The organism is Novosphingobium sp. NFX11 (assembly GCF_057376415.1).
Map to the genome: position 1 here is coordinate 850409 of NZ_CP080384.1, position 56411 is coordinate 906819.

Below are 56411 nucleotides of genomic sequence, written 5' to 3' on the forward strand. Positions count from 1 at the left end.
TCGACGAACTTATCCTCTTCGACGACCTGCCGAACAACGACAACAAGCGTGAGCGCGCGACCGATCTGCGCCGCCGACTGGTTGGCCCTGAACCCTGCAGCCACCGCGGCGTCTTCCTTCTTCGCGGCATGACCGGTGCGCGGCGCGTGCTCGACAACGAGCGGCAGGTCGCTGAGCATCTGGCGACACGGCACGGCTTCCGTGTGCTCGATCCTTCAGGGGCGAGCCTCGAAGAGATCCTTGACTCATGTGCCGGGGCGGAAGTGGTCGCCGGGGTCGAGGGCAGTCATCTCGTTCATGGTCTGGTGATGATGCCGGCCAAGGCCCGGGTGCTGGTGATTCAGCCTCCGGCGCGAGCGGTGGTGGCGCTCAAGCTGCTCACGGATCGGCAGGGGCAGGACTATTCGATGGTTGTGGCTACGGGAGGCGACGATGTTTTTCACGCGGATATCGACGAAATCGATCGAACACTCGATCTCGTCTGACGCTGCCGGACATGGCCAGCGGGTGCAGCGCCCTTCAGCCTGGCGGACGATGCGCGACGATTATCGGCGGCATGGCAGTTCGGTCACGAACGGGGCGTTCATCTCGCTGTGCGTCTATCGTTTCGGTCGATGGGCTCTGCAGCGGCGCAACAGACTGGCGCGCACGCTGGCCTCGAAGGCCTACGGCTTCGTGAACCTGTTCGTTGCGAACATCACCAAGATCTGGATCCCGCCCCAGGTCACGATCGGCGATGCGTTCCACATCATCAATAACGAAGGTTCGCTCTCGATCCACCCGGATGCCGTGATCGGCGACCGGCTGGGTGTGATGCACAACGTCACCATCGGCACCAACATGAACCGGGGCGTACCGACGATCGGCGACGACGTATTCATCGGCACCAATTCGACGGTCCTGGGCAAGATCCGCATCGGCGACAGGGTCCGCATCGGCGCCAACACCGCCGTGTCGACCGACGTACCTTCCGATTCGGTCTGCGTCGGTTCGCCGGCAAGGATCTACCCGCGCCTGGGGCCACTGCTGTGAGTGCGCCGGTGAGCATTGCGGTTCGCACCGTATCCGACCTGTTCGCGCATAACCTACCCGAGCGTGCCGCGAAACCGTTCCTCGTAGACCCCGGCCGGAGTTGGACTTACGCCGAGGTCGCCGCCGAAGTCGATCGAGTTGCGGCCTTCCTCGCGGCGGATGGCATCGAGCCCGGCGACCGCGTGGTCGTGCAGGTCCGCAAGGGGATGCGCGAAGTGGCGGCGATGCTGGCGGTCAGCCGGATCGGCGGCGTCTTCGTCAACGTCAACACCGTCTGGACCGGCGAACAGCTGCATTACGTCATCGATGACAGCGGCGCCCGCGCGGCGATCCTGGAAGGCGGCGCGGCGGCGGCACTTCCGCAGGGTCATGCGCTGGTCGTGCTTGTCGCGAGCGGGCCGTCCGTCACGGGGCTGCAGAGCTGGGACGGTCTGCCCGAGGTATCCCTCCAGTCGCTGGTGTCGTGCGATGACGGAGACTTGGCGGCGATCATCTACACCTCGGGTTCGACCGGCCGACCAAAGGGCGTGATGCTCACGCACGCGAACATCGTCAGCGGCGCGCGTTCGGTCACAGCCTATCTCGAACTGCGCGGTGACGACAGGCTGCTCAGCGTGCTGCCCTACAGCTTCGACTACGGGTTCAACCAGCTCACCACGATGATGCTCGTCGGCGGCACGGTGGTGCATCAGCCCGTGACGATGGCGACCGAGATCGTCCGGGCCATCCGTGAGCACGCGGTGACCGGCTTCGCGGCGGTGCCGCCGTTGTGGATCCAGTTCATTCGCCTTCTCGACGCCTCGGGCGAAGCGCTGCCCTCGCTGCGGCTGGTCACCAATTCAGGCGGCAAGATCCCGCTCAATATCCTGGAGCGGATGCCCGCCTTGCTCCCGGACACGCGCATCTACCTGATGTACGGGCTGACCGAGGCATTCCGCTCGACCTATCTGCCGCCGGAGAAGTTCTCCGCCAAGATGGGTGCGATCGGCCGCGCGGTGCCGGAAAACGAGGTCTACGTCATCCGCGAAGGCATCGGCATCGCCGGGCCGGGAGAGCAGGGCGAACTCGTCCACCGAGGCGCCTTCGTCAGCCAGGGCTACTGGAACCGCCCGGACGCCACGGCCGAGAAGATCAGGCCCTGTCCCGAACTCGCCGCGCTGATCGGCGAGGAGCCGGTGGTCTACAGCGGCGACATCGTGCGCGTGGACGAGGACGGTGACTTGTGGTTCGTCTCGCGCCGCGATGCCCTGATCAAGAGCAGCGGCTTCCGCATCAGCCCCGACGAGGTCGAGGACATCGTCCACCGCAGCGGCATGGCCGCCGACGTGGTCGTCTTCGGCGTCGCCGACGACCTGCTCGGCCAGAGCGTTCAGGTCGCCGCCACGCTCGCCCCCGGCGCCACGCGCGAGGGGCTGCTGGCCTACTGCCGCAAGGTCATGCCCGCCTACATGGTGCCGCGCGCCATCCATGTCTGGAACGCGCCGATGCCGCGCACGGCCAGCGGCAAGCTCGCCCGGCCCGAAGTGGTCCGCCTGAGCACCCCGACCGCCGACCGACCGCAACTTTCGATCTAGGAGTAATGCACATGGCCCTCACCACCGACAGGATCATCCAGAACCTTCAGGCGATCTCCGGCTACGACGGGGTCGTCGATCCCGACACCTGCCTGTTCTCGTCCGGCATGCTCGATTCGATCGCGATGATCTCCCTCATTGCCTTCGTCGAGCAGGAGGCCGGGATCGAGATCTGCGCCGACGAGGTAACGCTGGAGAACTTCGACACGCCCGCGCGCATCACCCGCTTCGCTGGCGAACGGGTATGAACGCGGCGGATCGCGACACCTGGCTGGCGGCGGCGGCCGAGCAGTTCGGCACTCCATCCTTCGTGTACTTCACCGAGGCCATCGCCGAGAGGATCGCCGCGCTCCGCCATGCCTTCGACGACCAGCTAGCGCTCAGCTTCGCGGTCAAGTGCAACCCCAACCCGGCACTGCTGAAATGGATGGTCGGGCGGGTCGACCTGCTGGATGTCTCGTCCATTGGCGAATTCCGGCTGGCGCTGCAGGCTGGGTGGGCCCCGGCACTCGTGAGCTTCACCGGCCCCGGCAAGCGCGAATTCGAGATTCGCGAGGCGGTCCTCGGCGGGGTCGGCCTGCTGGTGCTCGAGATCCTTGCGCGAAGCTGGAATTGCGGACGAGGTTGCCCGCGCCGCAGGCCGTGTCCAGCCGGTGCTGCTGCGGATCGCGCCCGATTCCGTCCCGCGCGGGTTCGGCGACCAGATGGCCGGGCGCCCGAGCCCGTTCGGCGTGGACTTGCCCGACGCGCGCGATGCGCTGGAGCAGATCGTCGCGATGCCGGGCCTGCGCCTTGCCGGGCTGCACATCTATTCGGGCACCCAGTGCCTGAAGCCTGACGCGATCGTCGAGAATTATCGCGGCTTCCTCTCGATCTTCACGGATTTGTGCGAAGCCGTGGACCTGACGCCGGAGAGCCTCGTGCTCGGCTCGGGGCTCGGCGTTCCATATCACGACGGCGACACGCCGCTCCCGCTCGACGCCGTGGCTTCGGCGATCCTGCCCGACATCGCCCGTTTCCGAGAAGACCCACGCTTCGCCGGGGCCAGGTTGAAGCTGGAACTTGGCCGCTACCTCGTGGCCGAGGCAGGCTATTTCCTTGTGCGCGTCATCTCGCTGAAGCAGTCGCGCGGCGTGTCGATCGCGATCTGCGACGGTGGCATGAACAATCACCTGCCCGCATCGGGGCACTTCGGCATGGTGATCCGCCGCAACTACAAGATGCACCGCGTTGGCGGCCAGAGCGCTATCGACAGCGATACCGGCATTTATGACGTGACCGGCCCGCTGTGCACCTCGATCGACCGGCTGGGCGGTGGCGTCACGCTGGCGAGCTTGAGCGAAGGCGACGTGATCGCCATCCACAACAGCGGCGCCTACGGCCTGACGGCGAGCCCCATCCACTTCATCGGCCATGCGCCGCCCGCCGAACTGATGGTGATCGACGGCGCGCTGCATGACGTGTCGCGCTTCTTCGAGGCGACGACGGCCTGGCCAGGCGAACCGTCTCCCGAGGGGCAGGGCGCTCTCGCCACGGCCTGAGCGACAACCCAGTCGTCATTGCGAGCGCAGCGAAGCAATCCAGAGTCGCATAAGCCGCCCTGGATTGCTTCGCTGCGCTCGCAATGACGACGGGTGGGGAGAAATGTCTTTCAAAAGACCCGGAAAAGAAAAACCCCGCCTGGTCGCAAGACCGGCGGGGTTTCTGGAATGGTGGGCGTAGCAAGGATTGAACTTGCGACCCCTACGATGTCAACATAGTGCTCTACCACTGAGCTATACGCCCATTCCATTCATGGTTTCCTGCGGCGAACCGTAAGTCTCCATTCGAGCGCTCCGGTGAGTGTCCCCGCCGGAGGACTGGCCCTCTAGCTGCGCTTCTTTTGGCTGGCAAGGGCCTTGTGAGAAAAAATTTCGCTCAGAGCGTGGCGTGCTCGGCAAGGCCGAAGACGCGCTGCACTTCCATCACGATATCGCGCAAGTGGAAGGGCTTCGAGAGCACCTTGGCCTGGGGCGCCTCGCGGCTGGCACGCAGGGTCACGGCGGCGAATCCGGTGATGAACATCACCTTGGTCGAGGGCGAAATCTCGGCGCACCTTTGCGCAAGCTCGATCCCGTCCATTTCGGGCATGACGATATCCGACAGCAGCAGGTCGAAATCGTCGTTCTTCAGATGGGGGATCGCCTCGGTCCCGCGATCGACCGCGACGACGCTGTAACCAGCGTTCTGCAGCGCGCGGGCCAGGTAGGTGCGCATTGCGTCGTCGTCTTCGGCGAGGAGGATGCGGATCATCGCAGGTGTCCAGTCTTGTGCGTTGTGTTCTGGCGTCGGCTTCGCCGTGCGTCTCTCCGTAGGCATACAGGGTAAGCGTTTATATTTCTTGTCCCTATTCGGAGGTGACCGGTATCGGGACGCTTTGACAGGACGGTGTGAAGCGCACAGTTTGAAGGGATGAGCGGGGCATTGGGTGAGAACGATTCGCAAGCCGGGTGGCAAGGTGTAGGCCAGGGTACGGGCGGCGGCCGAATTCCCGGCGCTCCCGGTGTTCCGGCGTTCTTTCTCGCCGAGGTCAACCCTTCCGCGATCCCGGTCCTGATCGCGGCGCCGCATGGCGGGCGTCATTATCCCCGGGCACTTCTCGCCGATTTTCGCCATGGTCCGACGGCGGCGCTCAAGCTCGAGGACCGTTATGTCGACCTCATGGCGCGCGGCATTGCCGAGGCCACGGGCGCGAGCTTGATCGTGGCCAACGCACCGCGCGCGATGATCGACCTCAACCGTGCGCCGGACGACATCGACTGGGAGATGTTTCAGCGCGAGGCTCGGCCATCGGAAGGCGTTCCCACGGCAAGTCGGCGTGTTCGGGGTGGGCTGGGCCTCATTCCCCGGCGCCTCCCCGTGCAGGGCGATCTGTGGCGGCGGCGGCTGGGAGGGGCCGATCTTGCCGAGCGGCTCGCCGGAGTGCACGAACCCTACCACGCAGCGATCGCCAAGGCGCTGTCGACGCTGCGCGAGCGGTGGGGTGCGGCCTTGCTGATCGATCTGCACTCGATGCCGCCGCTGCCGTCGCGGCCCGGCGTCGCCAGCGCGCAAGTCGTGATCGGCGACCGCTTCGGGGCGAGCAGCCATGGCAGCGTCGTCGCTTCCGCCTTCGCCCATTTTGCCCAGGTCGGGCGCGAGGCGGCGCACAATCGTCCTTACGCCGGTGGTTATGTGCTGGAACGGCATGGCGATCCGCGCGGAGGCATTCACGCGCTGCAGATCGAGGTGGATCGCAGCCGCTATCTCGATTCGGCGCTGGTGGAACCGTCCGAGCAGATGACGGGGATGATCGAGGATCTGGCGGGGCTGGTGCGCCGTCTGGGCAGCGTCGTTGCGGAACTCGGGCGTGACGCGGGCGCGCAGGACTGGTCGCTGGCGGCGGAGTAGAGCGTGGTCGCGTCTGACTGAAACACCCTTGGTCATCGCCACCTTCGCGGGAATGACGATGATACCGCTGAAGTCGATCACGCTTTAGTCAGCGAGTAATTCCCTGAGGGCATTAAAAAACCACCTCGTGCGATGCACGAGGTGGCCAAGGTTCAGGGAGGAGGTGCACAATGTGCACCAACCCGAACGGGCCATGAGGGTAGCGCCGGCCGGGCAAGACTTACATAGGCCGACCCGATCCGACATTCAAGCGATTCGTGAAGCAGGACGCATAAGAAATGTCCAGCGAACTATCCGTAACGCTAATCGAATGGAGCGGGACTGTGACAAAAGTGTCATAACGCCCGCTCCACGAAGGTGAATCAGGCGTTCACGTCATCCGCGACGCCGTTCGCGACCGGTGCGGCCGGCGGCGTGAAGTTCGGCACCTTGCCCTGCGATGCCTGGCGGCCGAAGATGTCGCGGACGAGTTCAAGCGAGAACAGGTGTGCGTAGATCAGGCCGAGCAGGCCGTTCTGATTCCACTGGCGCAGGACGTCGCCGCGCACTTCGCGCAGCTTATTCTCGTCGACCATCTGGAAGCCGCGGTAGTTGAAGGGCTGGGCCGCGCCGACGTCGATGTTCAGTTCGCCGTCCATGAGCAGCTTGTGCTTCTCGAGTTCGGCCATGAACTGCGCGGTCTTGTTGCCCGCGATCTCGAAGTTCTCGCAGAACTTGAGCATGTTGGTGGTGGTGTCGGTCGGCTGGCCTTCGTCGTCGAACAGGCGCTCGCCTTCCTCGATCTCGCCGACGAGGTCGCTCGACGGGTCGACGCAGAGCGAAAGCTCGTCCGAATCCGGGCGCAGCTTGGCCAGCATGAAGGGATAGCGGCGCACGTAGGCCGGGATGTAGACGGGGGTGTTCACCGTGCCGTCTTCATCGACGAACACGTTGGTGCCTTCGTTCATGCCCATCAGCACCAGCGGAATCGGGTTCTCGCCTGCGGTGAAGATGATCGGGAAGTTGCGCTGGGCCTGCGGGAATTCCTCGACCGTCAGCGGCACCGAGTTGATGCCGGCCAGCCAGGTGGCCTTGTCGGTCGAACGAGTCTTCCAGTTGGCGTGCTGCTGCGAGTTGAGCGGGATCAGGTCCTTGTAGAACAAGGGCAGTGCAGGATTCTGAGGCACGCTGGCCATGGGTACTCTCCGCGAGGGGTGGTCAGTCTTTGGAAGGGCGTGGCTTTAGAGGCTGCGGGGCGGCCGCGCAAGCGCGAGACCTCCCCATATCCGGCGATTCGGTGCAGGATGTTTCGTTGCCGCGTCAGACGAGCTTGCCGGGGTTGAGCAGCCCCCGGGGTCGAGCGCCTGCTTGACCGCGCGCAGCATCGACAGCGCCACCGGATCGCCCAGCCGGGCCAGTTCGTCGCGCTTGAGCTGGCCGATCCCGTGCTCGGCCGAGATCGAGCCGCCCCATTGCGTCACGAGATCGTGGACCCTGCGGCTGATCGCCTTGCCCTCGGTCGCATTCCAGGCGCGGGCGTCGGCGGCTCCCGGGGCGATGACGTGGTAGTGCACGTTGCCGTCGCCGAGGTGGCCGAAGGCGATCGCCTCGGTGCCGGGGAACTCGGCTTCCAGCATCGGCGCGGTCGTCTCCACGAAGGCGGGCATCGCCTCCACCGGCACCGAGATGTCGTGCTGGACCGCCGGACCGCGTGCGCGCTCGGCGGGGGACGGTCTCGCGGATGAGCCAGAAAGCCTCGGCCTGCGATTCGCTGGTGGATAGGGCGGCGTCTTCGACAAGATCCTTCTCGAAGGCTTCGGCCATCATCGCCTCGCAGCGGTCGCGCAGGGTGTCGGCCTGCGCCCGGTCGGCGACGATTTCGATCAGCACGTGCCACGCATGGCGCCCCTCCAGCGGGGGCGGGCGGTGGGGAGGTGTTCGACGACGGCGTCGATGCTGGCCTGCGGCATGACCTCGAAGCCTTCGAGCGCCTCGCCCTCCATCGCGTCGCAGTGAAGCAGCAGCATGCGGGCGGCGGGCAGGGAGGGCACGCCCGCCCAGATCACCACCCGCTCGGCAACGGCGGGCAGCAGGCGCAGGGTCGCGGCGGTGACGATGCCGAGCGTGCCTTCCGATCCGATCAGCAACTGCTTGAGGTCGAAGCCCCGGTTGTCTTTCTTGAGCGGGGTGAGCTGGGAGAAGACCTGTCCGTCGGCGAGCACCGCCTCCAGCCCCAGCACCAGGGCGCGCATCGATCCGTGGCGCAGGACCTGCGAGCCGCCCGCGTTGGTGGAGATCAGCCCGCCCACCGTCGCCGAGCCCTTGCCGCCCAGCGTTAGCGGAAAGCGCAGATCCTGCGCCTCGGCGCTTTCGTGGAGCGTCTGGAGAATCACGCCCGCCTCGCATGTCGCGCGGCCCGATTCGGTGTCGATCTCGCGAATCGCGTTCATGCGGCGCAGCGAGAGCAGCAGTGCGGTCCCACTCTCGTCGGGCGTGGCACCGCCGGACATGCCCGAGTTGCCGCCCTGGGGCACGATCGGCACGCCATGCTCGGCGCAGAGGCGTACCAGAGCGGACACTTCCTCCACATTGGCGGGAGAGGCGAGGGCGCAGGCCCGGCCGGTAAAGCGTCCGCGCCAGTCGGTAAGCCAGGGCGCCACGAGTTCAGGATCGGTCGTCAGGCCGCGCGGGCCGAGCAGGGCGGCGGCTTCCTTCAGAAAGCCGGCGGGTGCGGTGTCGTTCATCCTGGCGATATGGCACATGCTGCATGGGGTTTCATCACCGACGCGCGATAATTGCGAAGGCGGTTCGGGCGCTCGGTGGCGGACAAGTTAAGCGTCGGTTCAAGCTCTTGCCGTAAGGCGGACATGTCGGCATCGCTATGCGGCGTCGATTCCGGGGATACGAAAGACGACATGAGTTTTGCCTCCGCACTGCTGTATCCGTTCCTCCTGCTGCTCCCGGCGGCAGGGGGCGGCGACGGCGTGCCGCGCGCGGAGGATGCGGGCGTGGAGCCTGCCGAGGTGTCGCTCTGGCCCCCGATAGAAGTCGGCGTGCTGGCCGCCGATGCGCCGTTCGCGATCAGCCTGCTGCCCGAGGTCGCCCCGCAGGATGCCTGGCAGGTCCGCATCGAGCAGCGCATGACGATCCGAATCTCGCCGCCGCGCGCGTCGGTGCCGATGCCAGACATGTTCTTCGGCATGCCGACCGATGGCGGGGTGGAGTTCGCCGAGCGCAAGATGGGCAATTGCCTGCCCGCTTCCGGCATCGTCAGCGTGCGCCCCGATCGCGGCAACCGGCTGCTGCTGTTCATGCGCGACCGCCGGGTGGTCAGCGCCGAACTCGCCCGGTCCTGCCGTGCGCGCGATTTCTACTCCGGCTTCCTGATCGAGCGTAACGAGGATGGGCGGGTCTGCGTGGATCGCGACACGCTGCTGTCGCGCAGCGGAATGAGCTGCACCTTGACCCGCATAAGGCAGTTGGTGGAGCAGGATCGCTAACGGGCATTCGGTCCGTATCGGAAGAACTGGCGCTCCCTAGCGGATTTCCTTGACTTTCCCGCCTTTTTCCGCAAATGGCCCGCTGTCGCGCGGCATGTGTCGCGGGCGGCGCATTGGCCCGCCCCGGCTTCGTTCCGCAGCTTTACTTGAAATTTTTCCGGAAAAACCAAACGCCTATGAGCTTTGCCGATCTCGGCCTGTCTGACGAATTGCTGCAAGCGGTGGAGGCTGCGGGCTATACCGAGCCGACTCCGATCCAGGCACAGACGATCCCCCGGTCCTGATGATGAAGGATCTGATCGGCATCGCCCAGACCGGCACCGGCAAGACCGCTGCCTTCGTGCTGCCGATGATCGACATTCTCGGTCATGGTCGCCGCCGCGCGCTGATGCCGCGCTCGCTGATCCTCGAACCCACGCGCGAACTCGCCGCGCAGGTGGCAGAGAACTTCGAGAAGTACGGCAAGAACCACGACCTGAAGATGGCGCTGCTGATCGGCGGCGTGCAGATGGGCGACCAGCTCAAGGCGCTGTCCGCCGGTGTCGATGTGCTCATCGCCACGCCGGGCCGCCTGATGGACTTGTTCGAGCGTGGCAAGATCATGCTCACCGGCTGCGAACTGCTCGTCATCGACGAAGCCGACCGCATGCTCGACATGGGCTTCATCCCGGACATCGAGACCATCTGTTCGAAGCTGCCGGCCAACCGCCAGACGCTGCTGTTCTCGGCGACGATGCCGCCGGTCATCAAGAAGCTGGCCGACCGCTTCCTGACGAACCCCAAGTACGTCGAAGTGGCACGTCCGGCCTCGACCAACCTCAACATCGTCCAGCACAAGGTCATGGTGCCCGCGCGCAAGAAGCGCGAGGCCCTGCGCCAGATCCTGCGGTCGGACAACGTCACGTCCGCGATCGTCTTCGCCAACCGCAAGACCACCGTGCGCGAACTGGCCAAGAGCCTGAAGCAGCACGGCTTCTCCGCCGGCGAGATTCACGGCGATATGGACCAGCCCGCGCGCAACGCGGAGCTGGAGCGTTTCAAGGCGGGTGAGGTCAGCATCCTGTGCGCGTCAGACGTCGCCGCGCGCGGTCTCGACGTGAAGGGCGTGAGCCACGTCTTCAACTTCGACACGCCCTGGCACCCTGACGACTATGTCCACCGCATCGGCCGCACCGGCCGTGGCGGTGCAACAGGCCGGGCCTTCACCTTCGTCGCGCCCGAGGATGCCGAGGCGATCGGCAATGTCGAGAAGCTGACGGGCGGTCCGATCCCGCTCTTCCAGCTGGACGGTGAAGTCGAGAGCGAGGCCGTCGAGGCGAAGCCCGCCCGCGCCGCAAGGCCCGCCCGCGAGGCGAAGCCTGCGCGCGAAGCCAAGCCCGTGCGCGAGGAGAAGCCGAAGCGGGAAGCTCGCCCGGAGCCCCGTGCCGAGCGCGCTCCGCGCCGCGAGGCGAAGGCGGAAGAACCGCGCCGCAGCCGTCGCCGCGACCCCGTCGAGACGCACGACGACGGCAGCTGGAACGGTCCGGTGCCGAACTTCCTGGGTGTTTCCGCGCTGCACTGAGGCGCGGCTTTCGGGCAAAGAAAAAGGCAGGGAAACCCTGCCTTTTTCTTTGGATTTTGATCCTGCTTGTTTGATCGCCGTCATTCCCGCGAAGGCGGGAACCCATCTCCTGACGGTGCCTGTTAATTCGGCATCAGATGGGGCCCCGCCTTCGCGGGGATGACGACCATTGTTTGATCCAGACGAGATCAAATGTAGCGCCCCGTCGTGGCCTCAGGCGGCGCTGGCGCGGCGGCGGCGCCAGTACATGAGTCCGCCCACCGCTGCGGCGAGCATGCCCAGCATGCCCGGCTCGGGCACTTCGGTGCCGCCCGAGGACGAGGAAGACGACGATCCCTCGGTCGGCGTGCCGGGGTCGGTCGGGGTCGGCGTGTAGTTGCCGGTGTAAGTGCCCACGTGCATCTCGCCGTTCTGGACGAGGCTGCCGAACACAGCTGAGCCCTGGATGTAGTTTCCGGTCGTCGCGGCCGCCCCGGGTGCCAGCACCGAGCCGCCCCATGCCGTGGTCAGCGACAGGTCCTTGGCTTCGTAGAAGTTCCAGACCACGTGTTCGCCGAGGTTCTGGGTGCCGCCCAGGAAGTTGTCGTTGAGCGTGATCGACCCGCCCGAGACGTTGACGATGGCGGTGTCCGCGCCGTTGAGGTTGAACTGGATCTCGCCGATCTTGTCGAGGTCGGCGGCCGAGATGTTGAACACCGCGACGCCGTTCGCACCGGGCTGCGCATCGAAAGTCCCGCGATTGCCGCTGGTCGACAGCTGGCTGTTCGCCGTTTGCGTGCTCATGTCGTGGCTGAGGCCGGTCATCGAGGTCTCGATGAGGCTCGCCTGCTGCGTCAGGTTCTGGCTGAACGACGGATCACCCGAGGCGAGGCCCGAAGTCACGGTGTTGTTGTTGACGTTGGTGTTGCTGATCGAACCGCCCACCAGCACCGTCTGCGCCGCGCCGTTGAGGTTGAGGCCGCTGTTGACGTTGCCGCCGACGACCGCGCCCGAACCGTTGTTGAGGTTCTTCGCGCCGCCGTTGACGTCGCCCACGACCGTGAGGCCCGGAGTGCCTGTGCTCGACGCCGGAATGGCCTGGATCTGGTAGTTCGACGAATTGCCGTTGAGGTCGCCGCCGACGAACGTGCGCCCCTCGACTTCCGAGGACGAGGTGAGATCGCCCAGCACCACGAGGTTCCAGGTCTTCAGGACGTCTATCCCTGCGATCATGCCGGAATCGGCGAGGAGCGGGGTGGCTGAAAGGGCGGCAGCCATGGCGGCCAGCGAAAGCGAAACGGTACGGATGGAAGCCACGGCGTGTGTCCCGAAATGGCGTGAGTGACGACCGGGACCAGTATATTTACTTGGGGTTTTGGAAAGCGCGGGTTTTGCACTGTCCCTCGGTGGAACAGGGGAGGGCGATTACTCGCGAATTTACCAAATTTGAAGAATTGGCGTCTGGTTGTTTATTTGTGAGGTCCACCCCTAGCCAGAGGCCCACCCCCAACCCCTCCCGTAAGCGGGAGGGGAGCAGGCCGGCGCTTCATTCTCCCTCCCGCTCGCGGGAAGGGCCGGGGTGGGCCTGCCGTCAAGCCTTCACCTTGTTCTGGAAGCTCTTGCGCAGCTTCATCAGTTTGGGCGGGATCACTGCGAGGCAGTACGGATTGCGCTGGCCTTCGCCGTCCCAGTACTCCTGGTGGTAATCCTCGGCCGGATACCAGGGGGCAGGGCCTTCGATCGTGGTGACCGCCTTCTCGCCCGAATGCTCCGCGTCCCAGCGGGCGATCGCGGCAGGAGCCTCTGCGGCCTGCGCATCGTCCAGCGGAAAGATCGCCGAGCGGTACTGCGTGCCGATGTCGTTGCCCTGGCGGTTCAGCTGCGTCGGATCGTGCGTGCCGAGGAACACGTCGAGCATTTCGGCATAGGAGATCACCGCAGGATCGTACGTGACCCTGATCGCCTCCGCATGCCCGGTCGTGCCCGAGCAGACCGCCTTGTAGGTGGGGTTCTCAACCTCACCGCCGATATAGCCGCTTTCCACGGTGCTTACGCCCACAACGTCGCGGAATACCGCTTCGGTGCACCAGAAGCACCCGCCAGCTACGATTGCCGTTTCCATCTTCGTCACATGTCCTCAAGTCGAAAGGATTGGCAGGTAGATAGGTATGCGGTGTCCGCTTGTCATTGGCCTGTTGTCGGCTAGTCTCGGCGCCGCTTCAAATCCACGTGGAGAGAACCCGATGCGCCGCGCCCTGCTGACCCTGTCCTCGCTTCTCGGCCTCGTCGCCGCTCCGCTCTCCGTCCAGGCTGCCGAGAAGAAAGCCCCGGTCGAAGCCTGCAAGGGCTGCGAAGCGTTGCTCGAACTCGCCGCTGCCAGCCCGCTGCGCAAGGACGACCGCGCCCGCGACGCCGCGCGCCATCCGGTCGAGACGCTGTCGTTCTTCCGCGTCGGCCCGCAGATGAAGGTCGGCGAATATGCGCCGGGCGGCGAGTGGTACTCGCGCTTCCTCGGCCTTTACCTCGGCCAGCAGGGGCATCTGGTGGGGCTCTATTTCGATCCGACCAGCGGCGCGTTCAAGGCGGACCGGCAGGACGGCATCCGCAAGGCCGCCGCCCAGTATCCTGCCGACGTCGCGAAGTTCACCGGCATGTCGGCGGACAAGTTCGCTGCCTATACTCTCGACGCGGTGCCGGAAGCAGAGAAGGGCACCTTCGACGTCATCGTCATCCCGCGCATGATGCACAACCTGTTCAACTGGAACATCGCCGACAGCGAGATCAAGGCGATGCGCGGGTTGCTCAAGCCCGGCGGTCTCGTCGGCATCGAGCAGCACCGCGCCAAGGCCGACGCGCCTTATTCCTACACGGACGGTTCGAAGGGCTACCTGCGCGAGGCGGACGTGATCCGCTTCATGGAAGTGAATGGCTTCGACCTCGTCGGCAAGTCGGAGATCAGCGCCAACCCCAAGGACACCGCGAACTGGCCCGACGGCGTCTGGACGCTGCCGCCGACTTACGCGCTCAAGGAGCAGGACAAGGCGAAGTACCAGGCCATCGGCGAGAGCGACCGCATGACCCTGCTGTTTCGCAAGCGTGACTGATACGGCCAACTCTGGACTTCATGCGGCCCAGTCCATAACTGGGGCCGCATGACCCGCCAGATCCCCTCCCGTCAGCTGACTGTCGCCGCCCTGCAACTCGCCCTCGGTTCCGCCGACGAGGCCGAGAACATCGCCGCCGTCTCCGCATTGGTGGAGGAAGCGGCCGGGAAGGGCGCGCAGGTCGTGCTGCCGCCTGAACTGTTCTCCGGCCCCTATTTCTGCAAGACCGAGGACGAGGCGCTGTTCGCGCTTGCCCACCCGACGCTGGAGCATCCCTCGGTCATCGCCATGAAGGCGCTGGCGGCGAAGCTGAAGGTCGCGATCCCGACCAGCTTCTTCGAGCGTGACGGGCATCACTATTACAACACCCTCGCCATGATCGACGCCGATGGCGAGATCATGGGCACGTACCGCAAGAGCCACATTCCCGACGGTCCGGGCTACGAGGAAAAGTACTACTTCCGCCCTGGCAACGACGGTTTCAAGGTCTGGGACGTGTTCGGAACCCGCATCGGCGTGGGCGTGTGCTGGGACCAGTGGTATCCCGAATGCGCGCGCGTCATGGCGCTGATGGGGGCGGAACTGCTGTTCTATCCCACCGCGATCGGTTCGGAGCCCTACGACGCCACGCTCGACACCAGCCGCATGTGGCGTCGGGCGATGGTGGGGCATGCGGTCTCCAACTGCATGCCGGTGATCGCCGCCAACCGCATCGGCGCCGAAACCGAGTGCGGCAGCGCGCAGACGTTCTACGGCCATTCGTTCATCACCGACGAATGGGGCGACTTCATCGCCGAATTCGGGCGCGAGGAAACCGGCGTCCTCGTTTCAACGCTGGACCTCGACCGCGCGGCGACGCATCGTGCGGGGATGGGCTTCTTCCGCGATCGGCGGCCGCAGCTTTATACGCGCGTTGCCCAGGATATCTGAGCGCCGCACATCTGATCGAAGAGGGGGCGTCAATGGGCAAGCATCGCTATCTTGTGGCGCTGGGGTCCAACATGCGCCACCACCGCCACGGGTGCCCGCGCAAGGTGCTGGGCGCCGCGCTGAAGGCGCTCGACCACGGCAAGCTGGAACTGCTCGCGGCCTCTCCGGTGATCGAGAGTGCGCCGCTCGGCCCCTCGCGCCGCCGCTATGCCAATGCCGTGGCGCTGGTGCGCTCTAAGCGCGAGCCGGACGAACTTCTCCACAAGCTGCAGAAGATCGAGCACAAGTTCGGCCGCCGCCGCATGGGCAAGCCCTGGAGCGCGCGGGTGCTCGACCTCGACATCGTGCTGTGGAACGGCGGTGCGTACGGCGCCGACGACCTCGTGATTCCCCATCCGGCCTTTCGCGAGCGGCGCTTCGTGCTCGACCCGGCGGCGAAGATCGCAGGCCGCTGGCGCGATCCCTTGACAGGCTTAAGCATCGGACAGTTGCGTGCCCGCTTGACCAAGCCGCGCATGGCCCCTAGGTGACCCCGACCGTCACGGTACGCTTCAGTGGGGGCCCGTAGCTCAGTAGGTAGAGCAGCTGACTTTTAATCAGCGGGTCACAGGTTCAGAATCCTGTCGGGCTCACCATCTTTCGCGCATCGTGACATGAAAAAGGCCCCGCAGGTTCCGCCTGCGGGGCCTTTTTGTGTTCCCACCATTTCGTCATTGCGAGCGCAGCGAAGCAATCCAGGACAGTTTGACACCGCTCTGGATTGCTTCGCTGCGCTCGCAATGACGAGGAGAAGGGGCTGATCGCTTACTTTTCAGCTCTGGTATCAGAACCCCAGGTCCTCGATCTTCCCGTCGAAGTTGCCGCCCAGCTTGTTGTTCGCCGCCGCCAGCTTCTCGCCCGGCACGCCCGCGAGGTAGCCGTCGATGATGCGCTGGTAGTTGCTGATCAGCCCCTCGACTTTGCTGGAAAGGCGCATGAACTCGAAGCCGGAAGCGTGCAGGCCCTTCTGCTGGAGCGGGATGTTGGAGTAGTCCTGCCGGGGGATCGGCGGGAAGTCCTGGCTGTCGAATGGAAGCACGATGGGTTCCATGACCGGCTCGGGCTCCTGTCCTTCGGGGAAGAAGGTCAGCGACCACAGTTCGAAGAAACAGCTTTCCGGCCCCAGCGGACGAATGCGGTAGGCCGACATCGAACTGAAGTAAGGCAGCAGGAAATAGTTCGGGAACAGGAACTCGACGGCGTTGATCGGGTCCGACTGCGACACCGCGATGAGGTCGGGAATCGGTTCGCCGCGTTCCTTCAACTGGGCCGAGACCTGGTGCATGACCATGCCCAGCCACATCATCATGGCCTGGCTCTTGTCCTCGGGCAGCCCCTGCGTCGCGTGCTGGAGCGATCTGGCGATCTCCACTTCCTTCTCGTGGAGCATGCCGGCCATCCCTTCGCTGAGCAGTTCCATGTTCTTGATCTGCGCGGCGATGTTCTCTTCGATGGTCAGCGCGGGGTCGGCCAGCATCGGCGCGCGGCTGGGATTGTCGGCCATCGCGTACATCGAGATCGTACATGGTCGGCACCGCGTGTTGCAACTGCGGGTGCGTCTGCATGACGTGGTAGCCTTCCATGAAGGCCTCCATCGCGATCTTCCAGTTCGCCGGGAGCACGGTGCCGTAGCACCACTCCGCGCGCAGCTTGTGGAGGTTGTGCGCCTCCAGCCGCTCCGCCACCGGGCCGAGGCTCTCGCGCACGGAGGGCGCGTCGTCATCGTGGTTGATCCATACGCAGCCGCCGAAGACTTCGGCGCGGCAGGGGATGAGGTTGATGTCGTCCTCGTTCAGCTGGCGCTCGGAGAACAGGTGCTTGCCGTAGACCATGGTGTTCTCGCCATCCATGTTCCAGCGCCAGCCGTGGAAGGGACAGACGAAGCCCGATTTCGCGCAGTTGCCATGCGCCGTCGCGTGCGAGGAGCCCAGTGGTGATCCGCCCGCGAAGGGTACGCCGCGGTGGCGGCAGGCGTTGTTGAAGGCCTTCACGCCGCCGGCCGTACGCACGACGATGACCGATCTGCCGACGTTCTCGTACTCGATCCAGTCGCCGACCTCGGGGATCTGCTCCTCGCGGCAGGCCATCTGCCAGACGTTGGGCCACAGATGGTCCAGCTCGGCCTGGTAGAATTCGGGGTCGTAGTAGCGCTTGACCGGGATGCGTTCGGGATCGTCGATCGGGAACGGCACCGGCCGCAGGCCGCCGTCTGCTGATTTGAGCACTTCCCAATACCTCTCGCTGTTACTCTCGTTCGTATTGAACCAGTGTATAGCGTGAGGAGCGGGAGGCAATCACCACCCGCGCGACGGTAATCGCGGGCGCGGTAATTGGAGGCGATCGAGAGGGCGAGGGGGCTTCGACAAGCCCAGCCTGAGCGGTATCGAGATCAGGTCTTTAAATTCCGCTCAGGCTGAGCTTGTCGAAGCCCCCTCCGATAGCTCGCACCTAAAGACAGCCAGCGGTCCCGGATCAAGTCCGGGACGACAGATCCGTCACGCCGGCTTCACGAAGCTGTCGAGCACGCGCTTGTTGCCCGCCTGCTCGAACTCGATCTCCAGCTTGTTGCCTTCCTGCGCAACCACTGCGCCATAGCCGAACTTCTCGTGGAAGACGCGCGCGCCCACGGCGATGTCGGAGCGCGGCTTGGCGGCGAAGCTGGCGGCGGAGCGGGTGCTTTCGACCACGCGCTTGGGGCTGGCGTCGTACTCCTTCGCCGCTGCCCGCTGCCAGCCGGGGCCGCGCGTGACGATCCGCGAGGGTTGCATCCGCGCCACGTCGGCGAAGGGATCGGCGTGCTCCGACCACTGCGCCCGCCACAGCGAGGCACCGCCCGAAAGCGTCGTTTCGGAGTCGACATGCTCCTCGGGCAGTTCGGCGATGAAGCGCGAGGGGATCGAGCTGGTCCACTGGCCATAGATGCGCCGGTTGGCCGCATGCAGGATCGTGCACTTCTTCTTCGCCCGCGTGATCGCGACGTAGGCGAGGCGGCGCTCCTCCTCCAGACTGGCGAGGCCGCCTTCGTCGAGCGAGCGCTGCGAGGGGAACACGCCTTCCTCCCAGCCGGGCAGGAACACGTTGTCGAATTCCAGCCCCTTGGCGCCGTGCATGGTCATGATCGTGACCTTCTCTTCCTCGGCCGCGTTCTCGTTGTCCATGACGAGGCTGACGTGTTCGAGGAAGTCGCCGAGGCTGTCGTATTCCTCCATGGCGCGCGCGAGTTCGACGAGGTTTTCCAGCCGCCCGTTGGCCTCGGCGGTCTTCTCCGCCTGCAGCGCATCGGTGTAGCCGCATTCGTCGAGCACGGTGCGCAGCAGGTCGGCGGGGCCTTCGGTGGCTGAGAGATCGCGCCAGCGCGCGAAGTCGCGCATCAGCGCGAGGAAGGTGTTGCGCGCGCGCGCGGGCAGCTCGTCGGTGTCGGCGATCTCGATCGCGGCGTTCGACAGCGGAATGCCGCGATTTCGTGCCAGCCGGTGCAGCGCCTCCAGCGCCTTGGCGCCGAGGCCGCGCTTGGGGGCGTTGTAGATGCGCTCGAACGCGAGGTCGTCGGCGGGCTGCGCGATGACGCGCAAGTATGCCAGCGCATCGCGGATCTCGGCGCGTTCGTAGAAGCGGAAGCCGCCGACGATGCGATACTTCATGCCGATGGAGATGAAGCGGTCCTCGAATTCGCGCGTCTGGTACTGCGCGCGCACGAGGATGGCGATCTGGTCGAGCGGGGCGCCCTGACGCTCCAGCCGCTCGATCTCGTCACCGACGCGGCGGGCTTCCTCCGGCCCGTCCCAGACGCCGACGACCTGCACCTTGTCGCCCGCGTGGCGCTCGGTCCACAGGGTCTTGCCGAGGCGCTGGGTGTTCTCGTCGATCAGGCCGGAGGCGGCGGCAAGGATCTGCGGCGTGGAGCGGTAGTTCTGCTCCAGCTTGATGACCTTGGCGCCGGGGAAGTCCTTCTCGAAGCGCAGGATGTTGGCCACTTCGGCGCCGCGCCAGGAGTAGATCGACTGGTCGTCGTCGCCCACCACGCAGATGTTCTGGCGGCCCTGCGCGATCAGGCGCAGCCACAAGTACTGGACCTGGTTGGTGTCCTGATATTCGTCCACCATGACGTACTTGAAGCGGTTCTGGTACTGCTCCAGCACGTCGCGGTGGGTGCGCAGGATGTTGAGCATGTGCAGAAGCAGGTCGCCGAAATCGCAGGCGTTCACTGCCTTCAGCCGATCCTGATAGAGCTTGTAGAACTTCTGGCCCTTGCCGTTGGCGTAGCTTTCGTTCTCTCCGGCGTCGAGGTCCTGCGGGTTCAGGCCGCGGTTCTTCCAGCGATCGATGCAGCCCGCCAGCTGGCGCGCGGGCCAGCGCTTTTCGTCCAGCCCTTCGGCTTGGATCAGCTGCTTGAGCAGGCGCAGCTGGTCGTCGGTGTCGATGATCGTGAAGTTGCTCTGCAGGCCCACCAGCTCGGCGTGGCGGCGCAGCATCTTGGCGGCGACGGCGTGGAAGGTGCCGAGCCAGGGCATGCCCTCCACCGCCGGGCCGATCAGGTGGCCGACCCGCTCGCGCATCTCCCGCGCCGCCTTATTGGTGAAGGTGACGCACAGGATCTCGCTCGGCCATGCAAGGCGGCTGTGTACGAGATGGGCGAGGCGGCGGGTGAGCGCCGCCGTCTTGCCGGTGCCCGCGCCCGCGAGCATCAGCACGGGGCCTTCGGTGGTCAGCACGGCCTCGCGCTGGGGATCGTTGAGGCCGTCGATCAGCGGATCAGAGGAGGGAGCTTGCAGGTTGTTCACCGTGAACAACTAGGGAACGGCATGGCCCGGTGCAAGCCCGGTTCGTCGCAGCGGAGGAACAATTGCCGGTGCGCTTCGTCGTTCGATCACAACGAAGACATAAACGGAGAGTGAGAAATGCGTAAAGTTCTGCTCGCCGGCTCTGCTGCCCTCAGCCTGTTGGTGGTCCCCGCCGCCATCCATGCCCAGAGCGACCCTGCCGCCCCCGCCACTTCCGAAATGCCCGCCGCGCCGCCATCTGCTCCGGCTCCGGCCATGCAGCCTCCGGCCGCCTCCAGCGCCGCGCCGACGCTCACGCCCGAGCAGCAGGCCACGTACGACAGCTGGAACCCGGCGCAGAAGTCCGACTACGAAAGCTGGCCGAACGACTACAAGGTCTATTACTGGACGCTGAGCATGGATCAGCAGAAGGGCTATTGGGCGCTGACGGCCGACCAGCGCGGCCAGATCTACAAGATGACACCCGAACAGCGGCAGATGGCCTGGAATTCGGTGCTGCAGCAGCTCAAGGGCGAGACGCCTGCGACGCCTCCGGGGCAGGCCAACCCTCCGGGACCGGGCGTGCCGACCGAAGGCGTCCCCGATCCTCAAGCCGCGAACCAGGCCGCGCGCCCGGCGATGCCTGCGGATGAGACCTATCAGGGCGGCCCGTACAAGGGCGCACTGACCCCGCCGCCTGCGACCGCGATGGACAAGGACTATCCGGTCTGCAGCAAGACGGTGACCGATGCCTGCCGCAATCGCGGCGGGAAGTAGGACGTGTAAATTCCTTCCTGGGACAAGCTCGGGGAGGGACACACTCACATCTCGTCATTGCTTCGCTGCGCTCGCAATGACGAGATGTGAGGATAGTATCTTTACCACTACCTTTGCTTTGCCATCCCTCATGTCGTCATCCCCGCGAAGGCGGGGACCCAGCTGATGCCGGTGCAACACGAGCCGTTAGGAGATGGGTTCCCGCCTTCGCGGGAATGACGGGTTTTGCATGCACATACCAGGGTTGTGCTTTGATCTAACGGAGTATGCTGCGGACACGCGGAAACGCCCGCTGGCGAGTGCAGGCCATTACGCCGGGGAAATCAACGCGAAGACCGGTAACATCGGGTCGGCGTCGGGAGCGTCCTCACCGGGACGCGGGGTTTTGTTTTCCGTGAAGCTCTGGCGAGCGGCCGGGTAACTCACGGTGCAGCCCGGCTCGACCTGTATTCCATCGGAAAGTCCCATGTGGCCGTCGTTAGGGTTCGCATCGTTATCGGCCGAAGGCTATCCGGGATGGCCGTCCCATGTCCTGCCGTGTGTCGCAGGAACGTATGGACGGCGTTTCCGGTAGCGCAGAGACAGTCCGGGTCTTCGAACGGACTCGTGGTTTGCGTAGCTACGGCTGAAACCGCATCCCGGCCCACGACGCCGACCCGATACACCGAAAGTGGCTTGTACATCACCGCTGCGGATGCTGGGACATATAGCCTATTTGGTTATAAATGTCAAGATGTACGGCGCAGGAGGTGCAGCCTGGCCTTGCCGACATCACGCGTGACGTCGGCTTCGAAGCCCTTGATGGCCACGCTTTCACCCTTGCCGGTTTCGAGGCTCACCCAGGTGCCTTCGCCGATCCAGCCGAGGCGAGCCAGCTTGTCCACCGCCACCTGACCCGCGCCGGTATCGTAAGGCGGGTCGAGCAGCACGAGGTCGAGCGGCTCCTTTGCGGTCCCCAGCGACATCACCGAGGAGGCGCGCACGTCGCTGCGCGGCTGCGCCTGCAGGTTGGCGATGTTCTTGCGAATCGCCCGGATCGCGCCTGCATCCTGATCGACGAACAGGCAGTGCGCCGCCCCGCGCGACAGGGCTTCCAGCCCCAGCGCGCCCGAGCCCGCGAACAGGTCCGCCACCTTCAGCCCCTCGAAATCGCCGAGGCGGCTGACCAGCATCGAGAACAGCGTCTCGCGCGTGCGGTCGGCGGTGGGGCGGGTAGTGTCACCCTCGGGCGCAGCCAGCTTGCGGCCGCGCCATTCGCCCGCGATAATCCGCAGGTTTCCGCTCATGCCTGCGTTCTCGTGGGATTCTGGCTCGGCAGGCTCTTGCGGAAGTTCTCGAGGTCGCGCTGCGAGACTTCACCGGCCATGCCCTTGGGCATGTCGCCGAGGCGGAACGGGCCGTAGGCGGTGCGCAGCAGGCGGCTGACCTGCAGGCCGAGCGCTTCGAGCACGCGGCGCACTTCGCGGTTCTTGCCTTCGGTCAGGGTCATCTCGATCCACTGGTTGCGCCCGGTGCGGCGCTCCATGTTGGCGTCGATCTTGCCGTAGATCACGCCATCGACCTCGATGCCTTCCATCAGCTGTTCGAGCTGTTCCTGCGTGATGTCACCAAAAGTACGCGCGCGGTAGGTGCGCGGCACGCCGGTGGCGGGCAGTTCGAGCTGGCGCTTGAACTCGCCGTCGTTGGTCAGCAGCAGCAGGCCCTCGGTGTTGAGATCGAGGCGGCCGATCGGCATCACGCGGCCGGTGCCTTCGGGCAGGGCGTTGCGCAGCGCGGTGTAGATCGTCGGGCGGCCCGCCGGATCGCGCTCGGCGGTGATGAGGCCCGAGGGCTTGTGGAACAGGAACAGGCGGGTGCCTTCGGCTTCCGCGATCGGATTGCCGTCCACCGCGACGCCGCGCAGGGAGGTGAGCACCGTAGAGGGCGTCTCGATCACTACGTCGTCCAGCGTGACGCGGCCTTCGATGATCAGGCGCTCGACCTCGCGGCGGCTGGCGACGCCGGCGCGGGCGAGCAGTTTGGCCACGCGCTCGCCTTCGCGGGCGGGCAGCGAGGGGTCCTTGGGCGTCGGCGCGGCAGCGCGCGGGCGGCGCCGGGCTTGAGGTTGGGGCGGGGGCCGGTCGGGCGGGCAGGGCGTGGGCCGCGATCCGAGCCGAATGCGCGATCGTCGCGGCGCGGACGATAGCCGCGTTCGCCGTCGCGGGAATCGGAGCGGGCGCCATCACGTGCAGGTCCGCTGCGATAGGTCGCATCGCGCGATCCGCCGCCTTGCGCACGCTCTGAACGCGGCGCGCCGTCGCGCCCCGGACCACTGCGGTAGGAACCGCCACGCGGGGTATCCTCACGCGGACGATCGCTACGCGGGGCGCCGGTACGGGCGCCATCGCGGGCAGCGGCATCGCGCGGACCAGCATCGCGGGAGGCGCCGTCACGCCCACCGTCTCTGGAGCCACGGCGCGGGAATTCATTGCGGAAGTCCTCGCGGCTGCCGATACGGGGGCTTCGCGGCGTCCGCGTCCGCCGCGCGGAGCATCGCCACGGGGCGCGTCAGGACCGTCATCGCGGCCGGTGCGGCCACGTGCACTGCCACTTCCGGCGTTGTAGCGGGGGCCGCCATCACGCGATGCACCGCCCCGCGAAGAGCCGCCACGCGGAGCTCCACCGAACGAGGAACCGGAATCGCGACCACGGCCGGAGCCGCCTGATCTGCCGCCTGAAGACTTGCTGGGAGGTTTGGACATTCGTGGCCCATACCTGTTGATCGCCGCTTCATCCAGCCTTCCCTTACGGATCGCCGCCGCTAAGTTGGCGGCAACCGCAAATGAGGAGACCGGCGTGGACGCCGATACCATCGCAGAGCGTCGCAGCGTCGGGGATCTGATCAAGCCCTATTTCGAGCGGGAGTCGCTCGCCTCGTTCATGCTCGGCCTGTCCTCGGGCTTTCCTTATGCGATGATCGGCGCGACGCTGACCACGCGTCTGGCGCAGGACGGGATCGACAAGAAGACCGTCACCGCCTTCACGCTGGCGTTCCTGGTCTACAATCTCAAGGTGTTCTGGGCCTGGATCGTCGACGGCGTGCACCTGCCGGTGCTGCACCGCATGGGGCAGCGCGTATCGTGGATGCTGGTCTGCGGGCTTGCCGTGATTGCGGCGGTTCTGAATCTCGCGCTGGTCGATCCGGCGGCGGACATCGGCGCGACCGTGCTCGCCGCCGTGCTGGTGGGCGTGGCGGGCGCCAGCTTCGACATCGTCATCGACGCCTACCGCATCGAGACGCTCAAGCCCTACCAGCTCGGCACCGGGTCGGGCATGAGCCAGTACGGCTGGCGCATCGGCTCGGCGGGGGCGGGCGCGCTCGCGCTGGTGCTTTCGGCGCGCTACGGCTGGGGCGTGGGCTATGCGGCATGCGCCGTCTTCGCGCTGCCCGCGATGCTCACCGCGCTGGTGCTGGGCGAGCCGGAGCGCCGCAAGGTGGTGGTCGAGAAGAAGGGGCTGGCCGAAGTCTGGTCCTCCATCGCCGGGCCGTTCGGGGAGTTCTTCCGCCGCAACGGCGCGTTCCTAGTGCTGCTGTTCATCCTCGTCCACAAGATCGGCGACACGCTAGCGAACCTGACCTTCCGCCTGCTGTTCGACGACCTCGGCTTCAGCAACGACGAGATCGCGATCTACGACATCGGCCTGGGCTTCTGGGCCTACATGATCGGCGTGTTCATCGGCGGCGTCGCTTATGCGCGCATGGGCCTCAAGCGCTCGGTGATGCTCTCGCTGGTGCTGATGGGTGTGTCGAACCTCAGCTTCGCGGCGCTGGCTGCGGCCGGGCACAGCAACTGGGGCATGGCTGGCGCCATCGGCTTCGAGAACATCGCGTCGGGCTACGGCGGCGTGGTGGTGATCGCCTATTTCTCGGCGCTGTGCGACTTGCGCTACACGGCGGCGCAGTATGCGCTGATCTCGGCCGGAGCGAGCGTCGTCGGGCGGCTCGCCACCGGCACGACGGCGGGCGCGCTGATCGAGGCCATGGGCTACGTGAACTTCTACTTGCTCACCACGGTGGCGTCGCTGCCCGGCATCGCGCTGTTTTGGTGGCTGAGCCGGACAGGGCTCGTCGATCAGGCGCTGGGGTCTGCGGGTGAGGTGGAGTAGAGGGAAAGCAGCATAACGTCGTCCCGGACTTGATCCGGGACCGCTGGCCGTGAACGACCCACCTCGCTTCGGGCGCCTTGCCGACGACCTATTCCTAAAGACAGCCAGCGGTCCCGGATCAAGCCCGGGACGACGAACTGATCAACTCTTCAGTCCGGCACTTCGCCGTTGTCCCGCAGCACCGCGCCCGCAAGGTAGAGCGAACCCGCGATCAGCACGGCGCGTGGGGCCAGCTTTTCGAGATCGCGCAGCGCCGTCGCCACATCCGGCGCGGAGGACGTCGGCAGCGACCAGCCTGCGAACGCCTCGGGCGGGTGGCAGTCATGCCCCGGCACCGGCACCAGCGTCACGCTTTCGACGAGGCGGTGGAGCGGATCGAGCAGCGCGGCGGGGTCCTTGCCCGCGATCATGCCGAGGATCAGATGCGGCGCCTGCCCCGCTCGCGCAGGAATGCTTCCAGTGCCAGCCCGGCGTCGCGGTTGTGCCCGCCGTCGAGCCAGACCGGCGTGCCGGGGACGAGCGCCGTCAGCGGCCCGTCGCCCAGCAGTTGCATCCGCGCGGGCCAGCGCGCGGCGCGGATGCCCTCGGCGAAGGCGTGAGGATCGATCTTCAGCACGTCCTGCGCGCGCAGCATGGCGACGGCGAGGGCGGCGTTGTCCGCCTGGTGCGCGCCGGGCATCTCGGGCAGGGGAGCGTCAAGGCGCCGTGGCGGTCCTCGAACCAGATGGCGTCGCGGGTGACCTGCGCCTTCCACTCGGCGTCGCGCGACTGCAGCGGTACGTCCTCGGAAGCGGCGAGGGATTGCAGGAACGCGGCGACTTCGTGCGGGTAGTTCTGCGTCACCAGCGGCACGTGCGGACGGCGGATGCCCGCCTTCTCGAAGGCGATGCGGGTGAGCGGCTCGGCGGGCGTGCCGTCCTCGGGGGCGAGGAGGAAGCGTTCGTGGTCGATCCCCAGCGTCGCCATGCCGCAGACCAGCGGCGCGGGCAGTACGTTGGTGGCGTCGAACCGGCCGCCGAGACCGACCTCGATCACGCAGACATCCGCCGGATGGCGCGCGAAAGCGAGGAAGCTGGCGGCGATCGTCGTTTCGAAGAAGCTGACTTCGAGATCGTGCGCCGCGTCCAGGACTTCGGCCAGCAGGGCGGCGAGTTCGTCGTCGCCGACCAGTTCGCCCGCGATGCGGATGCGTTCGTTGTAGCGCACCAGATGCGGGCTGGTGATCGCGTGGACCTTGTACCCCTGCGCCTCCAGGATCGCGCGCAGGAAGGCGCAGGTCGATCCCTTGCCGTTGGTGCCCGCGACGTGGAACGCGGGCGCGATGCGCAAGTGCGGATCGCCGAGGTGCGCCAGCAGCGTGCGGATCGCCTCAAGCCCGATGCGGCCTTGCGGCAGCGACAGCGCGGCAAGGCGATCGAGCTGGGCCTGAACGGCGGGGAGTCCGACACGGCGAAGTCTTTCATGGTGTCCTCGACGGCGCCGTGCGCGTGGGGGCTTCGAGAGGCTGTGTCCGACCCTTCGGCAAGCTCAGGTTGAGCGGAAGTGGCGTAAGCCTCCAACACCGCTCAGTCTGAGCTTGTCGAAGCCCCATCGGCTTGGCTCTATCGAGCGGAATGCACCGCCTCGGCGAGCGATGCGGTATAATCCTGCAGCGGCCCGGGCGCGGCATCGCCATGCTGCTTGACGATGTCGATGAAGGCCGAGCCGACGACCACGCCGTCCGCCACCTTGGCGATGGCGGCGGCCTGTTCGGGCGTGCGCACGCCGAAGCCGACCGCGACGGGAATGTCGGTGGCGGCCTTGAGCTTCGCCACCGCGTCCTCGATCGATCCCTGCGCCGCCTGCTGCATGCCGGTGATGCCGGCGACCGAGACGTAGTAGAGGAAGCCCGAGGAGCCCTCCAGCACCTTGGGAAGACGCGCGGCGTCCGTGGTCGGGGTGGCGAGGCGGATGAGCGAAACGCCCTTTTCGCGCAGCGCCGGGCCGAGGGCGGCGTCTTCCTCGCTGGGGATGTCGACGCAGATCACGCCGTCGACGCCGGCCTTGGCGCATTCCTCTGCAAACCACTCGGGGCCGCGGATGGTCATCGGGTTGGCGTAGCCCATCAGCACCAGCGGCACATTGGGGTGACGCTGCCGGAACTCGGCGGCGATGCGGAAGATGTCCGCCGTGCGCGTGCCCTTGGCGAGGCTGCGCAAGTTGGCTTCCTGGATCGCCGGGCCGTCGGCCATGGGATCGGTGAAAGGCATGCCCAGTTCGATCACGTCGGCGCCGCCCGCGACGAGCGCGTCGAGGTTCGATGCGGTGTCGCCGTCGCCCCCGGTGATGAAGCAGACGAGCGCGGGGCCTTTGGCGAAAGCGGTTTCGAAGCGGGTCATCAGGAGAACAGCGTCTTTCCGGAATAGCGGAGAATGGCGGCGGTCAGGCCGACGAAAACGGCGAGGTAGGCGAGGCTGACGGCGATGTCGCTCCAGCTTCCCCGAAAGGCGAAGGCCCAGTAGTAGCCCGCGCCCGAAAGGTCGAAGGAGCGCACCCGGACGAGGTCGGCAAGAACCTTGATCGCCGGGAACACCGCCATCCAGAGCACGGCGGCGTCGATCAGCGACCGTTGCCACCCGCCCTTTTTCAAAGCTCGACCCCCAGCGCCTCGGCGACGGTGAAGATATCCTTGTCGCCGCGCCCGGAGACGTTGACGACGAGCAGCTTGTCCGCGTCCAGCTGAGCCGTCAGCTGCGGCAGCGCGGCGAGGGCGTGGGCGCTTTCGAGCGCCGGAATGATGCCCTCCAGCGCGCAGCACAGCTGGAACGCTTCAAGCGCCTCGGTGTCGGTGATCGGCACGTACTTCACGCGGCCCGCCTCGTGCAGCCACGAATGTTCGGGGCCAAGGCCGGGATAGTCCAGACCGGCGCTGATCGAATGGGCCTCGGTGATCTGGCCGTCCTCGTCCTGCAGCAGGTAGGTCTTGTTGCCGTGGAGGATGCCCGGACGCCCGCCCATCAGCGATGCGGCATGCTGGCCGCTCTCGATGCCGTGGCCGGCGGCCTCGATGCCGACCATCGCCACGTCCGCGTCGTCGAGGAAGGGGTGGAACATGCCGATCGCGTTCGATCCGCCGCCCACCGCCGCCACCAGCATGTCGGGCAGGCGGCCTTCGGCTTCGAGAATCTGCTCGCGCGTTTCGGTGCCGATCACGCTCTGGAAGTCGCGGACGAGTTCCGGGTACGGGTGCGGACCTGCGGCGGTGCCGATGATGTAGAAGGTGTCGTGGACGTTGGCGACCCAGTGGCGCAGCGCCTCGTTCATCGCGTCCTTGAGCGTTTCCGCGCCGCTGGTCACCGGCACCACTTCCGCGCCGAGCAGCTTCATGCGGAACACGTTGGGCGCCTGGCGCTCGACGTCCTTGGCGCCCATGAAGATCGTGCAGGACAGGCCGAAGCGCGCCGCGACGGTGGCGGTGGCGACGCCGTGCTGGCCCGCGCCGGTCTCGGCGATGATCTTGGTCTTGCCCATGCGCATGGCGAGCAGAACCTGCCCGATGCAGTTGTTGATCTTGTGCGCGCCGGTGTGGTTCAGATCCTCGCGCTTGAAGTAGATCTTCGGGCCTTTGCCCTCGGGCGCGAGCTTTCGGAAATGCTCGGTGATGCGCGGCGCCGGATAGAGCGGGCTGGGGCGGCCGACGAAAGTCTTGAGCAGATCGTCGAACTCGGCCTGGAACGCCGGGTCCAGCTTCGCGGCGCGGTATTCCTTTTCCAGGTCGAGGATCAGCGGCATCAGCGTCTCGGCGACGTAGCGTCCGCCGAACTGGCCGAAGTGACCCGACTCATCGGGATACGAACGAAGCGAATTGGGGCTCTGAACGGTCATGATCCGGCGCTTGGCAGACCCCCGCGCTTGTCCAGACGCCTTGAGGAGAGGGGCCATGTTTGCCCCGGGAACGCCGGAAAACCATGGGCGCCTACAGGGGCTTGGTGATCGCCTGGCGGACATTCAATTGCAAACAATGCAACTGAAAATCGGCAAAAGCACCTAACCGGCATAAACTGCAGTTTTGTGACGTTTTGAACGATTCCAAGAATTTACCGTTCATCTGACTGAAAGGTGACGGGGTCCAGCGGCGGGGCTCCCGACGATAACCCCGATGAGGGTCGGGATCGCAGGAATACTTGGAGTTATATAATATGCGTATTGCACTTGTTTCGCTCGCCGCGGTTGCTGCCGTGGCCGCTGCCACTCCCGCCCTGGCCAACGAGGCTCGCGTCGAAGCGCGCGGCGGTGTGATCTGGGACGGTAGCGACAGCGAAGCAACGGCTGGTGTGGCCGCTGGTTACGACTACGACCTCACCGACAAGCTCTTCGTGGGTGTGCAGGGTTCGGCGGACAAGATCCTGACCGACAACACCCGCGTTTCGTGGGGCGCCGGCGGCCGCATCGGCGTGCAGCCGATCCCGGGCACCAAGGTCTACGCGCTGGCCGACTGGCAGTCGAAGAACACCCGCTACGGCAACAGCGCCGTGGGCGTCGGTGGCGGCGTGCAGCAGGATGTCGGTTCGCGCTACTACGTGAAGGCCGAATACCAGCACCTGCTGGTCGGCGACAACACCCCCGACGCCGACCGCGGCCTCGTGGGCGTAGGCGTCAAGTTCTGATCCCACGGATCTGATCGCTGCGAAAGCAGTGTAAGCCAGGAAAGGGGCGGTCCGACGGGCCGCCCCTTTCTTCGTTCTCCTTGTCGTCATTGCTTCGCTGCGCTCGCAATGACGAGGGGTCAGACCGCCCGAACCGCCGCGCAGAAGGCGGCGATGCGCGCTTCGTCCTTCACGCCCGGCGCGCTCTCCACGCCCGAGGAGGTATCGACCAGCGGCGCACCGGTCAGACGGATGGCCTCGGCGACGTTCGCCGGTTCCAGCCCCCTGCAAGGCCCCATGCCAACGGCCCCTTCCAGTTCGCGACAAGGCCCCAGTCGAAGCTGAGGCCCATGCCGCCGGGCAGAGCGCCCTTGGGCGTCTTGGCGTCGAAGAGGACAACATCGGCGGCGCCCGCGTAGGCGTTCGCGCGGGTGACGTCGTCGGCGGTGGCGACGGACAAAGCCTTCCATACGGGGATGCCGAAGCGGGCACGCAGCTGCGCGGCGCGTTCGGGCGTCTCGGACCCGTGGAGTTGCAGCGCGTCGAGCTTCGCCGCGCCCACGGCCTCGCCGAGCAGCGCGTCGTCGGCGTCCACGAACAGACCGACGCGGCCGATCCGGTCCGCCGCGCGCTCCGAAAGCTGCGCCGCCTGCACCGGGCTCACCGCGCGCGGGCTCTTGGCGAAGAACACCAGGCCGATGTGCGCGGCGCGGGCGCGGATGGCCGCTTCCAGCGAAGCGGCGGTGCTGATACCGCAAATCTTGATTGCCGCTGTTGGCATATGCGCGCCTTGCCCTAAGCTGCGGTCCTGCATGAAATGAAGGACGTGAAGTGAATCGGTTGGGCCGCTATCTAATGGCAATCGCAGCCGCGGCAATGCTCGGCGGTTGCAGCGTGAAGGAGTCGATCCAGCAAGCCGACGCCGAAGTGGTCCGTTTCCATCAGGCGCTGGACGCAGGCCGCTCGCAGGCGATCTGGGATGCCACCGGGCCGGACATGCGCAAGGCCACCACGCAGAAGCAGTTCGTGGCTCTGCTCGACGCGGTCCATCGCAAGCTGGGCAACGTGAAGTCGAGCAAGCAGGTCGGCTGGAACCGCAACGCCAGCACCAACGGCAGCTTCACCACGACAACCAACGAAACCGTGTTCGAACGCGGTAGTGGAACCGAGCAATTCGTGTTCCGAAAAGTGAAGCCGACAAGCTCGCGCTCGTCGGCTATCACATTCAATCGAACGAGATGATGGTCAATTGATGGTCGATCACGGCGCCAGTTCGAACTGCACCGTCACATTGACGTTCATCTCCAACTCGCCCGCAGCGACCGGCGGCGGCGCGGCGGCGGCGACCATGTCACGGGCCTCCTTACGCACGAACATCACCGGCTGCGGCGAATAACCGCCGCTCTCGCTGATCGAGACGATGCGCGCGACCCGCAGGCCCGATGCCTTGGCATAGAGGTCGGCGCGGGCACGAGCGGACTTCATCGCCTCGACACGCGCCTCGTCCATCGCCGCTTCGGGCTGCGAGAGCATGAAGTTCGGCCCATTCACCTGGTTCGCACCCGCAGTCACGAGCGCGTCGATCACCTTGCCCATGTCCTGCAACTTGCGCTGGCGGACCGAGACCGAATTGCTCGCACGGTAACCGACGATGCGCTGCTGGCCGTCGTCCTCGTAAGAGCCATCGGGCAGGCGCTTGGGCTGGGCATAGACCGGATTGACGTTGAGGTTGCTGGTCTGGACATCCTTGTCGGCGATCCCGGCCCGCTTGAGCGCGGCGATCACCTTGGTCATCTGCGCCGAGTTGGCCGAAAGCGCCTCGCTGGCAGTCGTGCCCTGCGTGGTCACACCGGCGCTGTAGTTCGCCATGTCGGGCTCGCGCGTGGACGAACCTTCGGCGGTGACGGTGAGCATCGTGTGCCCGGCCTCGATGGCGGGAGCAGGGGCCTGCTGGGCGAAGGCGGTAGGGGCGGATGCTGCCATAGCCGTGGCGGCGAGCAGGCTCAGGGTCTTCATAATGGGGTCGCACTCCCGGGGGTTGTTCGGTGGACAACGATCTGGACGGAGCGAGGTTGCGAAGGGCTGAACGGTGAAGTGTGCGAATGTTAAGGTGAGAAGAGGATGAAGCAGGGGTTTACCACCCCTGCACCCCGTGAAGCGTCGAGGTCGGGCGTGCAGCATCGTCATGCAATGAGGCTGCGTCGGGAGACCAAATAGCCTGCGGCGCAATGTGGACGCGACGCTGCTGCGCGCACAACGATGACAGTAAAGGGGTCTGGGGCGATGGCCCCAGTAATCCTCTTTTTCCGTTCTTAAAGAGTAGCCTCGATAGCCTTCGCCGCTGCGAGGGATCCTCCGCGCGGCTGATCGGCCGTCCGATCACGAGCACGCTGGCGCCTGCATCGCGGGCTTCGCGCGGGGTGACGGTGCGCTTCTGGTCGCCGACTTTGCCGTCTGCCGGGCGCAGGCCGGGGACGACGAAGTAGCCGTCCTTCCACTGCTTGTGCACCGCGCCGACTTCGTGGCCCGAGCAGACGATGCCGTCGAGGCCAGCGGAATGCGCGAGGTCGGCGAGGCGCAGGGCTTGGTCGTAGGGGTTGGCGTTCACGCCGATGGCGGAGAGGTCGTCTCCGTCGAGGCTGGTGAGCACGGTGACGGCCACGACCTTGCAGTTTTCACCGGCGGCGGCCTTGGCGTCTTCCATCATGGCGCGGCCACCGGCGGCGTGAATGGTGACGATCGAGGGTTGCAGCACGTGGATCGCCTGCATCGCGCCAGCGACGGTGTTGGGAATGTCGTGCAGCTTCAGGTCGAGGAAGATGGGGAGGCCCACCTTGTGCAGTTCATGGACGCCGTGGTGGCCGTGGGCGCAGAAGAATTCGAGGCCCAGCTTGATCCCGCCGATATGGCCCGAGACCTTGCGCGCCAGCGCTTCTGCGGCGTCGAGGCGAGGGAGGTCGAGGGCGAGGTAGACGGGATTGCGGTTCATGACTTCTCGATTTCCGACGGGGTTTCGATTGGGGTGACGGGCGCGGTTTCGTGCGCTTCTGCGAGCGAGGGCATCGAGGTGGCGCGCAGCGAGTTCTCGAGGCTGGCGATGCGGCGGTTCAGGCGCCAGCGCACGGCGCGCAGGTAAGCCCACACCGGCAGCATGCCCAGCCCGAAGAAGAGCAGCGCGACGACGCCGACCGGCCATTCGAAGTGGAAGTAGTTGCCGTCTGCCAGAGGCCAGAAGTTTACCGGCACTTTGGTCCAGTTCATCGCGATGAATGCGACGAGCACGGCGGTGAGCACGACCCATGCGATGGTGCGGATGACCTGCATTGTTCCTCCTGCTTTCCCGGCGATGCTAGGCGTGAATTTTCCGCAAGGGAAGGGATTCCGCCGTCGTCCCGGACTTGATCCGGGACCGCTGGCCGAGAACAACCTTGCTCTCGGCCAGGCGCCTTATCGACAGCGCGCATCTAAAGACAGCCAGCGGTCCCGGATCAAGTCCGGGACGACGATCGGCTCAGCCGAAGACGCGGGCGAAGATCGTGTCGACGTGCTTGAAGTGGTAGTCGAGGTTGAACTTGTCCTCGATCACTTCGGCCGGAAGGGCGGCGGCGACTTCGGGGTCGGCCTTGAGCAGTTCGAGCAGCGAGAGCTGGCCGTCCGATTCCCACACCTTCATCGCGTTGCGCTGGACGAGGCGGTAGCTCTCGTCGCGGGTCAGGCCCGCCTGCGTCAGCGCCAGCAGCACGCGCTGCGAGTGGACCAGGCCGCCCATGCGGTCGAGGTTCTTCTGCATGCGCGCGGGGTAGATCAGCAGCTTGTCGATCACACCGGTCAGGCGCGCCAGCGCGAAGTCGAGGGTGATCGTCGCGTCGGGGCCGATGAAGCGCTCGACCGAGGAGTGCGAGATGTCGCGCTCGTGCCACAGCGCTACGTTCTCCATGGCGGGGACGACGGCCGAACGCACCACGCGCGCGAGGCCGGTGAGGTTCTCGGTGAGGACCGGGTTGCGCTTGTGTGGCATCGCCGACGAACCCTTCTGGCCGGGCGAGAAGTATTCCTCGGCCTCCAGGACTTCGGTGCGCTGCAGGTGGCGGACCTCGACGGCAAGGCGCTCGATCGAGCTGGCGATGACGCCCAGCACGGCGAAGAACATCGCGTGACGGTCGCGCGGGATGACCTGCGTGGAGACCGGCTCGATCCCGAGGCCCAGCTGGTCGGCGACGTACTGTTCCACTGCCGGGTCGGTATTGGCGAAAGTGCCGACCGCGCCCGAGATCGCGCAGGTCGCGATTTCCTCGCGCGCGAAGACGAGGCGCGTGCGGCAGCGGCTGAACTCGGCATAGGCTTCGGCGAGCTTGAGGCCGAAGGTGACGGGCTCGGCGTGGATGCCGTGGCTGCGGCCGATCGTGGGGGTGTACTTGTGCTCTTCGGCGCGGCGCTTGATCGCGGCGAGCAGGGCGTCGAGGTCATCCAGAAGGATGTCGGCGGCCTTGACCAGTTGCACGTTCAGCGTGGTGTCGAGCACGTCGGAGCTGGTCATGCCCTGGTGCATGAAGCGCGCCTCGGGGCCGACCTGCTGCGCGACCCAGTCGAGGAAGGCGATGACGTCGTGCTTGGTGACGGCTTCGATCGCGTCGATCGCGGCGACGTCGATCTTCGGGCTGGTCGCCCACCAGTCCCACAGCGCCTTGCCGGCGGAGGCGGGGACGGTGCCCATCTCGCCCATCTTGACGGCGGCATGGGCTTCGATCTCGAACCAGATGCGGTAGCGGGCTTCGGGTTCCCAGATCGCGGTCATCGCGGGGCGGGCGTAGCGGGGGACCATGTTCGACTCCTTGCAGCTGACGCGGGTAGCGGCCAATTCGTGCCGGTGCCGCTAGGCGGGGCGGGCGCGAAAGGCAAGGCGCTTGGGGAAGGAACGGCGCAAGGAAACTGCGCGTAGACCCATAATCCGAGGAGGAATCTTAACCACTCCGGACGCAAACGTTTGCACGAGAAGTTCGCACAGCGCCGTGCGTTCGAAGCGCCCAGAGACCCGCAAGAGATGCCCAAGGCGCGCCTCATCGTCGCACCCCTGTTGACAGGACTGGTGTGCTTCGCGCTTTCGGCGGCGGTCATCAAGTACCTCAGTTTTCAGGGCAACCTTGCCTCGGTGTGGCCGGCCAACGCCGTGGTCCTGGCGCAGCTGCTGGGGCGCCGCCCACGGGAGTGGCCCGTGTTCCTGGCGAGCGGTCTGATCGCCGTCGCCGCCGCCGGGTTCGCGATTCGCGGGGTGGTGTCCGGTCCGCTGGCTTTCGGTGTCTCCAATACGCTGGAGATCGCGCTGGCGGCCTGGCTGCTGCGCGCCACGGTCGATGCGGATGGCCGCCTGCTGCACCAGCATGCCTCGGTGGGCCGCTTCGTCGTCTGCGCGGGGATGATCGCCCCGGCCTTCGGCGCCCTGCTTGGTGCGGGCATCGCGAACATCGCGTTCGACCTGCCGATCGGGACCTCGCTCGCCACCAAGTTCTGCGCCGATGCGCTGGGCCTTCTGATCTTCACGCCGTTCTTCTTCGGCCTTTTCCACGGCGACACGATTCCCGCGCTGCGCGGCGCATCATGGGGCGAGCGGGGACAGCACCTGCTGCTCCACGCCACGGTCCTTGCCGTCAGCGTCGGGGTGTTCAGCCAGGACCGCTTTCCGCTGCTGTTCCTGCCGATGGTGCCGCTGATGCTGGTATCGTTCCGGCTCGGCTGGCAGGGGACGAGCGTGGCCGTGATGCTGGTGGCGGTGACCGGCGGCGTCGCCACGTTCTACGGCCATGGCCCCGTCAACCTGTCGGGCCGGGACATGGGCGTGCAGATGACCTTCCTGCAGTTCTACCTCGCCACCGTGCTGGTGCTGATGATGCCCGTCGCCGCCGCGCTGGCCGCACGCCGCGACCTGATCGACAGGCTCAGCGAGAGCGAGCGCGCGCTCAAGGTCCTTGCCGACCGCTCTTCCATCGTGCTGCTGCGCTTCAGTGCGGACGGAGCCTGCACCCGCGCGGTGGGCGATGCCGTTCCGCTGGTCGGCGAGGGTGCGGAGCGGCTGCTGTGCTCGCACATCGGCGAACTCGATCCGCCGCTGGGCGAGGCGCTCTTCGCAGCCCATCTCAGGGCGCTCGACGCGGATACGACCGTGACCATGGAGGTCGAGCGCCCCGGCGGCCTGTGGATCGAAGCCAAGTTCCGCGCCGAGCGCGACGATCAGGGGCAGGTCTCGGGCACGGTCGCGACGCTGGTGGACGTGACCGCCCGCAAGACCCGCGAAGGCGAACTGGCGCGCAGGGCGGAGACGGACGAGCTGACCGGCCTCGCCAACCGTGCAGGCTTCCTGCGCCGCTTCGAGACGGCGCTTGCGGGCAACGAGGCGCTGAGCATCGCCCTCGTGGACGTCGATCGCTTCAAGTCGCTCAATGACGAGCATGGCCATGTCGCGGGTGACGCGGTGCTTGCCGAGATCGCCCGCCGCCTGCTGCAATCGGTGCGTGCCGGCGACCTCGTCGCGCGGCTGGGCGGGGATGAGTTCGTGGTGCTGCTCGGCGCTGCGGATCCCGGCATGACGCAGGACATCTGCCGCCGCATCGTGGACACGGTGTCGGCGGCCCCGGTCGAACTGCCGATGGGCGGGCATACCGAGGCGAGGATCAGCTGCGGCCTCGTTCATCGTGCGCCGGGGCAGGGCGGCATCGACCTGCTCAACCGCGCGGACATGGCGCTCTACGAAGCGAAGCGTGGTGGCCGCAACCAGATGATCGCGGCTTAGTCATTTTTCCGTTCGTCATTGCGAGCGCAGCGAAGCAATCCAGAGCAGTCCTATGCCGCCCTGGATTGCTTCGCTGCGCTCGCAATGACGACGTGATTTACATAGCCCAGACGAAATCGATCCGGACGTCGCCGGTCCGGGCACCGTCGGCATCGAAGCTGCGTTCGACGATCGAGCCTCGGCCCTCGCGGTCGACCGTGATCACCGTGCTGCACCGCGTACCGTAGATCGCATCGCGGATGAACACGGGCGCGAAGCGCGGCTCAGGGCCAAGTTCGGGGCCAAGTTCGGGGCGATGGGGCGAGGGTGCCGGCGTCTCGTCCCGCAGGGCGCCGAGCAGCGGTTCCACCTCGGCCGCGCCTCTATCCAGCCATTCCGTGATGGCTTCCCCACCTGCAGAGTCTTGGGCCAGGGCACGTCGAAACCGCCGTTCGACAATCCGTGGATGCCCGGAGACAGCGGCCGCAGCTCGACCTGCGGGTGATTGGTGAGGAACGAGGCGTCGCCCGTATCGGCCAGGATCAGGTTGAACGGATTCATCTGCGCCATCGCGTCGGTCAGCGTGTCCGGGAGCGCGCCCTCCAGCAGATCCGTCACCAGCTTCCCGCGCGAGGGACGGCCGGGCTGCGAGCCTTCCGGCACGCGGTAGTTCGTGACGAGGGCGAAGCGGCCTCCTTCGGTAACGCCAAGCCAGGTGCCGCCGCCGGTGAGGTCGGTCCCGGCGATGATGCCGTCCGGCCTGTGCGCGAGCGGCGCGGCGGGACGGGCATGGAACTCGTCGCGGTTGCCCGCCACGACGAGGAGCCAGTCGGGATGGGCGTCCCAGGCGACGGCGGCGACGCACATGGTCTCAGATCAGTCCCTTGGCACGCAGCGAGACGTGGCCCTCGCGTCCGATCACCACGTGGTCGTGGACGGAGACGCCGAGCAGCCGTCCGGCCTCGGCGATGCGATTGGTGATGTCGATGTCGGCGCGGCTCGGCTGCGGCGAGCCCGAAGGGTGATTGTGGACGAGAATCAGCGCCGTGGCGCCGAGGTCGAGCGCGCGGCGGATCACCTCGCGCGGGTGGATCGCCGCCTCGTCGATCGAGCCTTCGCCGACGAGGTCGTCGAGGATCAGCATGTTGCGGGCATTGAGGTAGAGGACGCGGACGCGCTCCACCGTCAGGTGCGCCATGTCGATCGTCAGGTAGTCGATGAGCGCGTGCCACGAGGACAGCACTGGTGCCTCGCGCACCTTCTGGCGGGCCATGCGGGTGGCGGCGACGGTGACCACGCGCAGCGCAGCAGCGGTGGCCTCGCCCATGCCGGGGTGGGCGGCGAGGGCGCGCGGTTCGGCCTGCAGCACGCCCGCGAGCGAACCGAAGCGATGGATCAGGCTGCGCGCGAGCGGCTTCATGTCGCGGCGCGGAACGGCCTGCATCAGCAGGAGTTCAATGACCTCATGATCCGCCAGAGCCTCCGCCCCGCCATCGAGCAACCGCTTGCGCAACCGTGCGCGGTGGCCGCTCGAGATCATTGGCAAAATCGCCGCGCGCTTCCCTGAGGGGAGGGGGCGTTCATCGAAGAGGGAGGTTGTCCGTCCATGCTGCGTACAAACAATTGCCTTTCCCGTCCGCCCGGCGCAAGTGAACGATCGGATGTCGCAAGAGATCGACCAGACCCCGGACACCGACGAGGCCGCTACCGGGGGCCTTTCTTCGCGTGGGCGCTTTCGGAGCGGCCGTCGCTGGGGCGCTCCCGTGCTTGTGGTGGGCGGCCTGCTGGCGGCGGCGCTGGGTGCTGCCTGGCTATCGCGCGAGGAGATCGCGGCGAACCTCATCGAGCGCGAACTCGATCTCGCTGGGCCTCGATGCCCGCTACGAGATCGTGCGGATCGGACCCTCGGAGCAGGTGATTCGGAACCTCGTCATCGGCGATCCGGCGCGGCCGGACCTGACGGTGCAGGAACTGCGGGTGGCGACGCGCCTTTCCTGGGGACTTCCCGGTATCGGCCGGATCACCGTGGTGAAGCCGCGCCTCTACGGTTCGTGGCGCGGCGGCAAGGCCAGCTTCGGCAGTCTCGACAAGGCGCTGTTCAGCGGCAAGGGCGGGCCGTTCGAGATGCCCGACCTCGACCTTGCGGTTGTCGACGGGCGCGCCCTGATCGACAGCGACCACGGCCGCATCGGCGTCAAGCTGGCGGGTGAAGGCGAGCTGCGCGGCGGGTTCTCCGGCGAACTGGCGGCCTTGTCGCCCGCGCTCACCGGCGGCGGCTGCTCGACCGGGCGCGCGACGATTTACGGAAAGCTGACGACGTCTGCCGCCAAGCCGCGCTTTGAAGGGCCGGTGCGGCTGGACAGCCTGTCGTGCCAGTCGCAGGATCTGCGACTGGCCAAGGCCGGTGTGCAACTGGACGTGACGCTCGACGAGGCGCTGGACGGGGCTTCGGGCAAGCTCGGCCTTTCCGCCGGAGCCGCGCGCTTCGGGGTTCAAAAGCTGGCTGGAGCGAGCGGCTCGGGGCGGTTCACCTATCGCGGCAACGCCTTGAGCGCGACGTACCGGGTTACCGGGCGCGGACTCGACACGCCGCAGGCGCGGATGCGCGAAGTCACCCTCGAAGGGCGCGCGCGCTCCACCGGCGGCATCGCGCGATTCTGATGTGGACGCCGACCTCACCGGCAGGGAACTGGCGCTGGGCAGCACCGTCGATCGCGCGCTGCTGTCGGCGCAGCAGGCGGCCGCCGGAACCCTCGGCGCGCCGATCACGGCGCAAGTGCGCCAGGCGCTCGGCCGCGAGATGCGTGGCAGTACGATCAACGCGGGGCTCCTCGTGCGCAATTCGCGCGAGGGCCTCAGCGTCGTCGTCACGCGCGGGTCGCTGAAGGGCGGCAGCGGCGAGTCGGTGCTGTCGCTTTCGCGCGTGCAGGCGATGTTCGGCCGCAAGGGCGGCGTGCCGCGGGTGAACGGCAACTTCACGACCGGCGGGCGCGGACTTCCGCAGGCGTGGGGGCGGATGGAGACCGGTGACGACGGCCACCTCGCCATGCGCGCGACGATGACCGACTACCGCGCCGGATCGGCGATGGTCGGCGTGCCGAGGCTGGCGCTCGAGCAGGCGCCCGACGGCGCGCTCTCGTTCAACGGGCAGGTCACTCTCAGCGGCGATCTTCCGGGCGGCAACACGCGCAACCTGCAGCTTCCGGTCGATGGCCGATGGGGCGCGGACGGCAGGCTCGCCGTGTGGCGCCGCTGCACCGACGTCGCCTTCGATGCCCTGAGCTTCTCCAACCTGACCATCGACAAGCGCAAGCTCACCCTGTGCCCGGCGCGCGGCGGCGCGATCGTGGAAGGGCGCCCCGAAAATCTGCTGCTCGCGGCAGGCATGACCGCGCTCGACCTCTCCGGGCACCTTGGCGAGACGCCGATCCGCATCGCCAGCGGGCCGCTCGGCTTCGCGATGGGCGGGGGCAGGCCCGGTGTCATCAAGGCCAGCGCCATCAACGTGGCGCTTGGCCCGGCGGACACCGCATCGCACTTCCTCGTCAGCCATATCGACGGGCAGATCGGCAAGGACATCGCGGGCACCTTCGATCAGGCCGACATCAGCCTTGCCGCCGTGCCGCTGGACATGCGGCAGGCTGCGGGTCGCTGGCGCTATGCCGGCGGTGTGGCCTCGATCGAGGGCGCGCAGTTCACGCTGGTGGACCGCCAACAGGTGGCACGCTTCCAGCCGATGGTGGCGCGCGACGCGACGCTGCAACTGGCCGACAACCGCATCACCGCGCAGGCCCTGCTCCGCGAGCCGGGCAGCGACCGGGCGGTCGTCCGCGCCGACATCGTCCACGATCTGTCGAGGGCGGACGGTCACGCGAATCTTGCTGTCGCGGGGATTGTCTTCGACGACAAGTTGCAGCCCGACGCGCTCTCGCGGCTGGTGCTGGGCGTGGTGTCCGACCTCAAGGGCGTCGTGCGCGGCACCGGGCGGATCGACTGGAACCCGAAGAGCGTGACCAGCCGCGGCCGCTTCTCCACCGACGGCGTCGACTTCGCAGCCGCTTTCGGTCCCCTACGCGGGCTGTCGGGCGAGGTGGTGTTTACCGATCTCCTCGGCATGGTTACCGCGCCCAACCAGAACGTGCGCATTGCCTCCATGAACCCGGGCATCGAGGTGACCGACGGCACGCTCTCCTACGAGATACGCCCCGGCTACAACCTCATCGTGCACGGCGGAAAGTGGCCCTTCATGGAGGGCACGTTGACCCTCGACCCGGCGAAGATGCAGATCGGCGCGGCGGAGACGCGCTACTACACGCTGCGCGTCACGGGCCTCGATGCGGCGGACTTCGTGCAGCATCTTGAACTCACGAACATCAACGCCAGCGGCATATTCGACGGCGAGCTGCCGCTGATCTTTGACGAGCATGGCGGCCGGATCGAGAACGGCTTCCTGCGCTCGCGCGATCCCGGCGGCAATGTCTCGTATGTCGGCGCGCTGACGTACAAGGACTTGTCGGCGATGGGCAATTACGCCTTCGACGCGCTGAAGTCGGTGAATTACAGGAAGATGGAGATCGGGCTGGGCGGTTCGCTCTCGGGCGATATCGTCACGAAGATCAGCTTCGACGGGCTCAGCCAGGGGCAGGGGCAAGCAAGAACTTCATCACCAAGCAGATCGCGAAGCTCCCGCTCCGCTTCATCGTCAACATCAAGGCGCCGTTCTTCAGCCTGTTCGGCTCGATGCGTTCGCTCTACGATCCGACGTACGTGACGGACCCGAGGGTGCTCGGCCTGCTCAATACGGACGGGACGCGCTCGACCACCGCGCCCGATGCGACGCTCAATCTGGCGCCCCCAAACCGACTTCGGCTCCATCCGGCGCTATTCAGCCTCCAGTCAGCGAGAAAAAGCCATGATGCCCTCGGAATTGACCGGAAGCCCTCCGGCTGCGACAAGCCCGGCGATGATCGACGGGTATTCGACAGAGCAGCAGGTGGGCACACGGTCCGGCAGGCGCGCCGTTCGCGCCGCAATGATGGCCGCGACGGTGATGGCGGTCGCTTTCGGTCTCGGAGGCTGCATTCAGGTTGCAGCGCCCGACAAGCCGATCGTGATCGAACTCAACATCAACATCCGGCAGGAAGTCGTCTATCGCCTGGCCGCCGACGCGGCCAAGACGGTGGACGAGAACAAGGGCATTTTCTGATGACGAGCATTCGTTTCATTGCCGCCGCAGCCACCACGGTTCTCGCCGTCGCCGGTGCGTCCACGGCTTATGCGCAGCGCTCGCCGGAATACGTCGCGGCTCGCGCGGCCGGGCAGGTCGGCGAGCAGCGCGACGGCTACCTCGGCGTGATCAGCGGCGGCGGGGACATCTCCGCCATGGTCCGCGACATCAACAACAAGCGCCGCTCGGTCTACACCACCGCCGCCCAGGGCAAGAGCACGATCGAGGAATACGCCTTCACCACCGGCTGCAAGCTGATCCGCGACACCAAGCCCGGCGAGAAGTACCAAGGCCTCGACGGTTCGTGGAAGACGCGCAGCGCCGGTGCGCCGGAACTCGATCCGCGCTGTCCGTGACATTGATCTCCATAAGGCGGTGAAAACGGCGCGCGGCCAAAAGTACTAGGTCGCTCCGTTAAACACTTTCGCCGCGTCACTGACGAATCAAGAAAAGGCCGGAAGCGGGCACGCTTTTCCGGCCTTTTTCGTGTCCATTCCGGCTGCATCGCCATTGCGGTATTCGGATGATCGCCGCAGTTCTACTTCACCTGCGCCGCATCCTGGCCCCGTGTCCTGTCAACAACAGGCACCGTGGAGCCGCCGCCCCGGTTGACTCGGGATAAGCCCCACCCTAAGGGGCCGGTGCTCTTGGCGGGCAGCCGTCGTTTGTGTCTAACGTTCCTGTCATCGTGAGGAGGACGTGACATGACCGACGAGCAACCTGCACGAGACCCTGTTGGCGAGGATGCGCGCATCGATCTGCTCGACGAAAGGCTGAAGGCCCTTCGCGAGCGGGAAGAGGAACGCAACCGACCGAAAGCCGGCGCGGAAACCGATGCGAGCTATCGCATGGGCAACCGGGTGCTTTCGGAATTGCTGGGAGGTGTCGCGGGCGGTCTGTTCCTGGGATGGCTCATCGGCCATTTCAGCGGATATATGGCCTTGAGTCTGATGGTGATGCTGTTCGTGGGAATTGGTATTGCCTTCAGGAACATATTACGGATTACGAACCAGCGTCCTGACTGACCCGAAAATGGGTAAGGGGGCGCTGTGGTTCAATAGGCGACAGGGGTAATCGCGCGTGGCAGCCGAAGCGAAGCTCGATCCGATGCACCAGTTCCAGCTTGAAAAGCTGGCGGGCGCGGACTGGAACATTGCCGGTTACAATATCGCCTTCACCAACAGTGCGCTGTGGATGGCCATCGCCACCCTCGCGCTGATCGTGTTCGTTGCGGGCGGCATGAAGCGCCAGCTGGTGCCCGGTCGCTGGCAGATGGCGGTGGAGACCTTCACCGGTTTCATCGACGGCATGCTGGCCGCCAACGTCGGCAAAAACGGCAAGAAGTACGTTCCGTACATCTTTTCGCTGTTCATGTTCATCCTCTTCGCGAACTTCCTCGGCCTGATGCCGCTGGGCGTGCTGGGCGTTCACGCCTTCACCTTCACCAGCCACTTCTCGGCCACGGGGGTTCTCGCGGTGCTGTCGTTCTCGATCGTGCTGATCGTCGGCTTCGCCAAGCACAAGCTACACTTCTTCTCGCTCTTCGTGCCGCACGGTACGCCGGCGCTGATGATCCCGATCATCTTCGTGGTCGAGCTGATCTCGTTCCTGGTGCGCCCGTTCAGCCTCGGCCTGCGACTCTTCGTCGCGATGATGGCCGGCCACGTGCTGCTCGAAGTGCTTTCCAGCTTCGTGATCTCGGGCGGCAACAATGGTCCGATCATGTTCGCGATCGCCGGCATTCCCAGCTTCGTGCTGATGGTCGGCATCTGCGCGCTGGAACTGCTGGTCGCCGGCATCCAGGCTTACGTCTTCGCTCTTCTCACCTGCGTCTATCTCAACGACGCCGAGAACCTTCACTGATCATCTTTTTTCGCCTCACTTGCGGGCACACCAAAGGGAGTTTTTGATATGGACGCAGAAGCTGCAAAGCTGCTCGGAGCCGGTTTCGCTGCAATCGGTGCCGGCCTCGCCTCGATCGGCGTGGGCAACGTTTTCGCCAAGTTCCTCGAAGGCGCGCTGCGCAACCCGGGCGCCGCTGACGCCCAGCAGGGTCGCCTGTTCATCGGCTTCGCCGGTGCAGAGCTTCTCGGCCTGCTTTCGTTCGTCATTGCCGCGCTGCTGATCTTCGCCTGATCGCTCGCGTTTGACCGGATTTCCGGCCGCCCTGACCCTTTGGTGAGGCGGCCGGGATTTCCGGCAAGATTTTTTCCGGCTTCCTTCGAGACAGGGCTGAACCCATGCCTCAGATCGCTCAGCTAGGCGAGTTCTACTCCAGCCAGATCTTCTGGCTGTTGATCTTCTTCGGTATCACCTTCTTCGTCGTTGGACGGGGCATGGTGCCGAAGGTGATGGACACCGTCGCCAGCCGTGACAACCAGATCGCCGCCGACCTCAAGGCAGCCGAAGCCGCTCGTGCCCAGGCCGATGCCGAAGAGGCCTCCTGGCGCACCCGCGAGAACGCCAACCGCGCTTCGGCGCAGGGCACCATCGCCGACGCCCGTGCCAAGGCCGCAGCCGCTGCCGAGCAGCGCCTCGCCGTCGCCCAGGCATCGATCGACGCCACTCTGGCCGGTGCGGAAACCCGCATCGCCGAGGCGCGCCGTGCCGCTGCCGACGACATCGAGACCGTGGCCGCTGAGGCGACCCGCGACATCGTCAGCCGCATCGCCGGCCTGTCGCTGGGCGACGACGCCGTGCGCGGCGCCGTGAAGGAGAACCTGGTCCATGGCTGACGCCAACGCCGCCGTCGAGCACGGCCTCGACCATGAAGCTGCCGAAGTGAGCGGCGCGGAAACGCACGCTTCGACGGAGCATCACGCCGAACCGCTGTTCCTCGGCTTCGCGCCGCCGGTCGCGGTTGTCAGCAGCTCGATGATCGTGCTGCTCGCGATCCTGGCCTGGAAGGGCGTGCCGAAGATGATCGGCAAGGGTCTCGACGGCAAGATCGCCGAGATCAAGGCCCAGCTCGCCGAAGCCAAGTCGCTGCGCGCCGAGGCGGAAGCCCTTCGCAAGGAGTACGCGGACAAGATCGCGAACGCCGAGAAGGACGCCGCCGCGATGCTCGACCATGCCCGTCACGAAGCCGAGGCGATCGTCGCCAAGGCCGAGGCGGACACCACCGAGACCATCGCCCGCCGCGAGAAGATGGCGCAGGACAAGATCACCGCAGCCGAGTTCGCTGCCGTGACCCAGCTGCGCAACCAGGCTGCCGCTGCCGCCGCTGCTGCCGCTAAGGGCCTGATCGCCGCGAACCACTCCGCCGCCGCCGACAGGGTGCTGGTGGACCAGGCGATCGCCGGGATCTGATTTCCTGACCCCTTGCGGGTGGGATCAAGAAGCCTCCGTCCTTGGACGGGGGCTTTTTGTGTGTGGCCTCAAGGGATCTAGCGAGATCACCTTGCGGTGTAACGTTGTGGCGGGCGATGAGCTTCGGAGAGCGCCGTATGGAAGGTGAGGAGACCTTCGGTAAGCGCCCCTTTGTCGCCATCCGGGCGTCTGGACGTGATGACTGATAGCCGTCATCATGCGGCTGATGATTAAGGTCGAAGCCCCGTTGGAGATCACGCCTAATCCGCAGGGCGGTTGGACACTCGTTTTTTGGGTGCTCGATAATTTCAACTATAAGGCGCCGTTCCGCGCCATGCTTGTTGAGATCGCAGAGGCGCTAGGACAAAACCCGGCCCGTTCTCTCTCGCTTCCCGACTATATCGAAGACGAGGACTTCGTCGAGGGGACCTTGCTATTTGAAGGAGCATCGCTGCGGGTTTATTACGAGCATGGTCTTAGCTATATGACCTTGGCGAATACCGATTACGATTTGCTGATGATGGTGGCTCAGCGTGTGCAGCCACGGATCGCCATCGCATAACCAGCGGCAGCTTTTGACTTCTTGTAGCCGTAAACTGAACGTCGGCTAACCACCCGTTTTCGCCATTCCGGGCGGCGAGCGCTGCGCTCTATAGCCGTCCGTCCGGTGCTCGCCGCTCGGGAAGAAATGCAGCCTGACCGGACACGCCACTTTGCGGACATTGCTGCGGGGCACTAAGAAGTGGCTATGCCTTCTCCGCTAAATCACCAATGCCACCACAGATACCATGTGAACTTGCCCGAGAGCAGGCTTCCTTCATTCGCGAGGCCGCACGAAGCATTTTCGGAGAAGGCGCTGTCGTGCGAAATTACGGCACCGATCCTGATGCTCTTGCAATTCACGTCGAAACCAGTGGAGTCCAGGGAGATGTTTCCGACTTCATCGGCATTCTCATTACGCGCCTCGACCATATACCGGCTGTGTCGATCACGAAACGCGGGACCAAGGTGCAAGGCAACGCAAAGGTTGCCTACCGACAGGGCAAAGTCCTGTAGGACTATGTCGGCTTCCCACCCGTTTTCGCCATTCCGGGCGGCGAGCGCTGCGCTCTATAGCCGTCCGTCCGGTACTCGCCGCTCGGGAAGAAATGCAGCCTGACCGGACACGCCCCAAGTCGGTCGTTCAGTCTAGCGCCGCTCTGGTGGTGGGATCGCTGGCTACAAGCTGGATGAAGTAGCCGCAGGCCTCGGTTTCAGTTGCAAAAACGCGGAGCCCCGTTTGCAAACCGCGCTCGCTGTAGAATACGGCCCAATCACTTGATTGCTCGCGAAAGACGTAGCTCTCAGAACGCCCTGCGCCGCTCAGGTCATAAGCTGACGGTGCGATGCCTTCTAGGGCGAGGCGTTCTGCGAGATCGTCTTTCGTCATGCCTTCAACCTGCCTTATACAACGACCGCTCCCCAGCCAAAGCTGACCTTCCCATCCCGCTCAGGCTGAGTTTGTCGAAGCCCCCGAGGCCGGGCGCCGTGGCTCTCCATTCTTCGACAAGCCCAGCATGAGCAGGGTGCGAGCGATGGCGCCTGTCCACTTACATCGGATGCTTTCCCGCATCTCGTCATTGCTTCGCTGCGCTCGCAATGACGAATTTAGCGGTTCACAATTCTACCCAAACCAGACTTCCTGTCCCGCCCACGGTTTCAGAAATTGAACCCCAGCGAAACCGAGGCGACGTTGTCGTTGCTGTCGTCGGCGTCGGGGCGGAAACCGTGCTGGTGAAGATAGCCGACCTCGAGGTTCACGGTCTTCGCCAGCGGAGTGGTCACGGCGATCATGTTGCGCATGCGCTCCTCGCCCTGCACGCGCTGGAAGTTGGTCTCGTTGAGGTCGATGAAGCTTTCGTGGCTGAGTACCAGCGCGGTCTTGCCGCCTTTCTGGAAGGGCAAGACATACTTGACGTAAGGGCGCAGGCGGTACGCCGTGCCGCCGACGCCTTCACGCCAGCGTTCCTCGACGCGCAGGCGGGCGCTCAGCTGTCCGGGGCCGATCTTCACGATGTTGTCGAAGGTGACCTGTTGCCGCCCGCGATGTTCCATCACCGCGAAATGACCGGCGTTGTAGTTCGGATCGTGGGTATAGCCGACCCACACGGTCACCTTGTCGGCGACCTTGTAGCCGATCATGGAGTTGGACTCGACTTCGTAGAGCCCGTCGCGATCGTTGCTGAAGCGGCCGATCACTTCCTGTGAAAAGCGCCACTTGTCGCTCAGCTTGACGGTGGCGGAGCTGCCGACCCAGAGCTGCTCATCCTCCGATGCGCAGGCGGGCGTGGCGATGAAGACCACGCCGAGCGTGCATAGGCCATGGATGATCGAGCGCATTCGGCATTTCCCTCCCAAGGTGAAGTGCGCCCATTATGTCTAAATTGTGACAGTTTAATGTCTGTGGCGCTTCTGCGGTATGACTCTTTGCTTACACTCGGCGAAGCGAGCGCAGAGGATGCTGCGCGCACAACGTCGCCAGTTCCGGGAGCGCGAGGGCAATGGCCCTCGCATTCCCTTATTGTCTTCAAGGTCGGGAAAGCCGCACCATCTGGTAATATCCGAAAGGCCCGCGCCGCACCTCCAGTGTCAGCCCCTGCTCGCGAGCGACGCGGCCCGCCACATCGGCAAGGTCCAGCCGGGGCGAAACGTGGAACCGCGCCAGCCAGCCGAGAAGCAGCTTGCGCAAGGGGCTGGGCAGGCCGGAGAAGTCCCCGAAGTCCACCACGTGAAGGCGCCCGCGCGGGGCCAGCGTCGCGGCGGCCTGAGAAAGCGCAGCCTGCCAGTCGGGGATCATCGAGACAGCGTAGGAGAGCATCACGCGCTCGAAGCCTTCGCGGCCCAGCAGCGCGGGGGCGTCGAAGCGGGAGGCGTCGCCCAGGGCCAGCGTGCCGCTGGTGCCCAGAGTCTTTCGCGCGGCGCGCAGCATCTCGCTGGAGATGTCGAGGCCGAACAGCTGCACCCCGCGCCACGTCCTGCCGACATGCGCGAGATTGCGACCGGTGCCGCAGCCGATTTCCAGCACCGCCATGCCGGGCTTGGCGTCGAGTTCGTCGATCAGGCGGTCGCGGCCGAACAGGTAGTACTTGCGCGTCAGGTCGTAGATCGGGTGCTGCAAGCGGTAGATGCGGTCCATCAACGCGGCGTGGTCTGGGGCGAGAGTTGCCATGCGGGCTCAGCCCTTGAACACGTAGAGGTGGACGCCGCCGTAGATCGACGAGCGGTCGGCCAGCGTCGCCGCCTGAGACTGCTCGACGCGGTAATTCCAGCGGTCGAGGATGGCATCGGGCACGCGGCCGGGCAGCAGCGAGGGTTCGGCGGCGGTGCGGAACAGCACGCGGGCGCCGGGCTTCGCGGTGCGGGTGATCTCGGTCCACAGTTCGGTAAGCTGCGCGTCGGTCATCCAGTCCTGCGCGTCGAGCAGGACGTAGCGGTCGTAGCTGGCGTCGTCTGCCGCGGCGAGGACATGGGTGAAGTTGGCGTGGCGCAAGTCCAGCCGGTCGAGGCGGTCGCGGACCAGCGGCAGGTTGGCTTCCTGCAGGTACGGGGGCAGGGGGCTTCGGTGCCCTTGCCGTAGCCGCGCGAGAACGCCTGCCATGCGAAGTAGTTGTCGTTGACCGGGAAGTGGCAGGCCAGCTTCTCCAGCCGGCCGCGCAGCACGTCGGCCATCGACTGGCCGCCCGCCAGCGCGTCGTACTGCGCAGGGGGATGCCGAGGCCGAACAGCGAGGCGGGGTGCTTGGTCAGCCAGCGCACGAAGCGGCGCTCGAAGACGGGGGCGATGCGCTCGTCGAAGATGCGGCGCTGTTCTTCCATGGAGCCGGCGTCGAGAATCTCGGCGGGGTTCACCTTGTGCAGCTTGGCGATGACATGCGCTGCGCCGATGAAGCCGCCGAGCAGCCCGTGGCGATAGACGCCGCGCGTGAAGGCGCCGATGCGGCGGCGGCCGACGAGGTCGCGGCCTTCCCAGTAGCGGCGGGTGGCTTCGTCGAGATGCGGGGCGAGCTTCTCGCGGTAGAGCGCGACGTTCTCGGCGCGGTCGGCCTCGGCGATGAAGCGGCGCACTTCGGCATGGCTGAGGTGGCGCACGGCCGCGTGCTTCAGGTTGTTGAGCGCGATGTGCGCGGTGTTGAGGTCCACCACGGTGATGCCCGCCGGGTTCGCGGTCAAGTAGGACAGCGCGTTGCAGCCGCCGCTGGCGATGGTGATGATGCGGCTGTCGGGCGTGATCTCCATCGCCGCCATGTCGGCGACCGGGTCCTCCCAGATCTGTGCGTAGACGAGGCCCTTGAAGGCCATGGCGAACGCCTTGTCGAGCAGCTTGCTCTTGCGCGATGCTTCGTCGCGGACGACCGCGTTCTCGATGAGATTGGAACGGAGGTTGGTCATGGCGTCGGCTCCTTCGTAGGGATGCGGCGCGGATGACACCGTGCGGTGACCGGGTGATGACGGGTCGAAGGCGGTTTATGACACCTGTGGGCGTGCTATAGGCCACTTGGGTGCCGTTGAGCGCCGTTATGCGCACCTTGTGTGCCGGACAGTTGAGTTGTCACAGAACGGCCCTATATGGCGCGCTTTCGATTGGCCTTCAGGGCCTTGATGCCGCAATGGAGACAGGTTGATGAGCAAGGTTCTGGTGATCGGCGCGGGCGGCGTCGGATCGGTCGCGGTCCACAAGATGGCGATGAATCCCGATATCTTCTCGGACATTCATCTCGCCAGCCGCACGGTGTCGAAGTGCGAAGCGATCGCGGAATCGGTCAAGGCGCGCACCGGCGTGACGATCGGCACTTACGCCATCGACGCCGACGACGTGGCGGCGACCTCGGCCCTGATCCGCGAGATCGGTCCGAAGCTGGTGGTTAATCTTGCCCTGCCTTATCAAGACCTTGCGATCATGGATGCCTGCCTTGCGACCGGCACGCACTACATGGACACTGCGAACTACGAGCCCAAGGACGTGGCCAAGTTCGAGTACCACTGGCAGTGGGCCTACCAGGAGCGCTTCAAGGAAGCGGGCCTGATGGCGCTGCTCGGTTCGGGCTTCGATCCGGGCGTCACCAGCGTCTTCGCGATGTGGCTCAAGAAGCACAAGCTGAAGACCATCCGCACGCTCGACATTCTCGACTGCAACGGCGGCGACCACGGCCAGGCCTTCGCGACGAACTTCAATCCGGAAATCAACATCCGCGAAGTGACCGCGCCCGCCCGCCACTGGGAGAACGGCGACTTCGTCGAGACCCCGGCGATGGCCAAGAAGGTGAGCTTCGACTTCGAGGGGGTCGGCCCCAAGAACATGTACATGATGTACCACGAAGAGCTTGAAAGTCTTGCGAAATTCCTGCCGGAAATGGAGCGCGGCCGGTTCTGGATGACCTTCGGCGATGCGTACATCCAGCACCTCACCGTGCTGCAGAACGTGGGTATGACCCGCATCGACCCGGTGATCTACAATGGTGTGGAAATCGTGCCGCTGCAGTTCCTGAAGGCGGTCCTTCCCGAGCCTGCATCGCTTGGACCCACGACCAAGGGCAAGACCAACATCGGCGACATCGCGACCGGCGAAGCGCTCGACGGGTCGGGTGAAAAGACGTTCTACATCAAGAACATCTGCGATCACGAAGACGCCTATGCCGAGACCGGCAACCAAGCCGTCAGCTACACCACCGGCGTGCCCGCGATGATCGGCGCGGCCATGGTCGTGACGGGTGCTTGGGTTGGTGAGGGCGTGTTCAACATGGAGCAGTTCGACCCCGATCCCTTCATGGACATGCTCAACAAGCACGGCCTGCCGTGGACCGTCGAGGAACTGTCCGAGCCGCTTCCGTTCTGATGGGCGGCCGCTCGCGCCTCCTGTTCCTGACCGCGCTGGGTGCGCTGGCGCTGGGTGGCTGCACTCCCGCCGAAGCGCCCAAACCCGGCCCTGTTGCGCCCGGGCCGGTCACGCCCACGGCGCCGACCGGTCCCGCCGAGCCTGCAGGCAACCAGTCCTATGCGCGCGAGATGAGCGCGGCGGACAAGGCGGCCTGCACCTCCGGGGGCGGCACGGTGCAGCGGCGCGGGATGCTCGGCATGGAGATGTGCGTGCACGCCTATGCCGATGCGGGCAGGCAGTGCACCGATTCCGCGCAGTGCGAGGGCAAGTGCGTGGGCAGTGCGGGTTCGGTAGCGCCGGACAAGGCGGCGACCGGGCAATGCCAGGCCGATGATCGCCTGTTCGGCTGCTATGCGGAGATCAAGGGCGGCAAGTCCGCCTATGCGATCTGCGTCGACTGAGCGGCATGAACTGGTCCTTCGTCGCGCCCGTGGCTTTGCTGGCGGGCTCCAACCTGTTCATGAACACGGCGTGGTATCTCCACCTCAAGGTGCCCGGAAAGGCGCTGTGGGTGGCGATCGCGATGAGCTGGGGCATCGCCTTCTTCGAATACTGTCTGGCTGTTCCGGCCAACCGGATCGGCAGTTCCGCCTATTCGCTCGGCCAGCTCAAGGTCATGCAGGAGGCGTTCTCGCTGCTGGGCTTCGTGCTCGTGGCCTGGGCGCTGTTCGGGCAGAAGCCGGGCTGGAACGAGATCGTCGGCTTCTGCCTTGTCGGGGCAGGGGCGTGGTTCATCTTCAAAGGCCCGCTGGGCTGACTTGGGACTAAGCATCATGGAAACCAGAGCCGGCGATCCGGGCGCTTTCGCGAACTTCGACCTGTCGCGCGTCGATAGCCCCGCCTTTGTGGTCGATGCCGCCAAGCTGCGATCGAACCTGCGCATCCTGAGCGACATCGGCGAACAGTCTGGCGCGAAGGTGCTGTCGGCGCTGAAGGCCTTCTCGATGTGGTCCACCGCGCCGATCGTGGGCGAGTATCTCGACGGCGTCTGCACCTCGGGCCTGTGGGAAGCGCGCCTCGCCTCGGAATTCTACGACGGTGAGATCGCCACGTACTGCGCGGCCTACAAGGCGGAGGACATGGACGAGATCCTGCGCCTCTCCGACCACGTGATCTTCAACTCGCCCGCCCAGATCGAGCGCTTCTGGCCCTTCATCGAAGGCGCCCGCGCGCGCGGAGAGAGCTTCGACATCGGTCTGCGCGTCAACCCGCTGCACCCCGAGGGCGAAGTCCCCAAGTACGACCCGAGCGCCCCGCACTCGCGCCTTGGCTTCCCGATCGACCAGCTTACCGAGGAGCACGTCGGCCTGATCGACGGTATCCACTTCCACAACTTGTGCGAGCAGGACTTCGAGCCGCTCAAGCGGACGTGGGACAAGGTTTTCGACTTCCTCGAGCCGTTCTTCGGCCAGCTCAAGTGGATCAACATCGGCGGCGGCCACCACGTCACCCGCGCGGATTACCAGCGCGAGGAATTGATCGAATTCCTCGCCGACATGGCCGAGGATGCCGGTGCCGAAATCTACATCGAACCGGGCGAGGCGGTGGCCCTGGACGCCGGAATTCTCGTGGGCACCGTGCTCGACGTGGGCTGGAACGGCATGCCGGTGGCGATCGTCGACATTTCCGCCACGTGCCACATGCCCGACGTGATCGAGGCGCCGTATCGCCCCGCCATGCTGGGCGAGCGCGGTGAGGATGCAGCCGAGGCCATACGTCTCGGCGGCCCGTCGTGTCTCGCGGGCGACGTGATCGGCGACTATGTGCTGCCGGCCGATCCCGAAGCCGGACAGCGCTTCGCGTTCCTCGACCAAGCGCATTACTCTATGGTCAAGACGACGACGTTCAATGGCGTGCCGCTGCCGTCGATCTGGCTGTGGGATTCGGAAACCGACGCGCTCGAATGCGTGCGCCGGTTCGATTACGACGATTTCCGCGGCCGTCTGAGCTGAACCCCGGAGGTATTCGGATACGATCATTAAGCATGAAAAGGGGCGGGTGTGTGCGAAGCTGCATCCGCCCGCCGCGCTCATGATGCAGCCAATCCCGTTAAGGCGAATCGTCCGGAACCGATCCTGCGCCTTGCCGCGTTGCAAACGATGACACGGACGGCCTGACTGTCACTGGGGTGTCATCACGCTGCAATGGAGTGGATCAATGCAAGCCGCTGCAGAAAAACGGAATTTCATGAGATCGTACGCCCGGTTCGGCGCCCGCTTCCGGCTAGATGACGTTTTTGTGAAAGTCCCCGTTTTTCACTTGCGATTCATGTCCTGAGCCTTATATCCCGCCCCTCGCTGCCCCATGGGGACTTCCAAACCGCAAGGCAGCTCTTGTCTGTTAACACACCGTTTGGGGGTCCCTTGAGTTGCACGCATTCCTCGACGCACCGGCCGTAGCGCGCACCCTCGCGCCTGACGAACCAGTCATTCTGAACCGCCCGCATGCTGCGGCGCGCGCTGCCCGATTCTTCGCCACGAAGTTTCCGGGCAAGTCGCTCTATGCGGTGAAGGCGAACCCGTCGCCCGACCTCGTCCAGATCCTCTGGGACAACGGCATCACGCACTACGACGTCGCCTCGATCACCGAGGTGCGCATGGTGCGCGGCGTCCTGCCGGACGCGACCCTGTGCTTCATGCACCCGGTCAAGACCGCCAGCGCGATCCGCGAAGCCTACTTCCAGCACGGCGTGCGTACCTTCAGCCTCGACACCCTCGAGGAAGTCGAGAAGATCGTCGAAGCCACCACCGATGCCGAGGGCAACACCGCCACCGACCTGCGCCTCTGCGTGCGTCTGCGGGTGTCGTCCGAGTATTCGGAGCTGAGCCTCGCGTCGAAGTTCGGCATCGACGTCGCCGATGCGGGCGAACTGCTGCAGGCCACTCGTCAGGTCGCCGACTGGCTGGGCGTGTGCTTCCACGTCGGTTCGCAGGCGATGACGCCGTTCGCCTACGTGCAGGCGCTTGAGCGTGCCCGTGCGGCCATTGCGGCCGCCGGCGTGGTCATCGACATGGTCGATGTCGGCGGGGGCTTCCCTTCGTCTTACCCGGGTATGGAGCCGCCGCCGCTCGAAGACTACTTCGCGATCATCCACCGCCACTTCGAGGCGCTGCCGATCGCCTACAACGCAGAGCTGTGGTGCGAGCCTGGCCGCGCGCTGTCGGCCGAGTACAACTCGCTGATCGTCAAGGTCGAGAAGCGTCGCGGTGACGAACTGTACATCAACGACGGTGCCTACGGCGCGCTCTACGATGCGGCGCACGTCGCATGGCGCTTCCCGGTCAAGGCCATCGCCAAGGACAGCGAGCGTTCGTCGGAGCTGAAGGAGTTCTCCTTCTACGGCCCGACCTGCGACGATGCCGACTTCATGGAAGGCCCGTTCCTGCTCCCCGCCGACATCAAGGCGGGCGACTGGATCGAGGTCGGCATGCTGGGTGCCTATGGTGCCGCCATGCGCACGGCGTTCAACGGCTTCGGCGGCGGTGAGGTCGTCCTTGCCCAGGACGAGCCGATGGCCAGCCTCTACACCGGCCGCAAGGATCCGCGCGTTTCGGACAACGTCGTCTCGCTGCGCTGATTTCGCTCACGATCGAATAACGAGAGGCCCCCGGGACCGATGGTTCCGGGGTTTTCGTTTGCGTGGGCGATTGGGGCGATCTTAACACTCCGCGGGCTACATGGCGCTGATGCCGAAACTCGACGACCGCACCCCGATCCCGCGCTGGCGGATGCTCATGCCGGCGATGGTGGCGCTGGCTTTCCTGCCGGTGCTGCTGGCGCCGGTGCCGGGTTTCGTCGACATGCCGTCGCACATGGCACGGCATCACGTTCTGGCCAACATCATGGCCGATCCTGCGCTGAGCAGGATATTTGCGGTACATTGGCAGTGGATCGCCAACCTCGGTGCCGATCTGCCTTCGGTGCTGCTGGCGCCCCTGCTGGGCAGCGAGCGTGCGACGCTGGTGGTTGGAGCCTTGCTGGCGCCGCTGACGGTCATGGGCCTGTTCCAGCTTTCCCGCGCCGCGCATGGGCGAGTGAGCGCAAGCGCTTTCGTTGCACTGCCTTTCGCCATGCATCAGGCATGGATGTGGGGGTTTCTCAATTACTGCATGGGCATCGGTCTGGCCTTGCTGGTAGCGGCATGGCTGTACACCCGGCCGCGCGAAAGCGGACGCGAGCAGGTGATTCTGGCAGTTGCGGCGCTGGTCGTGTGGACGGCGCATATGGCGAGTTGGGTGGTCCTGCTTATCCTCGCGGCGGGCAACGAGTTGGGGAAGCTCGGAAGCTGGCGCGAGGTGTGGCCGGCGATGCGGCCCAATCTCGTTCTGCTGGTGCCGGTCGTGCCGCTGCTGCTCTGGCGTTCCGAGGCGGCGGGGCACGGGAGCGGCCCGGCCTACGTCGACTTCGTGAACACCAAGATCGTGGTCTTCGCCAGCGTGCTGCGAGGCACGGACAAGCTGGTGGATATTGGTTTGCTGGCGGCGCTGGCCTGCGTCAGTGGGGTTGCCTTGCTATGGGCGTCGGGGCGCAGGCTGGAGCGGAGGTTGCTCGTCAGCGGGGTGCTGCTCGCCTTCGCGGCGGTCGCGGCCCCCACGACGATCCTCAATGCCTGGGGCACGGACTTGCGTACCGCGCCTATCGCGCTACTGGTCCTTGTGCTGGCGATCACGCCGAGCGCCCGTCCCGAACGGGAGCGCCTGATCGTGATGGCGGGAATCGCCTTGTTTTGCGTGCGCGTCGGGACAGTGACCCGGGATTGGGTGCGCCATGGCCACGTCCTCGAACAACGCCTGACGCTGCTCGGTGCAGTGCCGCGCGGAGGGCGCGTCGGCTATCTCTGGGCGGCGCCGGATTGCGGTTTTCCCTGGCGTCTGGTGCCGGACGAGAAGCTGGGCAGCTATGCGCTCACGCGCAGGGATGCCTACGTCAACACGCTGTTCATGGTCGACAATGCCAAGCTGATGACCGTCCGCGATCCGCTCCTCGCGCAGCGCTGGTCCGGCGGGACGCAGGACGTGGCGCCGCTTTGCCCTCAAAACCGGCCGGACCTCGCCGCGATGAACGTAAAGATTGCGGGCATGCGTGCGGATGGTTTCGACGCGGTCTGGGTTTCGGGCGGGATTCCTGCCGACCTGCCGCCGCCGCCGGGCTTCGTCGTGGCGAAGCGGGCGGGCGGCGACACGCTATTTGTCAGGCGCTGACGAACAGGTCCTTGTAGGCGCGCGGCTGGCTGCGCAGGAACTGCGGCGCGACGGCGATCTTTGCGCCCAGCGCCGCTGCCGCATGCCACGGCCAGCGCGGGTCGTAGAGCACGGTACGCGCAAGCCCGATCATGTCGGCATCGCCGGTGGCGATGATCGCTTCGGCCTGCTCCGGTTCGGTGATGAGGCCCACGGCGATCACCGGGATCGAAACGGCCTGCTTTACGGCTCTTGCCAGCGGCACCTGATAGTTGGGACCGACGGGAATCTGCTGCTCGGTGTGCAGCCCACCGCTGGAGACGTGGATCGCAGCCGCACCGCGCGCTTCCAGAGCCTTGGAGAAGGCGACGGTCTGCTCGATGTCCCAGCCACCCTCTACCCAGTCGGTGCCGGAGAGGCGCACTGTCACCGGCTTCTCGGCAGGAAAGGCTGCGCGCACCGCATCGTAGACTTCCAGCGGGAAGCGCATGCGGTTCTCGAGGCTGCCGCCATACTCGTCCGTGCGCATGTTGGAGAGCGGCGACAGGAACTGGTGCAACAGGTAGCCGTGCGCGGCATGGATC

50 protein-coding genes, 2 tRNA genes and 9 pseudogenes (2 of these 61 running past the window's edge) are annotated in these 56411 nt (G+C 65.9%); 34 read left to right on the plus strand and 27 right to left on the minus strand.

What is annotated here, in order from left to right; all coding sequences use genetic code 11:
* The 6 genes and pseudogenes from KZO24_RS04375 to KZO24_RS04400 all read left to right on the plus strand — a co-directional run.
* Window positions 1-485: the end of a glycosyltransferase 61 family protein gene (locus KZO24_RS04375; protein WP_271181142.1), read on the plus strand. The gene continues 550 nt to the left of window position 1, outside the view; 485 of the gene's 1035 nt are visible here — the last part of the coding sequence; the start codon falls outside the window, past its left edge; it ends in the stop codon at window positions 483-485.
* Window positions 486-534: 49 nt separating this feature from the next.
* On the plus strand, window positions 535-1032 hold the full coding sequence (locus KZO24_RS04380; protein ID WP_271181141.1) for a serine O-acetyltransferase: 498 nt from the start codon (window positions 535-537) through the stop codon (window positions 1030-1032).
* An 8-nt stretch (window positions 1033-1040) separates the two neighbouring features.
* Window positions 1041-2606 (plus strand): AMP-binding protein, encoded by a 1566-nt coding sequence (locus tag KZO24_RS04385; protein WP_271181140.1) that lies wholly within the window; start codon window positions 1041-1043, stop codon window positions 2604-2606.
* An 11-nt stretch (window positions 2607-2617) separates the two neighbouring features.
* On the plus strand, window positions 2618-2854 hold the full coding sequence (locus tag KZO24_RS04390; protein ID WP_486486916.1) for an acyl carrier protein: 237 nt from the start codon (window positions 2618-2620) through the stop codon (window positions 2852-2854).
* Window positions 2851-3138: pseudogene (locus KZO24_RS04395) on the plus strand (type III PLP-dependent enzyme); the annotation flags it as partial. The gene KZO24_RS04390 and the pseudogene KZO24_RS04395, both read left to right, overlap by 4 nt.
* 64 nt (window positions 3139-3202) lie before the next feature.
* Entirely contained in the window at window positions 3203-4147 is a 945-nt protein-coding gene (locus KZO24_RS04400; protein ID WP_486486917.1) for a type III PLP-dependent enzyme domain-containing protein, read from the plus strand.
* A gap of 169 nt (window positions 4148-4316) precedes the next feature.
* Here the strand turns inward: KZO24_RS04400 and KZO24_RS04405 are convergent.
* Window positions 4317-4391, minus strand: a tRNA-Val gene (locus tag KZO24_RS04405).
* 132 nt (window positions 4392-4523) lie between these two features.
* Complete coding sequence (gene cpdR / locus KZO24_RS04410) at window positions 4524-4898, minus strand: cell cycle two-component system response regulator CpdR (protein ID WP_008829749.1); 375 nt, start codon at window positions 4896-4898, stop codon at window positions 4524-4526.
* A 171-nt stretch (window positions 4899-5069) separates the two neighbouring features.
* Here cpdR and KZO24_RS04415 point away from each other — a divergent pair, with 171 nt between their 5' ends.
* Complete coding sequence (locus KZO24_RS04415; protein WP_430097315.1) at window positions 5070-6035, plus strand: N-formylglutamate amidohydrolase; 966 nt, start codon at window positions 5070-5072, stop codon at window positions 6033-6035.
* A gap of 362 nt (window positions 6036-6397) precedes the next feature.
* On the opposite strand, the gene KZO24_RS04420 is transcribed toward KZO24_RS04415, so the two are convergent.
* Together KZO24_RS04420 and KZO24_RS04425 are read right to left on the minus strand one after the other, a co-directional pair.
* Window positions 6398-7210 carry a SapC family protein gene (locus KZO24_RS04420; RefSeq protein WP_271181137.1) on the minus strand — a complete coding sequence of 271 codons (813 nt, stop codon included), beginning with the start codon at window positions 7208-7210 and terminating at the stop codon, window positions 6398-6400.
* Window positions 7211-7334: 124 nt separating this feature from the next.
* Window positions 7335-8776 (minus strand): annotated as a pseudogene (locus KZO24_RS04425) (FAD-binding oxidoreductase).
* Between the two features lie 153 nt (window positions 8777-8929).
* Here KZO24_RS04425 and KZO24_RS04430 point away from each other — a divergent pair.
* The gene (locus KZO24_RS04430) at window positions 8930-9514 is read left to right on the plus strand and encodes a hypothetical protein (protein ID WP_271181135.1); all 585 of its coding nucleotides are present in this window, start codon (window positions 8930-8932) and stop codon (window positions 9512-9514) included.
* A 176-nt stretch (window positions 9515-9690) separates the two neighbouring features.
* A pseudogene (locus KZO24_RS04435) lies at window positions 9691-11075 on the plus strand (DEAD/DEAH box helicase).
* Between the two features lie 213 nt (window positions 11076-11288).
* Here KZO24_RS04435 and KZO24_RS04440 read toward each other — a convergent pair.
* Together KZO24_RS04440 and msrA are read right to left on the minus strand one after the other, a co-directional pair.
* Entirely contained in the window at window positions 11289-12371 is a 1083-nt protein-coding gene (locus KZO24_RS04440; protein ID WP_271181133.1) for a choice-of-anchor A family protein, read from the minus strand.
* A 274-nt stretch (window positions 12372-12645) separates the two neighbouring features.
* Entirely contained in the window at window positions 12646-13176 is a 531-nt protein-coding gene (gene msrA / locus KZO24_RS04445; protein ID WP_008829756.1) for a peptide-methionine (S)-S-oxide reductase MsrA, read from the minus strand.
* 121 nt (window positions 13177-13297) lie between these two features.
* Here msrA and KZO24_RS04450 point away from each other — a divergent pair, with 121 nt between their 5' ends.
* The 4 genes from KZO24_RS04450 to KZO24_RS04465 all read left to right on the plus strand — a co-directional run bounded on the left by KZO24_RS04450 (window position 13298) and on the right by KZO24_RS04465 (window position 15723).
* Complete coding sequence (locus KZO24_RS04450) at window positions 13298-14158, plus strand: class I SAM-dependent methyltransferase (RefSeq protein ID WP_271181132.1); 861 nt, start codon at window positions 13298-13300, stop codon at window positions 14156-14158.
* 48 nt (window positions 14159-14206) lie between these two features.
* Window positions 14207-15088: an N-carbamoylputrescine amidase gene (gene aguB / locus KZO24_RS04455; RefSeq protein WP_271181131.1), complete on the plus strand. Its 882-nt coding sequence runs from the start codon at window positions 14207-14209 to the stop codon at window positions 15086-15088.
* A gap of 32 nt (window positions 15089-15120) precedes the next feature.
* Complete coding sequence (gene folK, locus KZO24_RS04460; RefSeq protein ID WP_271181130.1) at window positions 15121-15618, plus strand: 2-amino-4-hydroxy-6-hydroxymethyldihydropteridine diphosphokinase; 498 nt, start codon at window positions 15121-15123, stop codon at window positions 15616-15618.
* Window positions 15619-15646: 28 nt separating this feature from the next.
* A tRNA-Lys gene (locus tag KZO24_RS04465) sits at window positions 15647-15723 on the plus strand.
* Window positions 15724-15911: 188 nt separating this feature from the next.
* Here the strand turns inward: KZO24_RS04465 and KZO24_RS04470 are convergent.
* The 3 genes and pseudogenes from KZO24_RS04470 to KZO24_RS04480 form a co-directional block, all read right to left on the minus strand.
* Window positions 15912-16640, minus strand: a complete 729-nt coding sequence (locus KZO24_RS04470) for an SRPBCC family protein (RefSeq protein WP_486486918.1) — start codon at window positions 16638-16640, stop codon at window positions 15912-15914.
* Window positions 16543-17214 (minus strand): annotated as a pseudogene (locus KZO24_RS04475) (aromatic ring-hydroxylating oxygenase subunit alpha); the annotation flags it as partial. The gene KZO24_RS04470 and the pseudogene KZO24_RS04475, both read right to left, overlap by 98 nt.
* Window positions 17215-17622: 408 nt before the next feature.
* Window positions 17623-19908: an ATP-dependent helicase gene (locus tag KZO24_RS04480; RefSeq protein ID WP_271181128.1), complete on the minus strand. Its 2286-nt coding sequence runs from the start codon at window positions 19906-19908 to the stop codon at window positions 17623-17625.
* Between the two features lie 117 nt (window positions 19909-20025).
* Between KZO24_RS04480 and KZO24_RS04485 the strand changes: the two genes are divergently transcribed.
* The gene (locus KZO24_RS04485) at window positions 20026-20664 is read left to right on the plus strand and encodes a hypothetical protein (RefSeq protein ID WP_271181127.1); all 639 of its coding nucleotides are present in this window, start codon (window positions 20026-20028) and stop codon (window positions 20662-20664) included.
* Window positions 20665-21392: 728 nt separating this feature from the next.
* On the opposite strand, the gene rsmD is transcribed toward KZO24_RS04485, so the two are convergent.
* On the minus strand, window positions 21393-21950 hold the full coding sequence (gene rsmD, locus KZO24_RS04490) for a 16S rRNA (guanine(966)-N(2))-methyltransferase RsmD (protein WP_271181126.1): 558 nt from the start codon (window positions 21948-21950) through the stop codon (window positions 21393-21395).
* Window positions 21947-22690: a pseudouridine synthase gene (locus KZO24_RS04495; RefSeq protein ID WP_486486919.1), complete on the minus strand. Its 744-nt coding sequence runs from the start codon at window positions 22688-22690 to the stop codon at window positions 21947-21949. The genes rsmD and KZO24_RS04495 overlap by 4 nt, the downstream gene beginning before the upstream one ends.
* 809 nt (window positions 22691-23499) lie before the next feature.
* Between KZO24_RS04495 and KZO24_RS04500 the strand changes: the two genes are divergently transcribed.
* Window positions 23500-24810 carry an AmpG family muropeptide MFS transporter gene (locus tag KZO24_RS04500; RefSeq protein ID WP_486486920.1) on the plus strand — a complete coding sequence of 437 codons (1311 nt, stop codon included), beginning with the start codon at window positions 23500-23502 and terminating at the stop codon, window positions 24808-24810.
* A 149-nt stretch (window positions 24811-24959) separates the two neighbouring features.
* Here the strand turns inward: KZO24_RS04500 and KZO24_RS04505 are convergent.
* From KZO24_RS04505 to trpB, 4 genes and pseudogenes are all read right to left on the minus strand, one after another.
* Window positions 24960-26273: pseudogene (locus tag KZO24_RS04505) on the minus strand (bifunctional folylpolyglutamate synthase/dihydrofolate synthase).
* Window positions 26274-26411: 138 nt separating this feature from the next.
* Window positions 26412-27188, minus strand: a complete 777-nt coding sequence (gene trpA / locus KZO24_RS04510) for a tryptophan synthase subunit alpha (protein WP_008833300.1) — start codon at window positions 27186-27188, stop codon at window positions 26412-26414.
* On the minus strand, window positions 27188-27439 hold the full coding sequence (locus KZO24_RS04515) for a hypothetical protein (protein WP_008833299.1): 252 nt from the start codon (window positions 27437-27439) through the stop codon (window positions 27188-27190). The genes trpA and KZO24_RS04515 overlap by 1 nt, the downstream gene beginning before the upstream one ends.
* On the minus strand, window positions 27436-28674 hold the full coding sequence (trpB, locus tag KZO24_RS04520; RefSeq protein ID WP_271181122.1) for a tryptophan synthase subunit beta: 1239 nt from the start codon (window positions 28672-28674) through the stop codon (window positions 27436-27438). Before trpB ends, KZO24_RS04515 begins: the two co-directional genes overlap by 4 nt.
* A 314-nt stretch (window positions 28675-28988) precedes the next feature.
* Here trpB and KZO24_RS04525 point away from each other — a divergent pair, with 314 nt between their 5' ends.
* Complete coding sequence (locus KZO24_RS04525; protein ID WP_271181121.1) at window positions 28989-29456, plus strand: outer membrane protein; 468 nt, start codon at window positions 28989-28991, stop codon at window positions 29454-29456.
* Window positions 29457-29575: 119 nt separating this feature from the next.
* On the opposite strand, the pseudogene KZO24_RS04530 reads toward KZO24_RS04525, so the two are convergent.
* A pseudogene (locus KZO24_RS04530) lies at window positions 29576-30216 on the minus strand (phosphoribosylanthranilate isomerase).
* Between the two features lie 74 nt (window positions 30217-30290).
* Here KZO24_RS04530 and KZO24_RS04535 point away from each other — a divergent pair.
* Window positions 30291-30677 carry a DUF4019 domain-containing protein gene (locus KZO24_RS04535; RefSeq protein WP_486486921.1) on the plus strand — a complete coding sequence of 129 codons (387 nt, stop codon included), beginning with the start codon at window positions 30291-30293 and terminating at the stop codon, window positions 30675-30677.
* An 18-nt stretch (window positions 30678-30695) separates the two neighbouring features.
* Here KZO24_RS04535 and KZO24_RS04540 read toward each other — a convergent pair whose 3' ends face one another.
* From KZO24_RS04540 to purB, 4 genes and pseudogenes are all read right to left on the minus strand, one after another.
* A complete protein-coding gene (locus KZO24_RS04540) occupies window positions 30696-31451 on the minus strand; it encodes an SIMPL domain-containing protein (protein ID WP_271181118.1) in 756 nt (251 codons plus the stop codon).
* A gap of 296 nt (window positions 31452-31747) precedes the next feature.
* Window positions 31748-32424 (minus strand): annotated as a pseudogene (gene pyrF / locus KZO24_RS04545) (orotidine-5'-phosphate decarboxylase).
* Window positions 32421-32759: a LapA family protein gene (locus tag KZO24_RS04550; protein WP_271181117.1), complete on the minus strand. Its 339-nt coding sequence runs from the start codon at window positions 32757-32759 to the stop codon at window positions 32421-32423. Before KZO24_RS04550 ends, pyrF begins: the two are co-directional and overlap by 4 nt.
* 187 nt (window positions 32760-32946) lie before the next feature.
* The gene (gene purB, locus KZO24_RS04555; protein WP_271181116.1) at window positions 32947-34257 is read right to left on the minus strand and encodes an adenylosuccinate lyase; all 1311 of its coding nucleotides are present in this window, start codon (window positions 34255-34257) and stop codon (window positions 32947-32949) included.
* A gap of 219 nt (window positions 34258-34476) precedes the next feature.
* Here purB and KZO24_RS04560 point away from each other — a divergent pair, with 219 nt between their 5' ends.
* The gene (locus tag KZO24_RS04560) at window positions 34477-36219 is read left to right on the plus strand and encodes a sensor domain-containing diguanylate cyclase (RefSeq protein WP_271181115.1); all 1743 of its coding nucleotides are present in this window, start codon (window positions 34477-34479) and stop codon (window positions 36217-36219) included.
* 97 nt (window positions 36220-36316) lie between these two features.
* Here KZO24_RS04560 and KZO24_RS04565 read toward each other — a convergent pair.
* Window positions 36317-37065 (minus strand): annotated as a pseudogene (locus KZO24_RS04565) (NRDE family protein).
* Between the two features lie 4 nt (window positions 37066-37069).
* Window positions 37070-37738, minus strand: coding sequence for a RadC family protein (radC, locus tag KZO24_RS04570; protein ID WP_486486922.1), 669 nt, complete (start codon window positions 37736-37738; stop codon window positions 37070-37072).
* Window positions 37739-37998: 260 nt separating this feature from the next.
* Here radC and KZO24_RS04575 point away from each other — a divergent pair, with 260 nt between their 5' ends.
* The 10 genes from KZO24_RS04575 to KZO24_RS04620 all read left to right on the plus strand — a co-directional run bounded on the left by KZO24_RS04575 (window position 37999) and on the right by KZO24_RS04620 (window position 45296).
* A complete protein-coding gene (locus KZO24_RS04575) occupies window positions 37999-38859 on the plus strand; it encodes an intermembrane phospholipid transport protein YdbH family protein (protein WP_486486923.1) in 861 nt (286 codons plus the stop codon).
* Between the two features lies 1 nt (window position 38860).
* A complete protein-coding gene (locus tag KZO24_RS04580) occupies window positions 38861-40969 on the plus strand; it encodes an intermembrane phospholipid transport protein YdbH family protein (RefSeq protein ID WP_486486924.1) in 2109 nt (702 codons plus the stop codon).
* Window positions 40970-41191: 222 nt separating this feature from the next.
* Window positions 41192-41404, plus strand: coding sequence for a YnbE family lipoprotein (locus KZO24_RS04585; protein WP_486486925.1), 213 nt, complete (start codon window positions 41192-41194; stop codon window positions 41402-41404).
* Window positions 41404-41781 carry a YdbL family probable chaperone protein gene (locus tag KZO24_RS04590; protein ID WP_271181112.1) on the plus strand — a complete coding sequence of 126 codons (378 nt, stop codon included), beginning with the start codon at window positions 41404-41406 and terminating at the stop codon, window positions 41779-41781. The genes KZO24_RS04585 and KZO24_RS04590 overlap by 1 nt, the downstream gene beginning before the upstream one ends.
* Before the next feature lie 348 nt (window positions 41782-42129).
* Window positions 42130-42450 (plus strand): AtpZ/AtpI family protein, encoded by a 321-nt coding sequence (locus tag KZO24_RS04595; RefSeq protein WP_486486926.1) that lies wholly within the window; start codon window positions 42130-42132, stop codon window positions 42448-42450.
* A gap of 55 nt (window positions 42451-42505) precedes the next feature.
* Window positions 42506-43288 carry a F0F1 ATP synthase subunit A gene (locus KZO24_RS04600; protein ID WP_008833284.1) on the plus strand — a complete coding sequence of 261 codons (783 nt, stop codon included), beginning with the start codon at window positions 42506-42508 and terminating at the stop codon, window positions 43286-43288.
* Between the two features lie 48 nt (window positions 43289-43336).
* Window positions 43337-43561: a F0F1 ATP synthase subunit C gene (locus tag KZO24_RS04605; RefSeq protein WP_008833283.1), complete on the plus strand. Its 225-nt coding sequence runs from the start codon at window positions 43337-43339 to the stop codon at window positions 43559-43561.
* Between the two features lie 104 nt (window positions 43562-43665).
* The gene (locus KZO24_RS04610; RefSeq protein ID WP_271181111.1) at window positions 43666-44160 is read left to right on the plus strand and encodes a F0F1 ATP synthase subunit B family protein; all 495 of its coding nucleotides are present in this window, start codon (window positions 43666-43668) and stop codon (window positions 44158-44160) included.
* Window positions 44153-44734, plus strand: a complete 582-nt coding sequence (locus KZO24_RS04615) for a F0F1 ATP synthase subunit B family protein (protein WP_271181110.1) — start codon at window positions 44153-44155, stop codon at window positions 44732-44734. The genes KZO24_RS04610 and KZO24_RS04615 overlap by 8 nt, the downstream gene beginning before the upstream one ends.
* A gap of 217 nt (window positions 44735-44951) precedes the next feature.
* Entirely contained in the window at window positions 44952-45296 is a 345-nt protein-coding gene (locus KZO24_RS04620) for a hypothetical protein (RefSeq protein ID WP_430097304.1), read from the plus strand.
* Window positions 45297-45917: 621 nt separating this feature from the next.
* Here KZO24_RS04620 and KZO24_RS04625 read toward each other — a convergent pair.
* The 4 genes and pseudogenes from KZO24_RS04625 to KZO24_RS04640 all read right to left on the minus strand — a co-directional run bounded on the left by KZO24_RS04625 (window position 45918) and on the right by KZO24_RS04640 (window position 49071).
* Window positions 45918-46163 (minus strand): hypothetical protein, encoded by a 246-nt coding sequence (locus tag KZO24_RS04625; RefSeq protein WP_271181107.1) that lies wholly within the window; start codon window positions 46161-46163, stop codon window positions 45918-45920.
* Between the two features lie 269 nt (window positions 46164-46432).
* Window positions 46433-47113 carry a DUF2490 domain-containing protein gene (locus KZO24_RS04630; RefSeq protein ID WP_271181106.1) on the minus strand — a complete coding sequence of 227 codons (681 nt, stop codon included), beginning with the start codon at window positions 47111-47113 and terminating at the stop codon, window positions 46433-46435.
* A 187-nt stretch (window positions 47114-47300) separates the two neighbouring features.
* The gene (locus tag KZO24_RS04635; protein ID WP_486486927.1) at window positions 47301-47942 is read right to left on the minus strand and encodes a class I SAM-dependent methyltransferase; all 642 of its coding nucleotides are present in this window, start codon (window positions 47940-47942) and stop codon (window positions 47301-47303) included.
* A 6-nt stretch (window positions 47943-47948) separates the two neighbouring features.
* Window positions 47949-49071: pseudogene (locus KZO24_RS04640) on the minus strand (BtaA family protein).
* A gap of 322 nt (window positions 49072-49393) precedes the next feature.
* Between KZO24_RS04640 and KZO24_RS04645 the strand changes: the two are divergent.
* From KZO24_RS04645 to KZO24_RS04670, 6 genes are all read left to right on the plus strand, one after another.
* The gene (locus KZO24_RS04645) at window positions 49394-50605 is read left to right on the plus strand and encodes a saccharopine dehydrogenase family protein (protein ID WP_271181103.1); all 1212 of its coding nucleotides are present in this window, start codon (window positions 49394-49396) and stop codon (window positions 50603-50605) included.
* Window positions 50605-51048, plus strand: coding sequence for a hypothetical protein (locus KZO24_RS04650; protein WP_271181102.1), 444 nt, complete (start codon window positions 50605-50607; stop codon window positions 51046-51048). Before KZO24_RS04645 ends, KZO24_RS04650 begins: the two co-directional genes overlap by 1 nt.
* Window positions 51049-51053: 5 nt before the next feature.
* The gene (locus KZO24_RS04655) at window positions 51054-51404 is read left to right on the plus strand and encodes a DMT family protein (RefSeq protein WP_008828838.1); all 351 of its coding nucleotides are present in this window, start codon (window positions 51054-51056) and stop codon (window positions 51402-51404) included.
* Between the two features lie 16 nt (window positions 51405-51420).
* Entirely contained in the window at window positions 51421-52599 is a 1179-nt protein-coding gene (locus KZO24_RS04660; RefSeq protein WP_271181101.1) for a carboxynorspermidine decarboxylase, read from the plus strand.
* Between the two features lie 416 nt (window positions 52600-53015).
* Window positions 53016-54224 carry a type III PLP-dependent enzyme gene (locus tag KZO24_RS04665; RefSeq protein ID WP_271181100.1) on the plus strand — a complete coding sequence of 403 codons (1209 nt, stop codon included), beginning with the start codon at window positions 53016-53018 and terminating at the stop codon, window positions 54222-54224.
* A 109-nt stretch (window positions 54225-54333) separates the two neighbouring features.
* Window positions 54334-55848, plus strand: coding sequence for a hypothetical protein (locus KZO24_RS04670; protein ID WP_370425051.1), 1515 nt, complete (start codon window positions 54334-54336; stop codon window positions 55846-55848).
* On the opposite strand, the gene KZO24_RS04675 is transcribed toward KZO24_RS04670, so the two are convergent.
* Window positions 55838-56411, minus strand: the 3' portion of a protein-coding gene (locus KZO24_RS04675; RefSeq protein WP_271181098.1) for an NADH:flavin oxidoreductase/NADH oxidase. The gene runs 527 nt beyond the window's last position; 574 of the gene's 1101 nt are visible here — the last part of the coding sequence; its start codon lies off the right edge, out of view — the gene reads right to left on this strand; it ends in the stop codon at window positions 55838-55840. The genes KZO24_RS04670 and KZO24_RS04675 overlap by 11 nt on opposite strands.

Excerpts from the sequence above, each read along its gene's own strand:
- KZO24_RS04380 (WP_271181141.1), top strand. The coding sequence starts at position 535 with ATGCGCGACGATTATCGGCGGCATGGCAGTTCGGTCACGAACGGGGCG.
- KZO24_RS04390 (WP_486486916.1), top strand. The coding sequence starts at position 2,618 with ATGGCCCTCACCACCGACAGGATCATCCAGAACCTTCAGGCGATCTCC.
- cpdR (WP_008829749.1), bottom strand. The coding sequence starts at position 4,898 with ATGATCCGCATCCTCCTCGCCGAAGACGACGACGCAATGCGCACCTAC.
- KZO24_RS04420 (WP_271181137.1), bottom strand. The coding sequence starts at position 7,210 with ATGGCCAGCGTGCCTCAGAATCCTGCACTGCCCTTGTTCTACAAGGAC.
- KZO24_RS04430 (WP_271181135.1), top strand. The coding sequence starts at position 8,930 with ATGAGTTTTGCCTCCGCACTGCTGTATCCGTTCCTCCTGCTGCTCCCG.
- msrA (WP_008829756.1), bottom strand. The coding sequence starts at position 13,176 with ATGGAAACGGCAATCGTAGCTGGCGGGTGCTTCTGGTGCACCGAAGCG.
- KZO24_RS04450 (WP_271181132.1), top strand. The coding sequence starts at position 13,298 with ATGCGCCGCGCCCTGCTGACCCTGTCCTCGCTTCTCGGCCTCGTCGCC.
- aguB (WP_271181131.1), top strand. The coding sequence starts at position 14,207 with ATGACCCGCCAGATCCCCTCCCGTCAGCTGACTGTCGCCGCCCTGCAA.
- folK (WP_271181130.1), top strand. The coding sequence starts at position 15,121 with ATGGGCAAGCATCGCTATCTTGTGGCGCTGGGGTCCAACATGCGCCAC.
- KZO24_RS04470 (WP_486486918.1), bottom strand. The coding sequence starts at position 16,640 with ATGTACGCGATGGCCGACAATCCCAGCCGCGCGCCGATGCTGGCCGAC.
- KZO24_RS04485 (WP_271181127.1), top strand. The coding sequence starts at position 20,026 with ATGCGTAAAGTTCTGCTCGCCGGCTCTGCTGCCCTCAGCCTGTTGGTG.
- rsmD (WP_271181126.1), bottom strand. The coding sequence starts at position 21,950 with ATGAGCGGAAACCTGCGGATTATCGCGGGCGAATGGCGCGGCCGCAAG.
- trpA (WP_008833300.1), bottom strand. The coding sequence starts at position 27,188 with ATGACCCGCTTCGAAACCGCTTTCGCCAAAGGCCCCGCGCTCGTCTGC.
- trpB (WP_271181122.1), bottom strand. The coding sequence starts at position 28,674 with ATGACCGTTCAGAGCCCCAATTCGCTTCGTTCGTATCCCGATGAGTCG.
- KZO24_RS04525 (WP_271181121.1), top strand. The coding sequence starts at position 28,989 with ATGCGTATTGCACTTGTTTCGCTCGCCGCGGTTGCTGCCGTGGCCGCT.
- KZO24_RS04535 (WP_486486921.1), top strand. The coding sequence starts at position 30,291 with ATGGCAATCGCAGCCGCGGCAATGCTCGGCGGTTGCAGCGTGAAGGAG.
- KZO24_RS04540 (WP_271181118.1), bottom strand. The coding sequence starts at position 31,451 with ATGAAGACCCTGAGCCTGCTCGCCGCCACGGCTATGGCAGCATCCGCC.
- KZO24_RS04550 (WP_271181117.1), bottom strand. The coding sequence starts at position 32,759 with ATGCAGGTCATCCGCACCATCGCATGGGTCGTGCTCACCGCCGTGCTC.
- purB (WP_271181116.1), bottom strand. The coding sequence starts at position 34,257 with ATGGTCCCCCGCTACGCCCGCCCCGCGATGACCGCGATCTGGGAACCC.
- KZO24_RS04560 (WP_271181115.1), top strand. The coding sequence starts at position 34,477 with ATGCCCAAGGCGCGCCTCATCGTCGCACCCCTGTTGACAGGACTGGTG.
- radC (WP_486486922.1), bottom strand. The coding sequence starts at position 37,738 with ATGATCTCGAGCGGCCACCGCGCACGGTTGCGCAAGCGGTTGCTCGAT.
- KZO24_RS04590 (WP_271181112.1), top strand. The coding sequence starts at position 41,404 with ATGACGAGCATTCGTTTCATTGCCGCCGCAGCCACCACGGTTCTCGCC.
- KZO24_RS04595 (WP_486486926.1), top strand. The coding sequence starts at position 42,130 with ATGACCGACGAGCAACCTGCACGAGACCCTGTTGGCGAGGATGCGCGC.
- KZO24_RS04605 (WP_008833283.1), top strand. The coding sequence starts at position 43,337 with ATGGACGCAGAAGCTGCAAAGCTGCTCGGAGCCGGTTTCGCTGCAATC.
- KZO24_RS04610 (WP_271181111.1), top strand. The coding sequence starts at position 43,666 with ATGCCTCAGATCGCTCAGCTAGGCGAGTTCTACTCCAGCCAGATCTTC.
- KZO24_RS04615 (WP_271181110.1), top strand. The coding sequence starts at position 44,153 with ATGGCTGACGCCAACGCCGCCGTCGAGCACGGCCTCGACCATGAAGCT.
- KZO24_RS04620 (WP_430097304.1), top strand. The coding sequence starts at position 44,952 with ATGCGGCTGATGATTAAGGTCGAAGCCCCGTTGGAGATCACGCCTAAT.
- KZO24_RS04625 (WP_271181107.1), bottom strand. The coding sequence starts at position 46,163 with ATGACGAAAGACGATCTCGCAGAACGCCTCGCCCTAGAAGGCATCGCA.
- KZO24_RS04630 (WP_271181106.1), bottom strand. The coding sequence starts at position 47,113 with ATGCGCTCGATCATCCATGGCCTATGCACGCTCGGCGTGGTCTTCATC.
- KZO24_RS04635 (WP_486486927.1), bottom strand. The coding sequence starts at position 47,942 with ATGGCAACTCTCGCCCCAGACCACGCCGCGTTGATGGACCGCATCTAC.
- KZO24_RS04645 (WP_271181103.1), top strand. The coding sequence starts at position 49,394 with ATGAGCAAGGTTCTGGTGATCGGCGCGGGCGGCGTCGGATCGGTCGCG.
- KZO24_RS04650 (WP_271181102.1), top strand. The coding sequence starts at position 50,605 with ATGGGCGGCCGCTCGCGCCTCCTGTTCCTGACCGCGCTGGGTGCGCTG.
- KZO24_RS04655 (WP_008828838.1), top strand. The coding sequence starts at position 51,054 with ATGAACTGGTCCTTCGTCGCGCCCGTGGCTTTGCTGGCGGGCTCCAAC.
- KZO24_RS04660 (WP_271181101.1), top strand. The coding sequence starts at position 51,421 with ATGGAAACCAGAGCCGGCGATCCGGGCGCTTTCGCGAACTTCGACCTG.
- KZO24_RS04670 (WP_370425051.1), top strand. The coding sequence starts at position 54,334 with ATGCCGAAACTCGACGACCGCACCCCGATCCCGCGCTGGCGGATGCTC.